This is a genomic window from Streptomyces sp. XH2 (assembly GCF_049725035.1).
Taxonomy (GTDB): domain Bacteria; phylum Actinomycetota; class Actinomycetes; order Streptomycetales; family Streptomycetaceae; genus Streptomyces; species Streptomyces roseoverticillatus.
In genome coordinates this window covers 56,779-101,422 of the sequence record NZ_JBMMMZ010000023.1, presented here as the reverse complement: position 1 = coordinate 101,422, position 44,644 = coordinate 56,779, and the positions used below count along the sequence as shown (strand labels likewise).

Below are 44,644 nucleotides of genomic sequence, written 5' to 3'. Positions count from 1 at the left end.
GTCCGGCACCGCCGGCCTGCCTCGTCGTGGCTCAGCGCCGCCGCGGCGGAAGAAAACGCCCGCCGCAGCGGCGAGCAACCACGACGTGCGGGTCCGGCGGTGCCGGACCGGCGCGCGGACTACCCGTACACCGCCCGCAGCGCGTCCTCCACCGCCGCGCGGGCGGCCCCGTGGTCCAGGCCCAGTCTCCGGGCGCGCTCCGCGAAGGCGCGCGCCGCCGCCGCGGCCTCCCGCGCCGCCGTGTCGCCCGGGGCGGCGATGAAGGAGCCGTGGCGGCCCCGGGTCTCGATGACCCCGTCGGCCTCCAGCGCCCGGTACGCCTTGGCGACGGTGTTCGCGGCGAGGCCGAGTTCCTCGGCGAAGCCGCGGACGGTGGGGAGCTTGTAGCCGACGGGGAGCTCGCCGGAGCGGGTGCGCTCGGCGATCCGGGCGCGGATCTGCTCGAAGGGCGGCTCGGCCGCGTCCGGGTCGACGGTGATCTTCAGGGCCACGCCCGGACTCTACAGCTTCTACAGCTCCAGCGCGGTGTCGTGCATGCGCAGCCAGGTGTCCAGGTTGAGGACGAGTTCGGTGGCGGAGCGGAAGGACTCGCCGGCGTCCTCGGCGAGGCAGCCGGCGACGGCCTCGGTGTCGAGGAGGGGCCGTACGGGCGCGTCCTTGTCGGCGAGGACGCGGCCGAGCTCGGCGCGCAGCGCGGCGGCGTAGCGGGGGTCCTGGATGCTGGGGTAGGGGCTCTTGACGCGGTCGGCGACCTTCGCGGGCAGCACGTCGCGGGTGGCGGCGCGCAGGAGGGACTTCTCGCGGCCGTCGAAGGTCTTCATGGCCCAGGGGGTGTTGAAGACGTATTCGACGAGGCGGTGGTCGCAGAAGGGGACGCGGACCTCCAGGCCGACGGCCATGCTGGCGCGGTCCTTGCGGTCGAGGAGGAGCTGGACGAAGCGGGTGAGGTGCAGGTAGCTGATTTCGCGCATGCGCCGTTCGAGGCCGGTCTCGCCGGGCAGGCGGGGCACTTCGGCGAGTGCGTCGCGGTAGCGGGAGTCCTGGTGGCCGGCGAGGTCGAGCTTGGCGAGGAGGCCGCGGTCGAGGAGGGCGGAGCGGCCGCCGCTGTGTTCGCCGGCGAAGCGGTCGGCGGCTCCGGCGGCGGCCCAGGGGAAGGTGTCGGCGTGCACGTGCTCGGGGTCGTGGAACCAGCGGTAGCCGCCGAAGACCTCGTCGGCGGACTCGCCGGAGAGGGCGACGGTCGACTGTTCGCGGATGGCCTTGAAGAGCAGGTAGAGGGAGACGTCGCCGTCGCCGAAGCCGCTGACGGGCATGTCGCGGGCGGCGAGGACGGCGTCGCGGTTGGCCTTGGCCATCAGGTCGGCGGCGTCGAGGACGATGTCGGAGTGGTGGGAGGAGACGTGGGCGGCGAGGGCGTGGGCGTAGGGGCCGTCGGGGGTGGGCCGCATGGGGTCGGGGCGGAAGTTCTCGGTGTGGCCGGTGAAGTCGACCGAGAACGAGCGGACCGGTCCGGCTCCGGCGGCGTCGAGGCCCTTGGCGGCGAGGGCGGTGATGGCGGAGGAGTCGAGGCCGCCGGAGAGCAGGGTGCACAGGGGGACGTCGGCGATGAGCTGGCGGCCGACGATGTCGTCGAGCAGGTCGCGGACGTGGCGGACGGTGGTGTCGAGGTCGTCGGTGTGCTCGCGGGCTTCGAGGGCCCAGTAGCGGCGGAGGGTGAGGCCTCCGCGGCGTATGCGGGCGGTGTGGCCGGGGGGCAGTTCGTACATGCCCTTGTAGGCGGCGTGGCCGGGGGTCTTGGTGAAGGCGACGAGTTCGGCGAGGCCTTCGGCGTCGACGGCGGGGCGGACGGCGGGGTGGGCGAGGATCGCCTTGGGCTCGGAGCCGAAGAGGACGCCGTCGGGGAGGGGGAAGTAGTAGAGCGGTTTGATGCCCATGCGGTCGCGGACGAGGAGGAGTTCCTCGGTGCGCGGGTCCCACAGGGCGAAGGCGTACATGCCGTTGAGGCGTTCGGTGAAGTCCTCGCCCCACTGGAGGTAGGCGTGGAGGACGACCTCGGTGTCGCTCTGCGTGCGGAACGCGTGGCCGTGGCTTTCGAGTTCGGCGCGCAGCTCGCGGTAGTTGTAGACCTCGCCGCTGTAGGTGGTGACGAGCAGGGTGCGGCCGTCGCGTTCGACGCTCATGGGCTGGGCGCCGCCCTCGATGTCGATGACGGCGAGGCGCCGGTGGCCGAGGGCGGCGTGGGGGCCGTGCCAGGTGCCGCCGGCGTCGGGGCCGCGGCAGGCCATGGTCCGCGTCATCGCGTCGAGTGTGGCGCGCGCGGCCGTGGGGGTGGTGAGGTCGTCGGCGTAGGAGATCCATCCGGTGATCCCGCACATGGTTGCGGTCTCCCCTTTCGGTAGGCCGGTCCCGGGTGCTCCGGGCATGGCTGATCCCCCGTGAGGTGCGGTCCCCGCCTCGGGGGCGGCGGGGGCCGCACGCATCACCGTACGCCCATTTAGATGCATAGGCCATCCATGTGGCGGTGAAACGCCGGTAAAGCAGTCCGGAACCAGCCGACTCCCGGGCGCGGAAGAGGAGTTCAGGAGAGGAAGTGGAACGTGGGCGCCGGATGCATCAGGAAGGCGTGGTGCGAGATGTTCCAGGCGTACGCGCCCGCCATCGCGAAGGCGATCCGGTCCCCCGCCCGCAGCTCGGCGACCGGGACCCCCCGCGCGAGGACGTCCTTCGGCGTGCACAGCTGCCCGCTGAGGGTGACCGGCTCGTCCAGCGCGGCCGGGCGCGGCCAGGGGCGCTCCCAGGCGTCGGCGGGCAGCACGGTGAAGGGCTGGTCGTGGCCCTTGGCCGCGGGGGTGCGCAGGTGGTGGGTGCCGCCGCGCACGACGGCGAACGCCTCGCCGTGGCTGTGCTTGACGTCGAGGACTTCGGTGACGTACCAGCCGGAGTGGGCGGTCAGGGCGCGGCCGGGTTCGATGCGCAGCCGGTAGCCGGGGTGCTCGGCGGCGAGGGCGGCGAGGCCGGTCCCGTAGGCGGCCCAGTCGAAGCGGGCGCGCGGGCGCGTGTAGTCGACGGCCATGCCGCCGCCCACGTTGACCTCGTCCAGGCCGAGGCCGTGCCGTTCGTCGAGCGCGCGCGCCCAGGCGGTGACGCGGGCGGCGACGGTGAGCAGGGCGGGGGCGTCGAGCCCGCTGGCGAGGTGGGCGTGGATGCCGCGCAGCCGCAGCCGGGTGCCGCGCAGCAGGGGCAGGCACGCCTCGGCGCGGCGCGGGTCGAGGCCGAAGGGGCTGGGGCGGCCGCCCATCGCGAGGGCGGCGCCGCCGAGTTCCCCGTCGCCGGCGGGCAGGTTGACGCGCAGCAGGATGTCGGTGGGCGCTTCTCCGGGGCGTTCCGCGGCGAGGGCGGCGAGCAGGCGCAGTTCGCTCTCGCTCTCGACGTGGACGCGCTCGGTGCCGAGGCCGAGGGCGAGGCGCAGTTCGGCTTCGGTCTTGCCGGGGCCGCCGAAGGCGAGCGGCAGGCCGGGGACGGCCTCGCGGACGTGGGCGAGTTCGCCGCCGGAGGAGACCTCGTAACCGCTGACGTGCGGGGCGAGGGCCCGCAGGAGTTCGGGGGCGGGGTTGGCCTTGGCGGCGTAGTACAGCTCGGTCTCCGGCGGCAGGGCAGCGCGGATCTCCGCGGCGTCGGCGGCCAGGGCCGTGAGGTCGTGGACGTAGGCGGGGAGGTCGCCGGCGGGCAGGGCCGTGGCGTGGCCGGCGACGCGGGGAGGGATCACGGTGCGGGACTCCAGGTCTCGGTGCGGGGGGCCGTGGTGAGGCCGGCGGTGGACAGCAGGTCGGGCACCAGCGGCGAGGCGATGCGGACGTAGCCGGCGTCGCGGTCGGCCTTGCGCTCCCAGCGGGTGAGCAGGTTGGCCTTGGCGGGCAGCGGCACGCCGGCGATGAGGGCGCGCAGCAGCGGGGGGTTGCCGTGGGCGCCGGCGCGGTCGGCGAAGGTGCGGCGGACGGCGTACCAGAGCTCGGGTTCGAGGTGGGGGTGGCGGTCGGCGAGGGCGGCGAGGACCTCGGCGATGTGGTTGACGACGAGGCAGTAGACGACGCGGTCCCAGCCGCGTTCGCGGTCGTACGTCATGGGCCGGGCCACGTCCGCGGGGAGGGCGGCGAGGGCGGCGGCGTGGTGGCCGGGCAGCAGCTTGGTGCCTTCGAGGTCGCGGAAGAGGACCTGCCGGGGCGTGCCGTCGGCGCCGACGCCGAGGACGACGTTCTGCAGGTGGGGTTCGAGGACGACGCCGTGGTCGAAGTAGGCGGCGAGCACGGGCGGGACGAGCAGCCCGAGGTAGGCGTGCCACCAGGCGAGGGCCTCGGCGGGGCCGGCGCCGTGCAGGAGGCTGCCGAGGTGGGCGCCGCCGGTGGGGTACTCGTCGGCGACGGCGGCGGCCAGCAGGCCGGTGACGCCGGGGGCGAGGCGGGCGCCGAGGCCCTCGCGGACGATGACGCCGAAGCCCTCGGTGAGGTCGCGGCTGCCCAGGTCCAGGGTGCGGTAGGCGGGTTCGCGCAGCAGGCCGGTGCCGGGGAAGCGGGTCTCCAGGTCGGTGGCGGCCCCTTCGAGGAGGCGGGTGAGGGCGACGGCGCCGGCCAGCTCGTACTCGGCGTTCTTGCGCAGGCAGTTGGTGATGCGGATGTTGAGGCTGAACTTGAGGAAGTCGCGGCCGTCGTAGAGGGTCCGCACGGACGCGGTCGGCTCGAAGGGGGTGCCGCCGGGGCCGAGGTCGAGGACGTCGCGGCGGGCGACGGCGGCACGCAGCACCGGGTGGTCGCGCAGCATCGCGTACTGCCAGGGGTGGGCGGGCAGCAGGACGTAGCCCTCGGGGACGGGCCGCTGCCGGTCGAGGGCGGCGAGGGCCCCGGCGGTCGCGGTCTCCTGCCGTACGCGCTCGCGCCGCACGGCCAGGTGGTGCAGCGGGAAGCGGGCGCGCGCCTCGGGGGCGTAGCGGGTCCAGTCCGCGGCGGCGCCGGTGCGGGCCTTGGGGGTGGGGTGGAAGCGGTGGCCGAAGAGGAGGGACTGCTCGGAGTCCATGTACGGGTCGGGGCCCGCCGTGCCGCGGGGGGCGTCGAGGGCCGCCGTGACGCCGGCGTGGCTGGCGGCCACCTGGCCGAGGAACTCCTCGTTGCGGACGCCGGTGCGCAGCTCCAGCTCGCGGTGGATGTGCTCGGCGAGGTCCTGCCAGGTCAGCTCGGTCCAGTCGCCGTCGCGCCGGCCGCGGACGGGGCCGGTGAAACGGTGGGCGCCGAAGAGGGAGGCGCGCCGCAGCCCGACGCGGAGCAGGACGCCGCAGCGGGGCAGGCGCAGCAGCAGGTGGCCGTCGGCGACGGCGGTCTGGTGCTCGGGCCCGGAGACCTCGCGGAGCAGGCAGTTGAGCAGGGTGTGGGCGACCACGTGGTCGGCGGTGGCCACGCCGGGGAGGGCGGCTGCGGGTGCGGAGGACATTCAGCGGCTCCAGCGGGTGCGGAGGAGTGTGGTGGTGCTGACGACGGCCGTCAGGGCTGCGACGGCGGATCCTGCGACGACGGGTGCGGCCGGGCCCCAGAGGCCGGTTGCGGCGGCGGCCGCCGCTCCGGCGACGACGGCTCCGGCCTTGGATATGAACTCCAGGGAGCCGAAGAGGCGGCCGGGTCCGCGGCCCCGGCTGGCCTCGGCGGCGAGTGCGGACAGGCTGACCAGGCCCAGCGTCATGCCGGCGCCGAGGAGCAGCCGCAGCGCCACGAACGAGGCGACGGTGGAGGCTCCCCAGTGCCCGGCGAGGGCGGCGGCCACGCAGGCGAAGCCGGTGACGGCGCCGAGGTGCGGGCGGTGGGCGACGGCGGCGTGGACGGGCTTGGCGAGCAGCAGGTAGCAGGCGTGCGGGAGGGCGAAGAGGGCGCCGCCGGCGGACGGGCCGAGGCCCGGCAGCCGCTCGCCGACCAGGGTGAGCAGGTAGGGGTAGGAGATGACGGTGGCGAGGACGAAGGCGAACTCCAGGGCGTAGAGGGTGCGCAGGGGGCCGGGCGGCGGTGCCCCGGCCGGCGCGGCGGCGGCCGCGGGCCCTGCCGTGCGCGGCGGTTCGGGGAGGGCGGCCAGCATCAGGGCGGCGGCCAGGGGCAGGACGGCGAGGAGCGCGTACTGGCGGTGCGGGGAGAGCCAGGGCGTGAGGCCGCCGACGAGGACGGGCGCGGCGACGAGCGCGAGGCGGGCGCTGCCCTGCATCAGGGTGAGCGCCCAGGAGAGCCGGCGGCCGTCGAGGGCAGCGGCGAGGTAGCCGTTGGAGGCGGCGAAGGTGCCGCCGAGGACGCCCTGGAGGACGAGGGCGGCGGTGAAGGCGGGCAGGCTGTCGGCGAGTCCGGCGAGCAGGAACGACAGGGCGAGGCCGAGCTGGGCGCGCAGCAGGAGGCGCTTGCGGCCGAAGCGGTCGGCGAGCCGGCCCCACAGGGGGGCGCCGAGGGCGCCGAAGACGGTGGGGACGACGTAGAGCAGCCCGGCCCAGCGGGCGCCGCGGTCGCCGAGGGCGGGCAGGATCTCGGTGAGGTAGGGGGGCAGGCCGAGGGCGGCGAACGAGGCGACGAAGTAGCAGGCGGCGACGGCGTGGACCTGGCGGTTGCGCAGCACGGGCCGTTCCTCGCGGGTGCGGCCGTCGTGGAGGAGGGCCGTCATCGCCGGGCGTCCCGCAGGTAGTTGGGGCCCTGGACGTAGTGCTTGTTGATGTCGGCGGCGCCGGAGCGCTCCTTGGTGAGCAGGGTGCCGGCGGTGACCATGGCCTTGACGGGCAGCCGGTCGGCGTCGAGGACGCGGGCGCGCAGGACGGCGGCGGCGCCGGGCGAGGTGCCGGCGACGCGCTCGACGGCCTCGGCGAGCCGGTCGCGGAGGCGGGCGAGGAGCCCGCCGAGGTCGCCGCGGCCGAGCCGGGCGAGCTCGAAGACGGGGGCGGCGGCGCACAGGTGGAGGGTGATGGTGGCGAAGACGTCGGCGACGGGGCCGTCGCCGGCGACGAGGATGCGCCGGTCGTCGAAGCCGAGGAGGTCGGCGGCCGAGCCGCCGAGCCGGGCGGCCAGGCGCACGGCGTACACGCGCGGCCCGTCGTTGTCCTTCAGCAGCAGCCGCATGCGGGGCTTCCCGCCGGGGGCGTCCAGGACGAGGGAGGTGTTCTGCTGGTGGGATTCGAGGGCTATGCCGTACGAGAAGAGGGTGGTGTGCCAGTCCAGGAGCAGGGTGAGGTAGGCGTCGAGGAGGGCGGCGAGCGAGCCGCCGTAGTAGCGGTCGGCGAGTTCGTCGGCGACGAGGGCGCCGCCGGGGGTGCGGGCGAGCAGCGCGGCGACGGGCAGGACGTGGGCGTCCCGGAGGCCGGCCGGGTAGCGGCGGGCGAGGACGGCGAGGAGTTCGTGGTCGGACTGCAGGTGGGTGCGTTCGTCGGCGAGGAGGACGCGGCCGGCGAAGCGCGGCTCGTGGGCGATGACCTCGCCGAGGAGGCGCTGGCCCACCTCGCCGTCGAGGAGGGTGCCGGGCTTGATGGTGCGCCGGTTGCGCAGGCCCAGGGTGGCGGTGGCGAGGGGCAGTTTGAGGTGGGTGGCGGGGTCGGCGGCGACGGCGACGGTGCGGGTGGAGAGGGTGGGCAGCACCTCCAGCCAGGGCTTCTCGGCGTGGCGGGCGGTGCCGCCGAGGCCGGCCGCGCGGAGGGCGGCGGCGAGGGGGCCGGCCGCGGTGAGCGGGTGGACGGGCAGGGCGGTGTGGGTGGCGTCGAGGCCGCGCAGGCCGAGGGCGGCCGGGGTGGGCCACCAGGCGGGCAGGAGGGTCCGGTCGCCGCGCACGGCGCCGTGCGGGAGGGCGAGCCAGTGCAGGGCGAAGGACGGGTGGAACTCGGGTGCGTACGCGCGTAGTTCGCCTTCGCTGAGGCCGGCGCGGGAGCGGCCGGTCGGGTAGACGGGGTGGTCGCGGTAGGCGGCGAGGGTGTCGTAGGCGAGGGAGCCGCCCAGGCCCGTCCAGCCGCCGGTGTGCCGGCCGTAGGTGTCCGTGAGGTGCGTGGTGACGTCATCGCGGACGCGGTCGTGCAGCCGGGCGGCGGCCAGCGCCTCCTCGCACTCGGCGAGGAAGGCGTCGTAGCCGGGCCGGTCCTCGGCGGGCACCGCGGCGCGCAGCCGGGTGAGGACGGGGCGCAGCCCGGTGAGGGGGCCGGCGGCCGTCTCGACGAGGGGTTCGCGCGCCTGGATCTCGCACTGGAAGCCCTCGGGGGCCACGGGCAGCAGGACGGTCTCGTCCGCGGTGCGCAGGTGGAGCCAGTCGCCGTCGGGGCGGTGCTCGGTGCGGGCGCGGCCGCGCAGGCCGTAGGCGTCCTCGCGGAGCAGCGTGCTCAGGACGCGCTGCAGGAGGTCGTCCTCCACCACGTCCGTACTGGTCAGGCTCATGACATGATCTCCCAGCGCTGTGCGGCCAGGAAGGCCTCGACTGCCTGGTCGATCCGGCCCTGGTCGGTGCCGGTCGCCCTGATGACGCCGAGGTAGTCGCGGTTGGTGCCGTGGAGCGGGTGCGTCTCGCCGGTGCCGCGCAGCGGCCGGTAGACCAGCCGTACGCCGTCACGCTCGGTGTCGCTCGCCGGGGGCGCCTTTTCGAGCGTACCCCCGCGGTCCGCGCAGACATACTCCACGCGCAGCCCGCCGTCAGGTCGGGCGCGCAGGTCCGCGGGCAGCGGCTCTCCCAGGTGGGTGCGGAGGATGTGCTCGAAGAGGGGGATGCCGAGCACGTCGGCGAGGGCGATGTCGCACTGGTCGCCTATGGCGCGGTAGTTGACCTCGATGAGGCGGGCGCGGTCGCCCTGGGCCACGTACTCGGTGTGGCAGGCGCCGAAGCCGACGCCGAGGGCGCGCAGCTGGGCGAGCACCTGTTCCGTGTGCGGTTGCGGCGGTTCCGGCAGCAGGTCGAGGCGTTCTTCGATGAAGTGCGGCGGCGGGGACAGCCGGGTGCGGAACGAGCCGAGGACGTGCAGGGTGCTGCCGTCGCCGAGGGTCTCCAGGGTGTGCAGCTCGCCGTCCAGGTACTCCTCGACGACGAGGGAGGCGCCGGGCCTGCGGGCGCGGATGTCGTGGCAGTGCCGGACGAGGGCGGCCGCGTCCTCGGCGAGGGTGACGTCCTCGCTGGCCACGCCCTCGCGCGGCTTGACGACGCAGGGGTAGGGCAGGTCCGCCTCCTTGAGTCGCCCGGGGAGGCCCTCCGGCTCGTCGACGGGGCCGAGTTCGACGGAGCGGACGGGGTCGGCACAGGCCTCGGCTCCGGCCTCGGCGAGGCGGCGGCGCAGCAGGGCCTTGTTCTTGGTGTCGAGGGCGGCGCGCCAGTCCTTGCCGGGCAGGCCGAAGTAGGCGGCGGCCAGGGCGGCCTGGGGCTGGAGGTGGTCGCTGTTGGTGAGGACGGCGTCGGGGCGGGCCGCCGGGCCGAGCGCGGAGATGCGGGCGACGACCTCGCGGAAGTCGGTGACGTCGCAGCCGAGGACGGAGAGATCGGGCAGTTTGCCGCCGTCGGCGACGCTCTGTTCGTAGGCGCGGCGGTGGGCCACGGGCTGGTCGGTGAGGAGGGTGACGTCGAGTCCGAGGCGGGCGGCCGCGGGCAGGAAGCCGAGGGTGACGGAGTCGGTCGGGTTCAGGGCGAGGAGATGGAGCCGCACGGGAGCGCCTTTCGGCAGGCTGCGGGGGACGGTGGTGCGTGGGGGGATACGCGGGGTGCGTGGGGAGGCGCCGCCGGGCCGGTGAGGAGGAGGGGTGTCGGCCCGGCGGCGGGTCCGGGGAACGGGGTTTCGTCTGCCTGGGGTTACTTGGGGGCGTCGACGCCGGCGGCCTTGGCGATGTCGTCCAGGACGTGGTTCGCGGCCTGGATGCCGATGCCGGACATCCAGGTCTCGTCCGGCACCTGGAAGACCTTGTCGTTCTTGACGGCGCCGAGGCCCTTCCACAGCGGGTTGTCCTGGACGGCGCCCTGCTGGGTCTTCTTCGGGTCGTCGGCGACGGTGACGAAGACGAGGTCGGCGTCGGCCTTGTCGATCTGCTCCGGCGAGACGTCGGTCATCGCGGCGTCGACGTCCTGCGAGGCGGGGCGGCGCAGGCCGGTGTCGGCGAGGACGATGCCGCTGAACGAGGCCTTCTGGTAGAGCCGGGTGGGGCCGGCGACGAAGCGGACGACGGACGCGGTGGGCATCGTGCCGTTGTTCTTCTTCCTGATCTCCTCGCCCAGGGCCTCGGCGCGCTTCTGGTACGAGCCCAGGGCCGTCTCCGCCTCCTTCTCCAGGCCGAGGGCCTTGGCGTGGACCTTGAGGTTCTCCTTCCAGGGCGCGCCGGTCGTCTCCGTGAAGACGGTGGGGGCGATGCCCTTGAGCCGGTCGTAGACCTTGGCGTGGCGGACCTTGGAGGACAGGATCAGGTCGGGCTTGAGGGAGATGATCCGCTCGATGTTCGGCTCGGCCATGGGGCCGACGTCCTTGGTGTCCTTCGTCTTCGCCGCGAGGTACTGCGGGAAGCCGCCCTCGGTCTTCATGTGGGGGGAGACCGCGCCGACGGGGGTGATGCCGAGCATGGTGACGTCGTCGAGTTCGCCGGTGTCGAGGACGACGACGCGCTGCGGCTTCTTCTTGATCTCGGTGGTGCCCATGGCGTGGGTGACCGTGCGCGGGAAGGCCGCGCCGGCGCTGCCGGCCTTGTCCTCGCCCTTCGCCTTGTCCTCGTCGCCGCACGCGGTGAGCGCGGCGGCGCCGATGATCACGGCGAGGAGTGCGGCCGGTACTCTGCGCAGCCGGTGGGGGGATGGTCGGAGGTGGGTGGTCACGGCGGACTCCTGTCTGGGCGGTGTGGGGAGCGGGGCGTGGGGGGCGGGGTCAGTGGGGTCGCCGGCCGGCGCGGCGTCCGCCGGGGCGGGCGCGCGGGACGACGAGAGGGGTGCCGGTCTCCGGGTCGGGCACGACCCGGCACTCCACCTGGAAGACCTTCTCGACGAGTTCGGCCGTGAGGACGTCGGCCGGGGGGCCGGCGGCGGCCGGTCTGCCGTCGCACATGACGACGAGGTGGTCGGCGTAGCGCGCGGCCTGGCCCAGGTCGTGCAGGACCATCACGACGGTGCGGCCGGCCTCGGCGTTGAGCTCGTCGACCAGGTCGAGCACGTCGAGCTGGTGGCGCAGGTCGAGGAAGGTGGTGGGCTCGTCCAGGAGCAGCAGGGGCGTGTCCTGGGCGAGGGCGAGCGCGATCCAGGCGCGCTGCCGCTGCCCGCCGGAGAGCTGGTCGACGGGGCGGTCGCGCAGGGCGTCGGTGCCGGTGCGGGCGAGGGCCTCCTCGACGGCGGCCTGGTCGGCCTTGGACCAGGGGGTGAGCATGCGCTGGTGCGGGTAGCGGCCGAGGCGCACGAGCCCTTCGACGGTGACGCCTTCGGGCGCGACGGCCTGCTGCGGGAGCAGGCCCAGGCGGCGGGCGAGGGCGCGGGCGGGCATGCGGTGGATGTCGGCGCCGTCGAGGGTGACGGTGCCGGCGGTGGGCGCGAGCAGACGGGCGAGCCCGCGCAGGAGGGTGGACTTGCCGCAGGCGTTGGGTCCGACGACGGCGGTGACGGCACCGGCGGGGACGGCGAGGTCGACGCCGTCGACGACGGTGCGGCCGGCGTAGCCGAGGCTGAGGCGGTGGGCGGCGAGGGTGTTGGGGGGAGACGTGTCGCCTGCGGCGGGCGGCGGGGTGGGCGTGGCTGCCGCCGGGGCGGGCGCGGGGCTGTGCGGGACGGCGGGGGCGCGGGAGGGCTCGGGGGCATCGGCGGGCGCCGGGGCATCGGCGGAATCGGGGGCGGGCGCGGGGCCGTCGGTGGCCGACGAGCCGCCGTTCACGGCCGCCGGGTCCCGCGGCGATGCGAGGCCTCCTGCAGGCACAAGCGCATCGGCAGGTGCCGGGTCGTGCGAGACCGCAGGGGCGCGGGAAGGCACAGGCCCGCCGGCGGGTGCCGGGGCGTCGGGGGAACCGGGGCCGCAAAAAGGCGGTGGCGTGCGGCGGTCGTCGCTCATCGGGCGGTGCTCCCAGCGGTGGCGGGCTTGAGTTGGCGCAGCATCAGGACGAGCAGCCAGGGCGCCCCGAGCGTGGCGGTGACGACCCCGACGGGCAGGCCGTGGACGGGCAGCAGGTGCAGGACGGCGAGGTCGGAGGCGAGCAGCAGGACGGCGCCGCCGAGCGCGGTGAGGGCGAGCGTGCCGGCCGTCGGGGGCCCGGCCAGGAACCGTACGACGTGCGGGACGGCCAGGGCGACGAAGCCGACGGGCCCGGTGAGGGCGGCCGCGACGGACGCCAGGAGGACGGCGAGCAGGAGGAGTTGGAGGCGGGCCGCGTTCGGGGCGAGGCCGAGGCCGCCGGCGGACTCGTCGCCGAGGTCGAGGACGGCGATCCGGCGGTGGCCGGCCAGGGCGAGGAGGATGCCGGCGAGGACGAGCGCGCCGCCGGTGCCCGTCTCGGTCCAGGTCCGGCCGTAGACCGAGCCGGTGGTCCACTGCAGGGCGTCCGCGGCGAGTTCGGCCGGGAAGCGGACGATGAAGAGGTTCACGACGGCGGCGAGCCCCTGCTGCACGGCGAGGCCGACGAGCACGATGCGGGTGACGGTGACCCCGCCGCGCCAGGAGAGCGCGGCGAGCAGCAGGGCCGCCAGCGTCCCGCCGCCGAGCGCACCCGCGGGCGTGAGCGCGGCGGGGGCGCCGGTGGCCAGGACGGCGACCGCGCCGAGGGAGGCGCCGCCGGTCACGCCGACCACGTCCGGGGAGGCGAGCGGGTTGCGCAGCACGCGCTGCATCACGGCCCCGGCGACGGCGAGCCCGGCTCCGGCGACGATCGCGGCGACGGCGCGGGGGGCGCGCAGTTCCTGTACGAGCATCACGTCGGCGGTGTCGCCGAGGCCGAGGAGGGCCCGCAGCGCGTCGAGGGGCGGCACGGACACCTCGCCCGCGCCGAGGCCGAGGGCGAGGAGGACGGCGAGGAGCAGGGCGGCCGCGGCGGAGAGGAGGGCGGTGCGGCGGCGCTGCCGGGCGAGCGCGCCGCCGTGGCCGGTCGGGCGGCGGCGGTAGCGATGCGGGAAGGGGTGCCGGAGCCGGGGCGCCCGGGAGCGTGCCGGCGCCGGGCCCCGCTGCGCGTCCGGCCGGAGCACCGTGTCCGCCGCCGGCGCCGGTCGCGCCGGTCGGTCCGGTCCGGCTTCCGGGGCGGCACCGGCCCCGCCCTGTGCGGTCCTGTCGCTCATCGGGCCGTTCATCGGGCCGCCTTCCGCGCGAGGAGGGCCAGCACGGGGGCACCGAGGAAGGCCGTGACGATGCCGACCTCCAGTTCGGCGGGGGCGAGGACGACCCGGCCGGCGATGTCGGAGCCGAGGAGCAGCAGCGGGCCCACGACGAGGCAGCCGGGGATCAGCCAGCGGTGGTCCGCGCCGAGCAGCCTGCGGACGAGGTGCGGGGCGGCGAGCCCGACGAAGGAGAGCGGGCCCGCGACGGCGACGGAGGACGCGGCGAGCAGCACGACGGCCAGCCCGCCGGCGGCGCGGACCCTGGCGACCGGCACGCCGAGCGCCTGCGCGGTCTCGTCGCCGAGGGCGAGGGCGTTGAGGGCGGGTGCGATGGCGAGGGCGAGCACGAGGCCGGTGGCCAGGGGCGCGAGGACGGGCAGCAGGATGTCGGTCCGCCGCCCGGCGAGCGACCCGGCCAGCCAGAAGCGGGCTTCGTCCAGCGTGCGGTGGCTCGCGAGCATCACCGCGGAGGTCCAGGAGGCGAGGACGGCGGCCAGGACGGTCCCGCCGAGCGCGAGCCGTACGGGGTCGAGTTCGCCGGCGCGGCGGGCGAGCGCGAGGACGGCGACGGTGGCGAGCGCGGCGCCGCCGAAGGCGAACCACAGGTACTGCGCGGGGTGTTCGAGGCGCAGCGCGTAGATGGCGGTGACGACGGCGAAGCTCGCCCCGGCGTTGATGCCGAGCGTGGTGGGCGAGGCCAGGGGGTTGCGGGTGACGCCCTGGGCGACGGCCCCCGCGACGCCGAGCGCCGCGCCCACGGCGAGGCCGATGACGGTGCGCGGGACGCGCAGGCCGGTGACGACCAGGCCGTCGCGGCCGGCGTCGTCGCCGGCCAGGGCGTGCCACACGGTGCCCAGGGGCACCGCGCGGGAGCCCGCGGCGAGGCTGAGCGCCGCGCACAGCGCGAGCGCGGCCGCACCGGCGACGAGCAGCCCGGCCCGGCGGGTCGGGGCCGGGCGCCCGGTGGCGGGCACGGCGGAATCCGGGGCAGCCGGAGCGGCCCCTGGAACGGTCTCGTTCACGGGAGAGACCCTAGGTTAGGTAAGGCTTACCTTGTCAATTCTCGGTGGATCGCACACCCTCCAATGCCCTCAATGCCCAATTTATGAGCGCCGGAGCATCACGTTCCCAGCCCGATCCGTCGATAGCGCGCACGCCGGTCGGCCAGGCGTTCGCCCTGTTCGCGCGCGCCGAGGGCGGCCATTTCGGCGCCGAGAAGGGCGCCGAGGCGTGGCAGGAATTCGCCGTCCGCGGCAGCCGGACCGCCGTCCGGCTCCTCCACGACAAGGTCCGCGATGCCGTTGGCCAAGAGGTCCGCGGAGCGCACGCCCTGCCGCCCGGCGACCTCGTAGGCCCGGTCCGTCGTGCGGTAGAGGATCGCCGAGGCCCCCTCGGGCGGCAGCGGCGACAGCCACGCGTGCCGGACGGCGACGACCCGGTCCGCGGGGAGCAGCGCGAGCGCCGCGCCGCCCGCGCCCTGGCCGAGCAGCAGGCACAGCGTCGGCGCGGGCAGGGTCACCAGGTCGGCCAGGCAGCGCGCGATCTCGCCGGCCAGGCCGCCTTCTTCGGCGTCGCGGGACAGCGCCGCCCCCGCCGTGTCGACCACGGTGAGCAGCGGCAGGCCCAGTTCGGCGGCGATCCGCATCCCGCGCCGGGCCGCGCGGAGTCCGGCCGGGCCGAGCGCCTGCCCGACGGCGTGACCCCCGTCGGCGTCCTCGCCGGCCGTGTCCGTACGGCTTCCGCGGTCGTGCCCGAGCACCACGCAGGGCGTGCCGCCGACGTGCGCGAGGGCGAGCAGCAGCCCGGGGTCGCGCTCCCCCGCGCCCGTACCGCTGAGGGGGGTGACGTCGGTGGCGGCGGCGTCCAGCAGGGCGCGGACGCCGGGGCGTTCGGGGTCACGGGAGCGGCGAATCGATTCAGCAGCGGAGGGGGCGGGGGTGGCGAGGGCCTGTGGGGCCTCGCCGGCGGAAACGCGGGGCGACGGCTCGCCGCACAGCACCGACAGCGCCCGCCCCACGACCCCCGGCAGCTGCTCGGCGGTCAGCACGGCGTCCACCAGCCCGTGGGCCAGCAGGTTCTCCGCGACCTGGACGCCCTGCGGGAACTCCTCCCCGTACAGGGCCTCGTGGACGCGCGGCCCCAGGAAGCCGATGAGCGCGCCCGGTTCGGCGGAGGTGAGGTGACCGAGCGAGCCCCACGAGGCGAGGACGCCGCCCGTCGTGGGGTGCCGCAGGTGGACGAGGTAGGGCAGGCCGGCCGCCTTGTGGTCGGTGATGGCGGCGGCGACCTTGACCATCTGCAGGAAGGCCACCGTCCCCTCCTGCATCCGGGTGCCGCCCGAGGCGGGCGCCGCGAGCAGCGGCAGCCGCTCGGCCGTGGCCCGCTCCACCGCGCGCACCAGCCGCTCCCCCGCCGCGACGCCGATCGACCCGGCCAGGAAGCGGAACTCGCAGGCCACGAGCGCCACTCGGCGTCCGTGCACCGTCCCCTCGCCGGTGACGACGGACTCGTCGAGGCCGGTGCGCTCGCGCGCGGCGAGGAGGTCGGCGCGGTAGGCGGGGTCGTCCGTGGTGACGTCGACGGGCTCGTCCCAGCAGCGCCAGCTGCCGGGGTCCAGCACGGTGCGGACGAGGTCGAGGGCGGAAGTGCGGTGGTTGCTCGCGTTCATGCCGTCACCCTGTCACGAGCGGTCCCACCACGTCCTTGGTCACGTGCTGGTAAATCACGGAGCTGCGGAAGTCCACGACCTCGCGGCGCCCGGAGAACCGGTCCATCAGCAGGCTGTGCAGGTCGTCGACCTCGGGCACGGCCACATGCACCAGGAAGTCGTCCCCGCCCGCGACCACGTACACGCCCAGCACCTCGGGCAGCCCGATGAGGTACGCCTTGAAGCCCTCGATGACCTCCCGGCTCATCGGCCGGATCCGCACCGACAGCAGGGCCTGCACCGGCCGCCCCAGCGCCCGCAGGTCGACCGTCGCCTGGTACCCGGTGATCACTCCGCGGTGGCGCAGCGCCCTGACCCGCTCCAGGCAGGTGGAAGGGGCGATGCCGAGGGTGCGGGCGAGGTCGCGGTTGGTCTGCCGTGCATCGCGCTGCAGTTCCCTGACGATCGCCGAATCTATGTCGTCCATGGGGCCACATCTTGCCGCACGCGCCGAATTTCGTTCGGCGCAGGGCCTTCTCCATGGACGGCCGGGCTAGCTTCGGCCCCCGTGACCGTACGAACCACCCACGCTCCCGCTCCCTCCCCGCCGTCCGTTCGGGGACTGGGCATCGGCAGCGGCACGGCCCTGTGCGCCGGTGCCGTCCTCGGCCCGGGCGTCCTGGCCCTGCCCGCACTGGCCGCCGACGCGGCCGGCCCGGCCTCGATCCTGGCCTGGCTGGTCCTGCTCGTGACGAGCGTGCCCGTGGCCCTGTCGTTCGCCGCGCTCGGCGCCCGCTTCCCCGACGGCGGCGGGGTGGCGACCTTCGTGCACCGGGCGGCAGGCCCGCGGGCCGCGGCGGCCGTCGGCTGGTGGTTCTACGGGGCCGTGCCGATCGGCGTCGTGGCGGCGGCCCTGATCGGCGGCCAGTACGTGGCCGGGGCCCTGGGACTGGGCCCGGTGGCGGCCGCGGCGGTCGGCGCCGCGGTCATCGCGGCGTCGTTCGCGGCCAACTGCGTGGGCCTGCACCTGTCGGGGCGGGTGCAGTTGCTGCTGGTGGCCCTGCTGGCGGCGGTGCTGGCGGGAGCCGCGCTCGCGGCGGCGCCCCACATGACCTCCGCTCACTTCACCCCGTTCATGCCGCACGGCTGGGGCTCGGTGGGCTCGGCCGCGGGCGTGCTGTTCTTCGCCTTCGCGGGCTGGGAGGCGGCCAGCCACCTGTCCGGCGAGTTCGCGAACCCGGCCCGCGACCTGCCCAGGGTGACGGCCTACACCCTGGCCGCCGTCTCCGTCCTCTACCTCGCCCTCGCCGTGACGACGATCGGCGCCCTCGGCCCGGCCGCCGCCGAAACGGACACCCCGCTGACCGACCTCCTCGCCCTAAGCGCCGGCACGGCCGCCCGCCCGATCGCCGCGGCAGCGGCCCTGTTCCTCACCTTCGGCGCCGTCAACACCTACCTCGCCGGCGCCTCCCGCCTCGGCGCCGCCCTCGGCCGCGACGGCGCGGCCCCGCGCTGGCTGTCCCGCGGCGCCGCCCCGGGCGAGGTGCCGCGGCGCAGCCTGGCCGTACTGGCCGTCGCCTGCACGGCCGTCGGCGCCGCGGCCCGGCTCGCCGGCGGCGACCTCGACGGCCTGATGCGCGCCACGTCCACCTGCCTCGCTTCGGTCACCCTCGCGGGCCTCCTCTCCGCGCTGGCCCTGCTGCCGCGGCGGACGTGGCTGTGGCCGGCGGCGGTCGCCAGCGCCCTGCTGACGGCGGGGGTGCTGGCCTTCTCGGGGGTGCTGTTGCTGATACCGGTGGTACTGGCGGCGGCGTCGCTGGGCTTCTCGTCCCTACGGCGACGCCGCCGCTAGCACCGGCCGGACTCACTTCCCCCAGCGGCTCGCGGCGTTCGCCTCCCGCACCTTCGCACTGAGGAGCGCGGCGTCCGTGGCGGGACGGTCCGCGGCCCGCGCCTCGGCCGGCGGTTCGGGATCAGCCGGCGGCTCCGGGTGCGGGCGGGCGGAGCAGGTGCACGAGCCCAGCGGGCCGGGGTAGCTGAGGTCGATTCCGTGGGCGGTTGCCCATAGGTAGACGCCGCAGGTGGAGCCGCCCTCCTCTCGTGGCGGTGCGGCGACGGCGGGCACGGCCTCGGGTTCGACGCGGGCCGCAGCGGCGTCGGAGTCCGGGCGGCGCGGCCTCCGCGCTCCGGGCACGGGAATCAACCGGGTCCATCCGAACCAGCGGGAGATAAACTGCCTCACGTTGACGCTCCAGTTCAGCGTTGACCACGCCCCGGGGTCGCTGCAACGGCCGCCGGGGCTCTGTACGTCACGGCAGCATGCCCACTACTCAACGCCGCCGCAATGCAATCCACGGATGTGCATACGCACGGGTGAACTCGCGGCCGAAGGACCTGTTCCGATGCGGGACACTGTGCCCCTGCAACCCTCCCGGGAGAGTGGACCATGCCTGCGATTCCCACCGTCCGCCGCCGCATGCTCGGAGCCGAACTCCGCGCGCTACGCGAAGAGTCGGGGCACACGGCCGATGAGATGGCCCGGCGTCTCGGCTGGCACCAGACCAAGGTGAGCCGCATCGAGAACGGCCGCTCCGGCTTGCGCGTCCGCGAGCTGGAGGCCCTGCTGGACCTCTACGGAGTGACGGATCCCGAGGCGCGGGAAAGCCTCCTCGGCCTGGCGCGGGAGAGCAAGGCCCGCATGTGGTGGACGCCCTACTCGGACGTGATCACCCAGCGATACGCGTCGTACATCGCGCTGGAGACGGAGGCCTCGGCCAAGCGGACCTTCGAAACAACACTGGTTCCCGGCCTGCTCCAGACACCGGACTACACCCGCGCCGCCATCAACGCGCTCGCGCCGGAAACCAAGCCGGACGCAGTCGACGCCCTCGTGAGCGTCCGGCTCGCCCGGCAAGGCGCCACCCTCCGCCGCGCCGATCCCCTCAGCCTGTCGGCGATCGTGGACGAAGCCGTCCTGCGTCGCACGACCGGGGGAAGCCACGTCATGATCAAGCAGCTCCACCACTTGCTGGAGGCGTCCGAGGAGCCGAACATCACCTTGCAGGTGCTCCCCTTCGCGTCAGGCGGACACCTCGGAATGCTCGGAGCGTTCGCGATCCTCCACTTCCCCATCCGCAGCGATCTCGACATGGTGTACACGGAGTCGTACGTCAGTAGCATGCAGTTCGAGCGTCGGTCCGACTTCGCGACCTACAGCCGGATGTTCGACACGCTCAGCGCGTCCGCGCTCGACGAGGCGCAGTCGCGCAACCTCATCTCGCGTGCAGTGAAGGACCTCCAATGAGCCATCTCATACGGCAAGGGATGAACAGGGACTCCTTGGCGTGGCGCAAGAGCAGCTACAGCGGCCACCAGACGGACTGCGTCCAGATCGCGGACGGCATCGCCGGCGCCGTGCCCGTCCGCGACAGCAAGACCCCCGACGGCCCCGCCCTGGTCTTCCGCGCCGGAGCGTGGGCCGTTTTCGTGTCCCACCTCAAGGATTCCGGCTGACGGCGGAGTGTGGTTCGCCCTTCTCGGGTCACTTGTACGCCGCGCACGACCGCGAGCCGGTGGATTTCCTTACCCGGAGCGCAGCAACCGCGCCCGGGGCGGCCCGACGGCCCCGCCCTGGCCCTCCGGCCCGCCGCATGGGCCGCGTTCATATCCGGTCTGAAGTCCGGAGACATTCCGCCCGCCGTCTGATCCTTCTGATCCTTTACCCGACGGTCGACCAACCGTCCCCGCAGGTCACCTAGCGTCTGCGACATGACCGTGATCAACCTGAACGACACCGCCGCCGCCCTCCCCCACGCGTGGCGATCCCGCGTGCTGGGACACGTAGGCCCCGCCTGCCTCAAGGTGCTGCGCATGAGTGAGCTGCCCGTGGAGGAGGAGAGCCACGACGCTCCGGAGGCACTGCTCGTCCTCGACGGGCGGCTCGAACTCGGCGTCGGCGGCGAGACGGTGACCGTCGGGGCGGGTGAGCTCTTCGTCGTGTCCGCGGGGACGCCGCACGCGGTCCGGCCCGGGAGTCGTGGAACGCTCGTCATCGTCGAGCTGGAGGAGGGCAGCCCCGCCGCGGCTTGACCGCAACGTGCCTTGTCCGCGCCGGGATCCGGGTGTTCGCTGGAACGCGGAATTTCGACCCCGCATCGAAGGAGGCAGTTGACCATGACTGTTCACGAGCCCGTTGCGGCGCCCGGAGCCGATTGCACCTGCGGTCCGGGCTGCAGCTGCGGATGCCAGGCCGGTGGCCCGTGTCAGTGCGGCGGGTGAGTCTGCCGCCGGCATGACACCGGGGCCGGTCGGCTGGGCGGCCGGCCCTTCCCCGTACCGCTCAGCCCAGCAGGTCCGTCAGCCCGCCGCCGCGCGCCGTCTCCTCCAGCTCGTCGAGGGCCGCGCGGGCCTTCGCCGCCGCGCCGGGGTCGCGGCGCTCCAGGCCGCTCTCCTCGAACTCGTCCTCGTCCAGGCGGAGCACGGCGGAGCCGTCGGCCGAGACCCACAGGTCGAGGTCCAGGTCGGTGGAGACGACGGCGCCCGGGGCGATCTCGGCGGGGCGGGTGATGTCGCAGTACCAGCCCTTCAGGGTGCCGTCGGCGGCGCGCACCTCCTTGACCGCGTACCAGCGGTCGCGCCAGTAGTGCTCGGTGAAGACGTCGCCGCGCTCGAAGCGGACGAAGCCGAAGTCCCGGTCCGACGGGGCCGCCCACGGCGCCCGCACGACGGCGTGCGTGCCGTCGTCGTGCACGACGACCGCGGGGTAACCGATGCCGGACCGGGACTCCTTGACCAGCGTGACCGTCACGTCACTGCCGGCCTTCAGCAGGGTGCTTGAGGTGCTCATGGGATTCGAGGGTTCCCCATGACCAGGGCCTGAAGCCACTGGTTTTAGCCGGTCACCCCTCGGCCGGTCGTCTCAGCCGATCACCGAGGCGCACGTGGTCGGCGTCGCGTTGGCCGGGTCGAGGGCGTTGGCGACCTCGTGCGCGACGACGCGGTCGACGGTGCCGATCGCGATGTGCTCGGAGAAGTCCACGGCGCAGAGGTCCTGGAGCAGGACGTTGCGCACGCCGGGACCGGTCAGGTAGCCGGAGGTGTACGGGGTGACGACCTCGTCGTACTTGGTCGCGATGACCGTGTAGCGGACGCCCGGCACGGTGTCGGGGACGGAGTTCATCTTCTTGAGGTACTCGGAGCCGATCGCCTGGTCGGTGAGGCCGGGGGTCAGGCCGCCGAGCGCGTTGCGGGCGCCGGGGATCTTGTCCATCAGGGTGACCAGGCCCGACAGCGTCGTGCCGTGGTTGTTGGGGGCGATGCCGGTGAGGGAGTTCACCTTGTCCTTGCCGCCCAGGAAGTTGAGGTAGTAGCGCGGCATCGCGCCGCCCTGGGAGTGGCCGACGAGGTCCACCTTGCCGGCACCGGTGGCGTCGCGGACCTTGTCGACGTACGCGGAGAGCTCTTCGGCCGACTTCGCGATCGGGCCGAGACCGTAGAAGAGCGGCACGCCGGGCAGCTTGCCGTAGTCGAGGGAGAAGACGCAGTAGCCGCGGTTCTTCAAGTAGGGCGCGAGGACGAGCCAGTTGTCGACGGAGTTGCCCAGGGTGCCGTGCACGAGGACGACGGGGCGCGGGTGGGCGGCCGACGGCTTGCAGGAGTAGTCGTTCCAGCCACTGCCGCCGCCGGTCGCGGTGACGGCGGCGGCCTGGGAGGCGCGGGAATCGTGAGACGAAGCGGCCGCGGCCTCGGGGGCGGTGAGGGCGGCGGCCGAGAGGGCGAGGGCCAGCGCGGGGAGCAGGGTGCGCAGCGGTCTCCAGGGCAGCTTCATATGAACACCTCGCTGGTGGGGGCTGGTGGGGGGTGATCACCGACGGTGGGCGCACGGGTGGCCCGGAACCGTGGTTTGCTGAAAGGGCGTTAACTTACGTTCCAGTAAGGATGCGTGGGGCACCTTGATCGGTCAAGGAATCCGTCACACGTTCTTTATGTGGAAGACGTCAGTCCGTAACGGGTTCAGGGAGGCTGTAACGGGTTCAGGCCACGGCGCGCCGGTTCAGCGCCGCCGCCGGTCCCACCGCCCCCGGCCCGAAGCGGGCCCGCGCCCGGTCCACGGCCGCCTCGATCCGGCGCGCCTTCTCGTCGGCAGGGTCGAACGACAGCTGGTGCGCGGCGGATCCGGCGTCGCCGAGCCCCTCCGCGCGCAGCGCCACGGCCCGGACCCGGGCGCGCTGCAGCCCGAGCGCGTCGTGCAGCGCGTACGCGGTCGCGGTCAGCTCGGGGGTGTGCGCGGTCGGCTCGGCGAAGGTCCGGGAGCGGGTGGTCACCGAGCCGTCGGCGTAGCGCACGGTGAGGGTCAGGCCCCGCGCGACCTGCTTGCTCTCCCGCAGCCGGCCGCCCAGCCCGTCGGCGAGCGCCAGCAGCGCGCGGCGGCGCCGGTCGGCGTCCAGCTCGTCCCGCTCGAAGCGGTGTTCCGCGGCCGCCGAACGGGCCCGCGCCCCCGGCGTGACGGGGGTCGGGTCGATGCCGTGCGCCCGCTCGTGCAGCCGCCGGCCCGCCACGGGTCCCAGGATCCGCTGCAGCGCGGGCAGCGGCGCGGCGGCGATCCGGCCGACGGTGCCGAGCCCGTACGTGGACAGGGTGCGGGCCGTGGCCGGGCCCACGCCGTAGAGGGCGGCGGCCGGCTTGCCTGCGAGGAACGCGGCCACGGCGGCCGGGTCCCCGGGGAGCGTGCGCACCGCCCCGGGCGGGCCGTCGTGCGCGGCCATCCGGGCCAGCATCGGATTGCCCGCGATGCCCACCGTGCAGTCGGCCCCGTACCGGGCGAGCGCCCGTACGCGCACGAGCGCGGCGAGCCCGGCGGGGTCCTGCCCGAAGTAGCGGGTGGCGCCGCGGACCTCCATGAGCGCGGCATCCGGCGGGACCGCCTGCACGACGGGGCTGACCTCGGCGAGCAGCGCGAGGAGCCCGTCGTAGGTCTCCTCGCCCAGGGGCGCGCCCGCCCCGGCGTGGAAGTGGACGTAGAGCACGGTGGGTGCGCCGGGCGGCGGGTCCGGCACCACGGCGAGCCGCGCCCGGGCGCTCATCCCGCGCTCCCCGGGCTCGCGTGCCACAGCTTGCGGCCCGTGGCCGCGCCCTCGCCCGCGGGTCGCAGGTCCGCCCACGGGTGCATGGCGTAGCCGGTGGACAGGTGGATGCGGCGGTCCGGGCCCGCGGCCGCAGCCCCGGCCCCCGCCTCGGCCCCGGCTGCGGAAGCCGCTGGCTGCGGCCGCGCCAGTACCGAGGCCACCGCTTCCAGCCCGCCCTCCGCGCGGAGCTTCGTCAGCTGCGCGAGGTCCCACGCCGCGGCGCCCACCACGCTCAGGCTGCGCGGCCCGCGGCGCTGGACGACGCCGCGGACGAGCAGCAGCCAGGAGTGGAAGACGGTGTGCGCGCAGGCGGGGTGGCTGTCGTCGAAGAAGGCGCAGTCGACCAGGCCCGTGCCGTCGTCGAGGGTGGTGAAGATGACGCGGCGGCCGGAGCGGACCGGCGGGGTCTGGGTGGCGGCCTTGGCGCCCGCGACCAGGACGGTCTCGCCGTGCCGGGCGCCCTGCAGCCGCCGGGCGGGGATGACGCCCAGCTCGGCGAGGAACGCCCGGTGGTCGGACATCAGGTGCCGGGAGGCGTCCATGCCGAGCACGCCGAGCTCGGCGCCGAGCCGCTCCTCCGCGTCGAGGTCGGGCAGGCCGACGGGCTCGGCCCGCGCGCTGTCGATCAGGGTGGGCTGGTCCGCGCCCCCGCGCCCGTGCCCGCGGTCGCGCCCGTGCCCGCGGTGCAGTTCGGCGATGTGCAGCAGCAGGTCGCGGCGGTTGCCGCCGAAGGCGTCCAGCGCCCCGACCCGGGCGAGGCGTTCGGCGACGGGCCGGGCGGGCCGGGCGCGGTGCCACAGGTCGGGGAGGGAGGTGTACGGGCGGCCGTCCGCGATGCGGGCGGCCTCGGCCTCGCCGATGCCCTGCACGTCGGAGAGGGCCATGCGGAGCCCCCACGTCCCACCACTCCCACGATCAGACACCAGTTCGATCGAATAGGCCGTGCCCGACCGGTTCACGTCCAGCGGCAGGATCGGCACGCCGCGCCGCCGCGCGTCCGCGAGCAGCAGCCGCTTGGGGTACATCCCCGGGTCGTGGGTGAGCAGCCCCGCGTAGAAGGCCGCCGGGTGATGGGCCTTCAGCCACGCCGACTGGTAGGTCGGCACGGCGAACGCGACGGCGTGCGCCTTGCAGAAGCCGTAACTGCCGAACGCCTCCACGATCTCCCAGGTGCGGCGCACGGACTCCGGCGAGCGGCCGAGCTTCGCCGCCTCCCGCCCGAACCACGCGCGCACCCGCCCCACCAGCTGCGGGTCCGACAGCGCGCGGCGCGTCTCGTCCGCGAAGTTCCGGTCGCAGCCGGTCATGATGCGCAGGATCTCGATGATCTGCTCGTGGAAGACGACCACGCCGTACGTCTCGCGCAGCGTGTCCTCCAGTTCCGGGTGCGGGTAGCGCACGGGCGCGCGCCCGTGCCGGGCCTCGATGAAGGGCCGCACCATGTCGGCCGCGACCGGGCCCGGGCGGAAGAGGGAGATGTCCACCACGAGGTCGTGGAAGGTCGCGGGCTGCAGCCGGCCGACGAGGTCGCGCTGGCCCGGCGACTCGATCTGGAAGCAGCCGAGCGTCTCGGCCGACCGGATCAGCTCGTACGTACGGGGGTCGCCCGGCGGCACCTGCGCGGGGTCGTCGAGGTCGAGGTGCCGCCCGGTGACCCGCTCGATCTCGGCCACCGCGTGCGCCATCGCGGACTGCATCCGCACGCCCAGCACGTCGAGCTTGAGCAGCCCGAGCTCCTCCACGTCGTCCTTGTCGAACTGCGCCATGGGGAAGCCCTCGCCGCTGGTCGGCACGACGGGCGTGCGGGCGCGCAGGCTCGCGTCCGACAGCAGCACCCCGCACGGGTGCATGGCGACGCCGCGCGGCAGCCCGTCCAGCGCCTCGACCAGCTCCCACAGCCGGCCGTGGTCCTCCGCGGCCACCCCGCGCAGCTCGGGCAGCTCGGCCAGGGCCGCGCGGGCGTCGCGGGCGCGGATGTGCGGGAACGCCTTGGCGAGCCGGTCCACCTCGGCCGGGTCCTTGCCGAGGGCCGCGCCCACGTCCCGGATCGCGTGCCGGACCCGGTAGGTCTCGGGCATGGCGACGGTCGCGACCCGGTCCGCGCCGAAGCGGTCGAAGATCGCGCGGTAGACGTCCAGGCGGCGCGCGGAGTCCACGTCGATGTCGATGTCGGGCAGCGCCTTGCGGTGGGCGGACAGGAAGCGCTCCATCAGCAGGCCGTGCTCGACGGGGTCGGCGTGGGCGATGCCGAGCAGGTGGTTGACCAGGGAGCCCGCGCCGGAACCGCGGGCGGTGACGCGGACGCCGAGGGCGCGGGTGTCGTCCACGACCCGGGCGACGGTGAGGAAGTACGAGGCCAGGCCCTTCCCGGCGATGATCGCCAGTTCGTCCTCCAGCCGGTCCCGGTAGCGGCGCCTGCGGTCGTAGCCGCGCAGCACCATGCCCGCCGTGCAGCGGGAGCGCAGCACGCGGTCGGCGGTGCGGTGACCGGCGCCGACCAGGTGCGGCTCGGGGAAGTGGACGCGGCCGAGCCCCAGGTCGTCCTCGGGATCGACCAGGCAGGCGGCGGCGGTCTCCTCGGTCGTGGCGAGCAGCCTGCGGGCCGCGTCCCGGCCGAGCCCCGCGGCCTCCGCGACCCGCTCGGCGAGGGCGGCCATGGCGGCGGGGCCCTTGAGCCAGCGCTCGCCGCTGTCGAGGGCCTCCGGCTTGCGGGGGTCGATCGGGACCAGCCGGCGGGCCGCGTCGAGGACGTCGGCGACGGGCCCCTGGCCGGGGTCGGCGTAGCGCACGGCGTTGCTGAGGACGGCGGGGACGCCCTGGTCGGCGGCGAAGCCGGCGGTACGGGCGGCGAGCCGCAGCGAGCCGGGACCGGTGCCGGTGCGGCCGTGGCAGACGACCTCCAGCCGCAGGGCGTCACCGAACATTTCCCGCCAGGGTGCGAGCAGCCGGGCGGCCCGGTCCGGGCGGCCGGCGGCGAGGGCGCGGCCGGGCTCGGAGCCGGGGCCGAGGAGGACGTGCAGGGGCGTGCGGATGCCGGGGGCGGCGGCCGCGAGGTCCGCGCGGGTGAGCTCGGGAAGGCGGCCGGCGGCGTTCGTGCGGCCGGCGGCGTTCGCGTGGGCCGCGGAGACCAGTCCGCACAGGGCGGCCCAGCCGCGCGCGCCGTCCCGGGCGAGGAAGACCGCGCGGGGCGCGGACTCGTCGACGAAGGCGCCGCCGCGCACGGGGGTGCGGGGGCGGCTGTGCGCGGACGGCTGCGGGTGCGGCGGCTGCGGCGGCTCGTCCCGTACGGCCAGGTCCACGCCGAACACCGGGCGCACCCCGGCCTTGGCGCTCGCCGTGGCGAACCGGACCGCTCCGGCGAGGGTGTCGCGGTCGGTGAGGGCGACGGCGTCCATGCCGCGCTCGGCGGCGCGCTCGGCCAGCTGTTCGGGGTGCGCGGCTCCGTACCGCATCGAGAAGCCGGACGCGGTGTGCAGGTGCGTGAACGCGTTGAGCCCGGTCATCGCACCTCCTGCCGTTCCTGTCACCCCCTGGCCGAAAACCGCCCTCTCCATCCACCATAAACCACACTCTCGAACATTCGTACGAACACATGTGCGGCGGCGGGCCCGGGCGCGGACATCGATCACCCGGACGGCCCGCACCGCCTGCGCGGGCCCCCCGCACCCCGCAGGCTCGGGGCATGCCCTCATTCGTCCAGGAGCTGCGGAGCGCGGTGACGGGCCGGGCCGCGATCCTGGTGATCGGCACCCTGGTGCTCCAGCTGGCCTTCATCGCCTCGTACGTGGGCGCCTTCCACAGCCCCCGGCCGCGGGACGTCGCGCTCGGCGTCGTCGCCCCCCAGCAGATCGCGGGGCAGCTGGTGCAGCAGCTGGACGGGCTGCCGGGCGACCCCCTGGCTCCGCGCACGGTGGACGGCGGCGAGGCGGCGGCCGCCCGGAAGGTCCGCAACCGCGACCTCGACGCGGCGCTGATCGTCGACCCCCGCGGCAACACCGACACCTTGCTGGTTGCGAGCGGCGCCGGCGCCTCCCTCGCCCAGGCCACCGAAGCGGTGCTCACCCGCGCCGAGGCGGCGCAGGGACGCACGGTGCGGGTCAAGGACGTCGCGCCCGCCGCGGCCGGCGACGCCCGCGGCCTGACCGCGTTCTACCTGGTGGTCGGCTGGTGCGTGGGCGGCTACCTGTGCGCCGCGATCCTCGCCATCAGCGCGGGCGCCCGGCCCGCCAACTCCCACCGGGCCGTCATCCGGCTCGGCGCCCTCGCCCTCTACGCGGTGGCCGCCGGCCTGTTCGGAACGGTCATCGCGGGCCCCGTCCTGGACGCGCTGCCCGGCAGCATCCCGGGGCTGTGGGCCCTGGGAGCGCTGGTCGTCTTCGCGGTCGGCGCAACGACGCTCGCCCTCCAGGGCCTCGCCGGGATCGTCGGCATCGGACTGGCCATCGCCATCGTGGTCGTCCTCGGCAACCCGAGCGCCGGCGGCGCCTACCCGTACCCCCTCCTGCCCCCCTTCTGGAACGCCCTCGGCCCCGCCCTCCCCCCGGGCGCCGGCACCTGGTCCGCCCGCTCCATCGCCTACTTCGACGGCAACGGGCTCGCCCCGTCACTGCTGGTGCTGGGCGCTTGGGCGGTGGCGGGGACGGTGGTGACGATGGCGTGCGCCGTGCTCAAACGGCAGGAAAAGAACTCCGAAGAGTGAACACGCCTTCGCAGGACGGGAGTTGATCCCGGTTCACGGCCAATGTGCTCTGCTGCGCCCCTGATCGGGCGCCCCCCTTCCAGGAGGAGCCGACAGTTGTCGGGTTCGTGGAGGGCCCGGACAGCCGGGTTCCTCCGGAGCGGCCACCGGGCATGGCCGCGTAGGGAAAGGGGGGCGCCCCTATGACGGGACGCCACCGGAAGAAGCCTCTGTGGGAACGGGTCGCTGCGGTGATCCGTGAACTATGGAGGTGGATGTGCCGGAAGTGACCGGAGGCTTGAATTAGAAGCCTCCGGCCGGAACATCGTTTCCGGTTTGGCCCTCGCCGCGGATCAGCCCATCCGTGGTGGGGGCCTCTCTTGAATACATCCCGGTCGCGGGTTTGCCCCACCCGACGACCGCACCTCGGCCGGAAGCCCGGCCGACCGGGGCAAATATCAGCCTAGCGTCTCCCCACCGCATCCGGGCGGCCATTCAGCCGCACCGGTGACACAAGCGGTGCGGCGGGGTGACCCGCGCGCCGTCGGCCGGCGCGCAGGCCGGGCTCGCGCGCCCGGTGGTGCGCTGATGAGCCGTTGGCAAACGGGACCGGGCCATGGATCCGGGGCGGCGCCGGGGTGGACGCTGTGACTTCCCGTCCCCCGTCCTTGAGGAACGTCGTGTCCCCCGTGCCCAGCTACCGGCCGCCGGTCACCGATCTCCCCGAGCCTGAGCGGATCAGCCCGCACCTCGACGAAGCCGCCGCGTTCACCGACCGCTGGGTGCGGCGGACGGGGCTGATCCAGTCCTTCTCCGCGCAGCGGCGCTTCCGCAGGGCGGGCTGTGCGGAGTTCGCGGCGCTGGTGGCGCCGGAGGCCGAGTGCGGGCGGCTGCAGCGGGTCGCGGCCTGGCTGGTGTGGTTCCACGCCCTCGACGACCGGTTCCACCACCGGGAGGAGGAGAGCGCGTACGGGTACGACGCGCTGCCCGACTTCCTGCCGCCGGACGGCGGGCGCACGCCTCCGCCGCGGACCGCCCTGCAGCGGGCGCTCGCCGACGTCTGGCGGATGACCGCGCCCGCGATGTCGCCCGCGTGGCGCGCCCGGGTCACCGGGCGCTTCCGGGAGTGCGCCGCCGGGCGGCGGGCGTGGGACGGGCTCGCGCCCGGGTCTGTGCCCGACCTCGTCGAATACGCCTGCCGAACCGAATTGGCGTCCACCGTACGGGAGCTGGCGTCCTTTCAGGCCGCCGCCGAAGCCGCGAACGCCGTGCTCACCCGGGGCGTTGCCGCCCGGGAGACGCTCCGGAGCGCCCTGCTCCGCCTCGAACACGAGGAGCCCTCCTCCGCCGTCGCCGCCTGGAGCCGCGGGCTCTCCCTCTGGGCCGACGGCCACCTGGCGTGGGCCCTGCGCGAGGGACCGGCCGGGGAGACCCGGCGGCTGCTCCTCGCCGACGACGTCACCGGTGTCCCCGTGGACCTGCTGCGTCCCCGGCGTCCCGCGCCGCCGCCCGTCCCCTCCACGAGCGGCAGCGCGGGCACCGCCCTACATCGTGGCCGCGAGTAGCTCCCGCGTGTAGGGGGCCTTCGGATCGCCGAAGACCTCGTCCCGCGGGCCGCTCTCGACCACGCTCCCGGCCCGCATCACCGCCACCCGGTCGCAGAAGTGCCGGACGACGGCGAGGTCGTGCGAGACGAACAGCAGGGACAGGCCCAGTTCGTCGCGGAGGTCCATGAGCAGGTTGAGCACCTGGGCCTGCACGGACACGTCCAGCGCCGACACGGGCTCGTCCGCGATGACCAGGCGCGGGCGGAGGGCGAGCGCGCGGGCTATGCCGATGCGCTGGCGCTGGCCTCCGGAGAACTCGTGCGGGTAGCGGTGCAGATGGGCTGCTCGCAGGCCCACCTGCTCCAGCAGCTCGGCCGCCCGCGCGCGGCGCTCCCCCTTGTCCAGGCCTGTGTGCACCCGCAGCGGCGTCGTGACGATCTCCTCGACCGTACGGCGTGGGTTGAGCGACGCGTACGGGTCCTGGAAGACCAGTTGTACGTCACGGCTGAGCTCGCGGCGCAGGCGCGTGTCGGCCGCGGCGCGGGTGATGTCCCGGCCGTCGAACCGCACGTCCCCCGACGTGGGCCGCTGCAGCCCCGCCAGGACCCTCGCCGTGGTCGACTTCCCGGACCCGGACTCCCCCACGAGGCCGAGGGTCTCCCCCGGGTCGATGCGCAGACTCACGCCGCGCACGGCTTGTACGGCACCGTGCCCACTCCGAAGGAGCCGTCGGCGGCCTCCGAACTCCACGTGGAGATCGACGGCCTCGGCGAGAGGGCGTGCGGGGGCCGCGGCTCCTTGCGCCCCGGCCGACGTCCGCCCGGCACCGCCGGACTCCGCCGTCGGACGACCCGCCGGCGCGACGGACAGACCATGCCCGGCGCCGGCAGGCGCAGCCCCGCCCCCCGGGGCGAGCGGCCCCGGGTCGTCGACCGTCGGCAAACGTGTCCCCGGCACCGTGTTCAGCGTCGGCGCCGCGCCGATCAGGGCGCGCGTGTACGGGTGGGCCGCGTCGGTCAGGAGTTTGCGGGTGGGGCCCTCTTCCAGGCCCCGGCCGCCCCGCATGACGAGCATGCGGTCGCACGTCCCGGCGACGACGCCCACGTCGTGCGTGACGAGCAGCACCGCCGTACCGCTCTCTTCCCGGAGCTCCGCGAGCAGTTCGAGGACCTGCCGCTGTACGCGCGCGTCCAGCGCCGTCGTCGGTTCGTCGGCGATCAGCACGTCCGGGCGGTTCACCAGCGCCGTCGCGATCATCACCCGCTGCCGCATGCCGCCCGAGAACTGGTGCGGGTAGTCGCGGGCGCGGGCGGCGGGGATGCCGACCCGCTCCAGCATGTCCAGGGCCTTCTCCCGCGCGTCGGCCCGCCGCCCCGCACCCGCCGGGGCGTGTACCCGGTACGCCTCCGCCAGCTGCGCGCCCACCGTATGGAAGGGCGAGAGCGCGGCCAGCGCGTCCTGGAAGACCATGGCGATCCGGGAGCCGCGCAGGGCACGCACCGAGGACTCGGGCGCGCCCACCACCTCCTCGCCCCCGACCAGCACGCTCCCGCTCACCCTCGTACGGGCCGGGTCGTGGAGCCCCATCGCCGCCAGCCCCACCGTGGACTTCCCCGAGCCGGACTCCCCCACCAGGCCGAGGACTTCACCGGGCGCCAAGGAGAAGGAGAGGCCTTCCACGGCGGTGACCTCCGTACCGCCTCGTCCCTTGAAGGAGACCGTCAGGTCCTCGACGGACAGTGCCGGGGTCATGCGAGCCTCACCCTCGGGTCGAGCCGGGCCACCGCCAGGTCGGCGAGGGCCACGAACACCACGACGAAGAACGCGGCGAGCAGCACCGTGCCGACGACCGTCGGCAGGTCGTTCTGGACGACGGCGTCGACGGCGAGCTTGCCGACGCCGCCGAGCCCGAAGACGGTCTCGGTGATGAACGCGCCGCCGAAGAGCGCCCCGGCCTCCAGCCCGAGCAGCTGGACGAGGGGCCCGGCGGCACCGCGCGCCGTGTACTTCACGTGGGCCCGCAGCGCGGTGAGCCCCTTGCCGCGGGCCGTCCGCACGTACGCCTCGTGCATCGTCTCCAGCGTCTGGGAGCGCGCGAGGCGGGCGAAGACGGCGGCGTTGACGAAGCCGAGGACGAGCCAGGGCAGGAGCAGCCCGGCGGCCCACGCGCGCGGCCCGTCGGCGAGGGGTGCGTAGCCGGGCAGCGGCAGGAGCCCGGTCTTGTAGACGAGCAGGTACTGCAGGGCGTAGCCGAGGAAGTAGATCTGCACGCTCGCGCCGACGAGGGTGAAGCCGGACAGCAGCCGGTCGGTGGCGGTGCCCCGGCGCAGCGCGGCGGTGAAGCCCGCGCCGATGCCGAGGGCGACGATCACCGCGAGCGCCCCGCCCGCCAGCGACAGCGTGACGGGGAAGCGGTCGCCGATGGCGTCGAGGACCGGCTGGTGGAGGGTGTAGGAGTAGCCGAGGCAGGGGGCGGTGCAGTCGATGGGGCTGCCGTCGACGTCGCTGATGGTGCGGCCGGCGACGAGGCCGCGCAGGTAGTCGAGGTACTGGCCGGCGAGCGGCTGGTCGAGGCCCATGCTGTGGCGGACGGCCTCGACCTGTGCGGTGTCGCACTTGGGGCCGCAGGCGATGAGCGCGGGGTCGGAGGGGGCGGCGTAGAAGAGCCCGAAGGCGGCGGCGGTGATCGCGAGGAGCACCGCCGCGGCCTGGAGGGCCCGTCGCAGGAGGTAGCCGGTCATGGAGCCTTACGACCTCTTCAGGTACAGGTCGGCCGCCGCGATGGAGCCGTAGATCGGGTGGATCGCGGCTCCGCCGACGTTCGTCCCCCGGAACTGGGTGACGCTGGGGTAGAGGAACGGCACGACCGGGACGTCCTTCATGACGGTCTGTTCGAGAGCGATCAGGGCGTCCGCCTTCTGCTGCGCCTCGCCGATGGTCGCGATGCGCTCCAGTTCCTTGTCGACCTCGGGGTTGCTGTAGCGGATGGAGTTGGCGAGGGCGTCGAGCTTGCTGTGGTAGCTCTCGGGCAGCAGCGTGGACGGCGTGGGCCAGTCGACGGAGTTGGTGGACAGCCACAGGTCGTAGGGGGCCGGTCCGCGGAAGACCTCGTTGGTGAAGGCGGCCTTCTCCAGCGGCTTGGTGACGAGCTTGATGCCCGCCTTGGCGAAGGCCTCGACGAGGACCTGGGCGAGCCGGTCCTTCTCGGGCGCGTCGCTCTCGTACGCGTACGTGAGCGTGTCGACCTTGGTCCTGGCCTTCGCCAGGTGTTCCTTGGCCTTCTCGACGTCCCCGGCGGGCGCGACGGGGTAGAGGTCGTACTTCTTCCAGCCGACGACGGCCGGCGAGGAGAGCGTGGTGGCGAAGTCGCCGAGGCGCGGGCCGCCGAGGACCTGGCGGGCCTGCTCGCGCGGGAAGAGGTAGTGGATAGCCTTGCGGACCTCGGGGTCGGTGACGCGGCTGTTCTTGATGTAGAGGTCGCTGGTGTACGCGCCCTGGCTGCCCGTGACGAGGAGGTCGTTCTTCTTCGCGTCGCGCCGGGCCTCGGCGTAGAGCTCCGGCGGCACCTCGCTCTTGGTGGAGAGGGTGTCCGCTCCCGCGCCGCGCCCGTTGAGGACCTCCTGCGCAGTGTTGAGGATCTTCTTGCCGAAGGTGAACTCGAAGCGGTCGGCGTACTGGTGGCGGATGGGGTCGGTCTCCGGCTTCCAGTGCGGGTTGCGCTCCAGGGTCAGGCTCTGGTTCTGCTTGTGCTCGGCGATCCGGTAGGGGCCGGTGGCGAAGGGCCGGGTGTCGTAGCCGGTGCCGGTGTCCTTGTCCTTGCGGACGGGGGACGAGGAGGACTGGGCGGCCATGTAGGGCACGTCGGACTGCGGCTGCGGGAAGCGGAAGACGATCGTCTTGGCGTCGGGCGTCTCGATGGCACCGAGGTCGCCGTGTTCGGGGCCGGCGTACTTCTCGACGGCGGCGGTGCGGTCCTCGGAGCCGGTGAGCCACTCGGGCCAGTAGGTGGGGCCGAGTTCGAAGCCGGGGGCGAAGGTGCGCTCGATGCCGTACTTGACGTGCTCGGAGGTGATGGGCTCGCCGTCCTCCCAGGCGATGCCGTCCTTGAGCTTGTACGTCCAGGTGCGGCCGCCGTCGGAGGACTGCCCGGTGTCGGTGGCGAGGTCGCCGACGAGCTTGGGCTTGCCGTCGACGACCTGATACTGGGTCAGCTGGCGGCCCCATAGCAGGGACGTGCTGTACGACTCGCCCGCGTAGATCTTCTGCGGGTCGAGGTGACCGTAGTCATTGGCGTTGGCGATGCGGATCGTGCCGCCGGTGCGGGCGCCCTCGACGGCCGGGGCCGGGCCCTGGCTGTCCGTGGCGGTGCCGAGGGTGGCGGTGAGCCGCTGACCGCTCTTGGCGGCCGTGGCGCCGCCGCCCTTGGCCCCCTCCGCGTCCTTGCCCGCACCGGCCGAGCAGGAGCACATCAGCATGGCGGCGGCAGTGACGAGCGCCGGGACGACTGCGATGCGCGGACTGATTCGGACCATGGTGAACTCCGGGTCGAGAAGGGGAAGGGGGTGCGGTGCGCCCCTCGATGAGGGGCGCGGGGAACTGCGCGACCAGCCACGGACGGGCCCGCAGTCGAACTCGGCGCGCGCGGAGCGCTAGCGCACGATCCGCGGATCGAGCGCGTCCCGCACCGCATCGCCGAGAACGTTGAACGCGAGGACGAAGACGAGGATCGCCACGCCCGGGAAGACCATGTAGGTCGGGTCGTCGTAGAAGACCTCGGAGCCGCGGGAGATCATGCGGCCCCAGTCGGGGATCGGCTCGTTGATGCCGACGCCGAGGAAGGACAGCGCGGCCTCGGCGGTGACGATGCCGGGGACGGCGAGGGTGACGTGCACGAGCACGGGCGCCCACACGTTGGGCAGCAGCTCGCGCAGCACGATGTGCCGGCGGCTCGCTCCGACGGCCCGTGCCGCCTCGACGAACTCCCGCTCGCGCAGGGCCCGTACGGACGTGCGCAGGACCATCGCGAGCGGCACCCAGCCGAAGGCCGAGAACACCAGGATGAGCGAGGTGAACTGCATCCAGGCGGGCTCGTTCTCACCGGGGCCGACGAAGCGGGTCCGGATCACCGGGCTGAGCGCGAGGAGAAGCAGAAGTGTCGGAAAACCGAGCAGCACATTGCATACGAAAGTGAAGGCCCGGTCGGCGAGGCCGCTGAGGTAGCCGACGGTCACGCCGAGGACGACGCCCGCCACGGCGATCACGGCGACGGAGGCGAGGGCCACCAGCAGCGAGGTGCGCATGCCGTACAGCAACTGGGCGAGCACGTCGCGGCCGAGGCCGGGTTCGATGCCGAACCAGTGGTCGGCGGAGATGCCGCCGTTGGGCAGGACCGGAAGGCCCTCGGCGCTGAGCAGCCCGGCGTCGTGCTGACCGTAGTGCTCGGTGGCGTTCTTCCCGTACAGGGCCGTGACCAGCGGCGCGGCCGCCGCGAGCAGCGCGCAGAAGACGACGACGGCGAGCGCGGCCATGCCCGTGCGGTCGCGGCGGAACGCGCGGCAGGCGGTGGCGAAGGGGCCGTGGGAGGTGGTGGCGAAGGGCCCTCGGGAGGGCGCTTCGAGGGTGCCCCGCGGGGGTCTCCCTGAGTGCTCTTCGGCCATTTGCTGCCGCGCTCCTATATCGCTCCGGCCGCCGCTCGGTCACATGGCGGGCCTCTTTTCGGCCGGTGTGCGGGGATCGCCCGATCCGGCGTGCGGATCATTAGATCCAACGAAATGAGCGTCCGCAATCCATCTTTTTGAAGGCGAGTTGGATAATTCATCATTGATTACAAGGAATCTTCGCTGGTCAACATCCCTGTAACATTAAATCCCCTCAATTGCCCTGAACCGGACGCGAGGCGAAGCCCGGCCCTCCCCTCCGGGGCTCATACGAGACGTGCATCACACGAGATCCGGCCACTACTGAGGGTTTTCAACCAGCGACTGAAAGTGTTCGATCCATGTGCGTTCGCGCTCAACTTGGGTAAGACTGCCGTCCGTTATCTGCAGCCACGAGCAAGGGAGTGTTCGGAATGCGGTACATCACTGGGGGCATCGCGATGGGCGCCGCGCTCGCACTGGGCGGCGGCCTCCTGGCCGCCGGAACGACGACCGCGAGCGCCGCACCTGCACCTGCACCTGCACCCGCCTCCGCGATACAGGCGCAGAGCCTGTACGCCTCCTCCGCCCTGGTCCTGACCACCGGTCACGGCGCGAACTCCACCGAGGCATCGGTCGACCGCGCGGTGACGCTGACCTGCTTCCCCAAGGCGACCGGAACCCACCCGGACGCGAAGGGTGCCTGCGCCGCGCTGCGGGCGGCCGGCGGTGACTTCGAGAAGCTCACCACCATCAAGTCCGGCACGGCCTGCACCAAGGAGTGGAACCCGATCGTCGTCACCGCCGACGGCGTGTGGGAGGGCCAGCGGGTCCGCTTCGAGCGCACCTTCGGGAACCCGTGCGAGGCGAAGGCGGGCAAGGGCACGCTCTTCGAGTTCTGAACCCCCCGCGGGCCGGCTGAGCGCGGCTGAACACAACTGAACACGGCTGAACGCGCAGACCGGCCGAGCATGGAACGGCCCCCGGACACCGTGGAGGTGTGTCCGGGGGCCGAGTCCTGCGCTCGGTCCGCGGCCTTCGGTCCGTGGCCTTCGGTTCGCGCCTTCGGTCCGTGGCCTCAGGGAATGGTCGCGCCGTACGCGTCGAGGATCTCCTGGACCGGCTGGAAGTACGTCCTCGGCGCCGGGAGCGGCATCGCGCAGCTCCCGCTGCCGCCGGACAGCACGCCCAGCGCCAGGGTCCCGGCGAAGAGGGGGCCGCCGCTGTCGCCGGACTCCGCGCAGGCGCTGGTCTCGATGAGCCCGGTGACCTGGCCCTCCTTGTAATTGACCGTGGCGTTGAGCGCGGTGACCGTGCCGGTCCTCAGCCCCGACGAGGAGCCGCTGCGGCTGATGGCCTGGCCGACGGTCGCGGCACCGGCGCCGGTGATGGGCTTCAGGCCCGGGTCCACGGCGCTCGGGTGGTCGATCGTGGCGGTGTACGAGGCGAGGGCGTAGTCACGACCCGGGAACGTCGCGGCCTCGGTGCGCGCGATCACGGTGCCGCCGTTCGTCGCGCGCCAGTCGGCCTCGACCTTGCCGCAGTGCCCGGCCGTCACGAAGGCGTCGGGCTTGCCGGCCCGCTTCACGTTGAAACCGAGCGAGCAGCGGTACTGCGAGCCCCAGATGCCGTCGCCGCCGGCGATGAACCGGGTGAGCTTCGTGGCGGACCGCTTGACCACCACCGCGCTGCCGAGCGACCGGGCGGTGTCCTTGATCCGGGCGAGGTCCGCCGCCGTGACCGTGGGGTCGGCGGTCAGCACCACCTTGTTGAGCCGCGGATCGGCCGCCCAGGCGGTGCCGGGAGTGGTGATGCGGGAGTCCAGCGTCGCGTGCGCGGAGTCGAGCTCGGCCTTCGAGTGCTCCACGACGCGGGGCGCGGCGCCCGCCGCGCGGACCAGGTCGGCGGCCCGGCCGTCGGTCACGTCGACGACGAGCCTGCCGAGGGTGGAGTCGTAGTACGAACCGGCTGCGGCGCCCCCCAGCGCGGCGACGAGCGTCCCGGCGAGGGAGGCGTCCGAGGCGGCGGACGGTGCGCGGGCGGGAGCGGCGGGCGAGCCGGGCGAGGCGTCGGCCTGCTGTGGACTGAGGGTCACCGCCGCGAGGGCGACGGCGGACGCGGCGGCGAGGGCGACGCGCGCGGGAATCCATCTACGCTTCAACTCGGCACCTCCGGTGGGGGGTTGGGCCACGGAAGGCGATGCGCCGGGCCCGGAGGACATGCGACACGGGCTCGCCGACGGCTTTACAGAGGGCGCGTCCATGCCAAGTTGGCTTGTCGAGTATCCCGGACCCGGGGAGGGCGCGCACAAGGCGGAATTGCCTTGGCGCGCGTGTCGCTGCGCGCGCCCCCGCCATGCGGCGGGCGCGGATGGGGTGGCGTTTACCGGTGCGGGGTTAACCCGTTGGGGTCACGCGCGAGACGCGCGCCCGCGCCGACGACTGTGCGGGCGGGGTGCGCCGGCCCTTGTTCCCGCCGCAACGGCGAGACGCCCGACGGCGTAGTCCGGCGGCACCGGCAGACCCGGCACCGCCGGACTACGCCGTCGGGGTTGCGCACCGCAGCGGCGGATTGAAGGGCCTGGCCGGGGAACCCGGCTTCCTCTCCCCGCGCAACGGCGGACGCGCGGGCGCCCGCCCGGCCCCACGCGGTTGGGTTGCGCGCCACGGCCACGGACTCAAAGGCCCGGCCGAGCCGCTCACCCGGCCGGGGAGCCCGGCCCTCTCCCCGCCGCGACGGCGGGACGCCCCGCGGCGCAGGCCGGCGGTGCCAGGCAGACCGGCACCGCCGGACTACGCCGTTGGAGTTGCGCACCGCGGCGGCGGATTCAAAGGCCCGGCCGGGGAGTCCTGCCTCTTCCGGCGCCCGGTCACGTCTCCGCGGCCGGAGGGAGCTCCTCCGGAGGAGGAGGCGGCGGCGCCGGCGGCGGCTTCTCCGCGGCGCGCGGCGGATCCGGCGGCACCAGCCCCTGCTGCGCCGAGCGCTCCAGGAAGCGCAGGAGCTCCACCGGGAACGGCAGGACCAGCGTGGAGTTCTTCTCCGCCGCCACCGCCACCACCGTCTGCAGCAGCCGCAGCTGCAGCGCCGACGGCTGGTCGGCCATCGTGGCCGCCGCCTCGGCGAGCTTCTTCGACGCCAGCAGCTCCGCGTCCGCGTTGATCACCCGGGCCCGCCGCTCGCGCTCCGCCTCCGCCTGCCGGGACATGGACCGCTTCATCGTCTCCGGCAGCGAGACGTCCTTGATCTCCACCCGGTCGATCTGCACGCCCCAGCCGATGGCGGGGCTGTCCAGCATGAGCTCCAGGCCCTGGTTCAGCTTCTCCCGGTTGGAGAGCAGGTCGTCGAGGTCGCTCTTGCCGATGATCGAGCGCAGGGACGTCTGGGCCATCTGCGACACCGCGAAGCGGTAGTCCTCCACGGCGATCACCGCTTCGGCGGGGTTGACGACCTTGAAGTAGACGACCGCGTCGACCCGCACGGTGACGTTGTCGCGCGTGATGCCCTCCTGCGCGGGGACGGGCATCGTGACGATCTGCATGTTCACCTTGCGCAGCCGGTCGACGCCCGGAACGATCAAGGTGAACCCCGGCGGGCGGACCTCGGGCATGAGCCGCCCGAGCCGCAGCACCACGCCGCGCTCGTACTGCTTGACCACGCGGGCCGCCGCCATGACGTAGACCGCCCCGGCGGACGCCACGCCCACGGCTGCCACCACCAGATCCTCGACCATGGGAGGCCCCCTGCCGTACATCTCAGGTGTTATGTCCACGGTATGCCCGTATCGGGCACAGGGTCGAGCCCCCGGCCCTGCGTACGGACCGGGGGCTCGTGCGCGCCGCCCGCAGGGTGCGGCCCGGCGCCGTCAGCCGATGGTCACGCCGTAGGCCTTCAGCGCCGGTCCGACGGGCTGGAAGAACGTCGTCCCGCCGGAGCTGCAGTTCCCGCTGCCGCCGGAGGTGAGGCCGAGCGCGGTGGACCCGGCGAACAGGGCGCCGCCGCTGTCGCCGGGCTCGGCGCACACGTCGGTCTTGATCAGGCCGCGGACGACCTGGCCGTTGCCGTAGTTGACGGTGGCGTTGAGGCCGGTGACCTTGCCGCCGTGCACGCCGGTCGTGGAGCCGCTGCGCTGGACGGACTGACCGACGCTCGCGTTGCCCGCGGCGGTGATCCGCTGAGTGCGGCCGTTGTAGAGGTTGACCTCGCTGGGGTGCGGGAGGGAGCCGTTGGTGTACTGCACGATGCCGTAGTCGTTGCCCGGGAAGCTGGTTCCGGTGGTGGGGCCGATGCTGGTGGTGTGCCCGGAGTTGGTGTAGTACGGCGGCTTGCCCTCGGTGCAGTGGCCCGCGGTGAGGAAGTAGGCGGTGTTGCCCTTGCGCACGTTGAAGCCGAGCGAGCAGCGCCAGCTCGGGGCGTAGATCGCGTCGCCGCCGCCGAGGTAGGGGCGGAGGACGCCGGCGGTCCGCTCGACCCGTATCGCGTCGGCGGCGGGGCCGGCCTGCTGCCTGATTCCGGCGAGGGCGGCGTCGGGGACGGTGGAGTCCGCGGTGACCACGAGGGTGCCGCTGTCCTGGTCGACGACCCAGGCGGTGCCTGCGACGTCCGCGGACTGCACGGCGGCGCCGGCGGCGGCGAGTCTGGCCGCGGAGCCGGTGGCTCCGGCGGTGGGTTCGGCGTGGGCGGCGGTGCCGATGAACGCCGCCGCGGCGGCGAGGGTGGAGGCGAGGGCGACGCGGGTCGCCGTGGTGATCCTCACGTGGTTCCTCCCGAGTGGGGTCGGTAGGTGAGGCGCAGCCGGTACGGGCACGCGGGATTCCGTTTTCGCCGTGCCCCTGACAAGCGCTTCTCGGGAGTATTCGGGCCACGTGACGCCGCTCGCAAGAGCCGCTTTCGGCCGGGGCCCCTCGCGGGGGCGATGGACACGACGCGGGGTGCGGGCCCCTCGCGGGGGTGCGGGCTCCTCGCGGGGTGCGGTGGGCACTTACGCGGGTGCCCCGACGCGCGGCACCGCCGGTCTCCGCCGCGGGGGTTGCTCACCGCCGCGGCGGATCCTCCTTGCCGGACAGCAAGCCCGTCCGAGCGGGGCAGCCCAATGTCCGGCACCGCCGGTCTCCGACGTACGGCTTACTCGCCGCCGCGGCGGATCCCTCTTGCCAGACGGCGAACCCGTTCGCACGCGGTAGCCCGGCGGGCCCCGCAACTTGCCAGGTGACAGCCCGAACACCAGCCCCGCCGCGACGGCGATCAACCACCACGGCGTGGACCGGCGGTGCCCGCCCGCCGCAAGCGGAAAGGCCCCCGCGAACTACCCCCGCACGACGTCTCGTTCCCCCGCCGGTACGGGGACCGTGAGCGTGTTGCCCGGCGGCGGGAACGGGCAGATGAAGTGGTCCGCGAAAGCGCACGGCGGCAGGAGCGCCCGGTTGAAGTCGAGCGTCACCCGCCCGTCGACGCCCGGCGCCGGCGCCCGCAGGAAGCGGAAGCGGTAGCTCGACGTGCCGCTCGTCGCGTCGGCGAACACCGCCCACAGCGTCCCGTCCACCTCCAGCGCGGCCTGCAGCGTGTGTTCGGCTCCGGCGACCGTGAACGCGAGTTCGCCGTCCAGGCCGAGCCCCCGTTCCCGCCCGTCCGCGTTCGCCACGCTCACGCGCCGGCTGCTGCCGTACGGGCGGAAGACGCCGTCCAGCTCCCACTTCTCGTCGTGGTCGAAGACGTCGATGCCGGCGAACTCGCGCCGCCCGGCCGAGCCGGGGTCGAAGACGCGCACCGCCCAGAGCCCCTCACGCCGTATCACCACGAGTTTGCGCCCCCCGTACGAGACGCGGGCCGCCGCCGCGGGGCCCTTGTCGGGGCGGAGCCGGACCACGCCGTCCAGCGGCCGTCCGTCCAGGGTGAGTCCGTCGACGGCCGCGGCGGACAGCCGTACCGCGTCCTCTTCTTCCGCCCACTGCCCGGGAATGGCGGGAATGCGCCCCTCGGGGGCGTCGGCGAGCCAGTGCGTCCCCGTCAGGGCGAGGGGTCCGTACGGTGCCGAGACCGTCTCCGTGCGCTCTTCGCGCCACGCGTTCCACTGCTGTCGTGCGTCGCGCGCCGTGTCCGTGCTCATGACCGTCAACCTTTCCATACGGGCAGCGGCAACCCGAGGTGCTCGCGGAGCGTCGCGCCCGCGTATTCCGTCCGGAACGCGCCACGCTCCTGCAGCAGCGGCACGACGCGGTCGACGAACTCGTCCAGCCCGCCGGGGATGAGGTGCGGGAGGAGGACGAAGCCGTCGGCGGCTCCGGCGGTGACGAACTCGTCCATCTGTGCGGCGACGGACGCGGGGGTGCCGATGAAGGACTGCCGCCCGGTCGTCTCGATCACGGTCTGCCGTATGGACAGCCCCTTCGCCTCGGCCACGGCCCGCCACCGCGCGGCGACGGCGAGGCGGTCGGCGATCGGGGACCACCCGGGGGCGGCTTCTCCGGCGGGGTCCGGGGCGGCTTCCCCGGCAGGGTCGGGGTCGATGCCGGGCAGCGGCCCGTCGGGGTCGTAGCCGGACAGGTCCCGGCCCCACACCCGTTCCAGGGCGAACAGCGCGCGCTGCGGCGACACCTGCTGTTTGCGGATCTCGGCGGCGTTCTCCTGGGCCTCGGCGTCGGTGTCCCCGAGCGCGAACGTCACGCCCGGCATGACCTTCAGCTCTCCGGGCCGCCGCCCGTACGCGGCGAGCCGCCGTTTGACGTCGGCGGAGAGGGCCTGCCCGGCCTCCGGCGTCCCGGTCGTCCCGGGCCGCCCGGCGAAGAACACGTCGGCGGAGGAGGCCGCGGACTCCCGTTCCGCTTCCCCGTCCGCGTCCCCGGCCTGGATGACGACCGGGTGCCCCTGCGGGCTGCGGGCCACGTCGAACGTGCCGGAGACGGAGAAGTGGGGCCCGTGGTGGGCGAAGGGCCGCGGCACGCCCCCGGGCGTCCACGAGTCCCACAGTTCGCGCGCGGTGGCGACGAACTCGGCGGCGCGCGCGAAGCACCGGGAGCGGTCGGGGCGGCCGCCGCGCCGGAAGTTCTCGCCGGTGAGGGCGTCGGAGGAGGCGGTCACGTGCCAGCCGGCGCGCCCGCCGCTGAGGTGGTCCAGGGAGGCGAGGCGGCGGGCCAGTTCGTAGGGCTCGTGGAACGAGGTGTCGGCGGTGGCGGCCAGGCCGATCCGTTCGGTGACGGCGGCCAGGGCGCTGAGCACGGTGATCGGTTCCGGGCGGCCGACGGCGTCCAGGTCGTGGATCCGGCCCTTGTGCTCGGGCAGCCGCAGCCCTTCCGCGAGGAGCAGGAAGTCGAAGAGGCCGCGTTCGGCGGTGGCGGCGAGGTGCTGGAAGGACGGGAAGCCGGTCCGGCTGCCGGAACGCGGGTGTGCCCACACGGTCGTGCTGCCGGCGGCGGGGACGTGCACGGCCAGGTGCATCTGCTTGCGCTGCCGCGCCCCGGGGGCGGTCATGCGGTACTCCTCGCGGTGGCGTAGCGGTTGGCGGGACGCGGCAGGCACAGGTGCTCGCGGAGCGTGCCGCCGGGGTAGAAGGAGCGGAGCAGGCCCCGGTGCTGGAGTACGGGCACGGTGCCGTCGACCAGCAGCGCGAGATCCCGGTCGGGGTCACGGGGCCGGAAGTGGAAGCCGTCGACGACGCCGTCCGCCCACCAGGAGCCGGCCAGGTCGGCGAGCGCGACGGCGTCGGCGGCCGCGTACAGCTCGACGGGCAGGGAGGCGAGGACGACGACGCGGCCGGGGTCGCGGCCGAGGGAGCGCAGCCTGGCGTGCAGGTCGTCGCGGGCGGCGCGGACCGCGCCGGGCGCGGGCGTGGGGCCGGTGCGGAGGTAGACGACGTCGGCGTGGCGTGCGGCGGCCGCGCGCGCCGGCAGGCGGGTGGCGTCGACGGCGGTCACCGGGCGGCCCTGCGGGGGGCGGGGCACGGCGGAGGGTCCGCGGACGGACCAGCCGGGGCCTTCGGCGTCGACGTGGTGCAGCTTGTCGCGGTCGATGAAGCGGCCGGTGGCGGCGTCGCGGATCTCGGCGCCGTCCTCCCAGCTGTCCCAGAGCCGGGCGGCGGCTTCGGCGACCGCGGCGGCCTCGTGCCACAGCGCGTCGGCGGGGGCCGGGGCGCGCCGCCCGAAGTGGCGGGCCTCGGCCTCGGTGGCGGACACCTCGGCGGTCCAGCCGGCACGGCCGTTGCTCACCCAGTCGAGGGTGGAGACGGCGTCGGCGACGCGGAACGGCTCGGTGTGGGTGGTGGTGACGGTGGGCACGAGGCCTATCCGGTCGGTGGCGGGGGCGACGCGGGCGAGGACGGCGAGGGCGTCGAGGCGGCTCGCGCCGCGCCGGGGCGGCCCGAGGGTGTCGCCGAGGGTGACGAAGTCCAGCCTGCCGCGTTCGGCGAGGCGCGCGGCGCGGACGTAGGGCTCGGCGTCGCGGACGCCGGGGCGGTCGATGCTCACGGCCAGGTGCAGGGGCCGGATGGGTGCGGACATGGGATTCCCTGGGGGTGTGGGGAGCACGAACGGGCCGGCCGCCCGGTCGGTTGAGCGAACCGGCGCGGCCGGCTCCGGGTGCCGGGGCCGATGGGAGCATGGGCGCGGCGACGGACGGAGGCACGGCGGGATCCCGGCGGCGCTCGGCGGCCTCGCCCCGGCCGGGCACCGCCGGACGACACCGTCCCGGCTGCTCGCAGCCGCGGCGGAGGAGTCGTGCCGGGCCCGGCGGCCTTGCCGAGCCGGCGTTCCTCCGGCCGCCGCGGCGATGAGACACCCCCACGGTGGTGGCCGGCGGTGCCCCACGGGCAGGGGAGACCGAGCGCGGAAGGCGGGCCCGGCAGGGCGGGCGAAGGGCGCGCCGGCGGCGACGCGTTCGCGTGAGCCGGAGGCGCCGGTGACGGCGGAAGAGGGCATGCGAGGGCTCCGTGCGTACGGGACGGCGCCTTCACGACGGACGCGGCGGCCGCGTCGGGCGCGGCGCATCCGGCCGCGCCCCTCAGCACGACCGAACTACGAGGCTATTCCGGTGCCTTGGCCAACTGTCAAGCCTGTCCGCCGACAGGTCCGCATGCTGGACAGGCTGTCTCAGGACAGTTGACGAGGAAACGGATGGCTGTTCCACTTGGCCCATGCACTCAGGGCAACAGCTCGTCACCCGGAACCACATCGACTTCGGCCGGGTGTGGTCCGCGTCGTGTCCCGGCTCCCCTGCACCCCTTCCGGGCGACTCCTGTCGTCAGGGCTGACCGCGCGGACCGCGGAGCCCATCACATCAGTCACGCCTTCACACGGTTACGCCTTCATCACACGGTTACGCCTTCACATCAGCGGCACGCATGCGCCGCCCCTCCCCTCGTACCTCGTACGTGTGCTTGTGCGTGCTCAGCAGCCTCGTACGTGCTCAACAGCCGCAGTCACAACCGCCACAGTCGCAGCAATCACAGTTCTCGCAACAGTCACAGCAGTTGCAGCAATCGCCGCAGCCGCTGCAATCGCAGTCGCCACAATCGCACTTGTGGCACCAGCCTTCCCGCCGCGTTCCGTCCCACGGGTCGAAGTACGGGTCCCGGCAGCAGACCTGGCACGTGCAGAAAAGCGTGGCCCACACGGCACAGCCGGCAATGAGCCCGCGCTGCCGGCCGCGCCGCGGCGGCTCGGGCGGCGCGCCGGGCGGCACGTGCCCCGGCGGCATGACGGGCGGAGGCCCGAACGCACCATGGGGCGAACCGT

36 protein-coding genes (1 of these 36 cut by a window edge) are annotated in these 44,644 nt (G+C 74.4%); 7 read left to right on the top strand and 29 right to left on the bottom strand.

Annotated features, from left to right (window positions below; all coding sequences use genetic code 11):
* Nucleotides 1-119: 119 nt before the first annotated feature.
* The 13 genes from ACOTKD_RS35780 to ACOTKD_RS35720 all read right to left on the bottom strand — a co-directional run bounded on the left by ACOTKD_RS35780 (nt 120) and on the right by ACOTKD_RS35720 (nt 16,424).
* A complete protein-coding gene (locus tag ACOTKD_RS35780) occupies nt 120-491 on the bottom strand; it encodes a GntR family transcriptional regulator (protein ID WP_424893156.1) in 372 nt (123 codons plus the stop codon).
* Between the two features lie 18 nt (nt 492-509).
* Nucleotides 510-2,375, bottom strand: a complete 1,866-nt coding sequence (gene asnB / locus ACOTKD_RS35775) for an asparagine synthase (glutamine-hydrolyzing) (protein WP_424893155.1) — start codon at nt 2,373-2,375, stop codon at nt 510-512.
* 203 nt (nt 2,376-2,578) lie between these two features.
* Nucleotides 2,579-3,766, bottom strand: coding sequence for an alanine racemase (locus ACOTKD_RS35770; protein WP_424893154.1), 1,188 nt, complete (start codon nt 3,764-3,766; stop codon nt 2,579-2,581).
* Nucleotides 3,763-5,478 (bottom strand): IucA/IucC family protein, encoded by a 1,716-nt coding sequence (locus tag ACOTKD_RS35765; RefSeq protein ID WP_424893153.1) that lies wholly within the window; start codon nt 5,476-5,478, stop codon nt 3,763-3,765. The genes ACOTKD_RS35770 and ACOTKD_RS35765 overlap by 4 nt, the downstream gene beginning before the upstream one ends.
* Nucleotides 5,479-6,678 carry an MFS transporter gene (locus ACOTKD_RS35760; protein ID WP_424893152.1) on the bottom strand — a complete coding sequence of 400 codons (1,200 nt, stop codon included), beginning with the start codon at nt 6,676-6,678 and terminating at the stop codon, nt 5,479-5,481.
* Nucleotides 6,675-8,423 carry an IucA/IucC family protein gene (locus ACOTKD_RS35755; protein ID WP_424893151.1) on the bottom strand — a complete coding sequence of 583 codons (1,749 nt, stop codon included), beginning with the start codon at nt 8,421-8,423 and terminating at the stop codon, nt 6,675-6,677. The genes ACOTKD_RS35760 and ACOTKD_RS35755 overlap by 4 nt, the downstream gene beginning before the upstream one ends.
* Nucleotides 8,420-9,673 (bottom strand): ATP-grasp domain-containing protein, encoded by a 1,254-nt coding sequence (locus tag ACOTKD_RS35750; protein WP_424893150.1) that lies wholly within the window; start codon nt 9,671-9,673, stop codon nt 8,420-8,422. Before ACOTKD_RS35750 ends, ACOTKD_RS35755 begins: the two co-directional genes overlap by 4 nt.
* 143 nt (nt 9,674-9,816) lie before the next feature.
* Nucleotides 9,817-10,824 (bottom strand): ABC transporter substrate-binding protein, encoded by a 1,008-nt coding sequence (locus tag ACOTKD_RS35745; RefSeq protein ID WP_424893149.1) that lies wholly within the window; start codon nt 10,822-10,824, stop codon nt 9,817-9,819.
* A gap of 49 nt (nt 10,825-10,873) precedes the next feature.
* Nucleotides 10,874-11,863: an ABC transporter ATP-binding protein gene (locus ACOTKD_RS35740; RefSeq protein WP_424893164.1), complete on the bottom strand. Its 990-nt coding sequence runs from the start codon at nt 11,861-11,863 to the stop codon at nt 10,874-10,876.
* A 170-nt stretch (nt 11,864-12,033) separates the two neighbouring features.
* On the bottom strand, nt 12,034-13,251 hold the full coding sequence (locus ACOTKD_RS35735) for a FecCD family ABC transporter permease (protein WP_424893148.1): 1,218 nt from the start codon (nt 13,249-13,251) through the stop codon (nt 12,034-12,036).
* A gap of 8 nt (nt 13,252-13,259) precedes the next feature.
* Entirely contained in the window at nt 13,260-14,264 is a 1,005-nt protein-coding gene (locus tag ACOTKD_RS35730; protein WP_424893163.1) for a FecCD family ABC transporter permease, read from the bottom strand.
* A gap of 146 nt (nt 14,265-14,410) precedes the next feature.
* Nucleotides 14,411-15,958, bottom strand: a complete 1,548-nt coding sequence (locus ACOTKD_RS35725; protein WP_424893147.1) for a carboxyl transferase domain-containing protein — start codon at nt 15,956-15,958, stop codon at nt 14,411-14,413.
* 4 nt (nt 15,959-15,962) lie between these two features.
* Nucleotides 15,963-16,424, bottom strand: a complete 462-nt coding sequence (locus ACOTKD_RS35720; RefSeq protein WP_424893146.1) for an Lrp/AsnC family transcriptional regulator — start codon at nt 16,422-16,424, stop codon at nt 15,963-15,965.
* Between the two features lie 81 nt (nt 16,425-16,505).
* Here ACOTKD_RS35720 and ACOTKD_RS35715 point away from each other — a divergent pair, with 81 nt between their 5' ends.
* Nucleotides 16,506-17,789 carry an APC family permease gene (locus tag ACOTKD_RS35715; RefSeq protein ID WP_424893145.1) on the top strand — a complete coding sequence of 428 codons (1,284 nt, stop codon included), beginning with the start codon at nt 16,506-16,508 and terminating at the stop codon, nt 17,787-17,789.
* Nucleotides 17,790-17,801: 12 nt separating this feature from the next.
* Here ACOTKD_RS35715 and ACOTKD_RS35710 read toward each other — a convergent pair whose 3' ends face one another.
* Complete coding sequence (locus ACOTKD_RS35710; protein WP_424893144.1) at nt 17,802-18,179, bottom strand: hypothetical protein; 378 nt, start codon at nt 18,177-18,179, stop codon at nt 17,802-17,804.
* Between the two features lie 204 nt (nt 18,180-18,383).
* Between ACOTKD_RS35710 and ACOTKD_RS35705 the strand changes: the two genes are divergently transcribed.
* The 3 genes from ACOTKD_RS35705 (at nt 18,384) to ACOTKD_RS35695 (ending at nt 20,026) form a co-directional block, all read left to right on the top strand.
* Nucleotides 18,384-19,241 (top strand): helix-turn-helix domain-containing protein, encoded by an 858-nt coding sequence (locus ACOTKD_RS35705; protein WP_424893143.1) that lies wholly within the window; start codon nt 18,384-18,386, stop codon nt 19,239-19,241.
* Entirely contained in the window at nt 19,238-19,450 is a 213-nt protein-coding gene (locus ACOTKD_RS35700; RefSeq protein WP_424893142.1) for a DUF397 domain-containing protein, read from the top strand. Before ACOTKD_RS35705 ends, ACOTKD_RS35700 begins: the two co-directional genes overlap by 4 nt.
* Nucleotides 19,451-19,705: 255 nt before the next feature.
* Complete coding sequence (locus ACOTKD_RS35695) at nt 19,706-20,026, top strand: cupin domain-containing protein (RefSeq protein ID WP_424893141.1); 321 nt, start codon at nt 19,706-19,708, stop codon at nt 20,024-20,026.
* Nucleotides 20,027-20,276: 250 nt separating this feature from the next.
* On the opposite strand, the gene ACOTKD_RS35690 is transcribed toward ACOTKD_RS35695, so the two are convergent.
* The 4 genes from ACOTKD_RS35690 to ACOTKD_RS35675 all read right to left on the bottom strand — a co-directional run bounded on the left by ACOTKD_RS35690 (nt 20,277) and on the right by ACOTKD_RS35675 (nt 26,564).
* Nucleotides 20,277-20,783: a DUF402 domain-containing protein gene (locus ACOTKD_RS35690; RefSeq protein ID WP_424893140.1), complete on the bottom strand. Its 507-nt coding sequence runs from the start codon at nt 20,781-20,783 to the stop codon at nt 20,277-20,279.
* A gap of 72 nt (nt 20,784-20,855) precedes the next feature.
* The gene (locus ACOTKD_RS35685; protein WP_424893139.1) at nt 20,856-21,764 is read right to left on the bottom strand and encodes an esterase/lipase family protein; all 909 of its coding nucleotides are present in this window, start codon (nt 21,762-21,764) and stop codon (nt 20,856-20,858) included.
* Nucleotides 21,765-21,969: 205 nt separating this feature from the next.
* Nucleotides 21,970-23,019, bottom strand: coding sequence for a DNA polymerase Y family protein (locus tag ACOTKD_RS35680; protein ID WP_424893138.1), 1,050 nt, complete (start codon nt 23,017-23,019; stop codon nt 21,970-21,972).
* The gene (locus tag ACOTKD_RS35675; protein WP_424893137.1) at nt 23,016-26,564 is read right to left on the bottom strand and encodes a DNA polymerase III subunit alpha; all 3,549 of its coding nucleotides are present in this window, start codon (nt 26,562-26,564) and stop codon (nt 23,016-23,018) included. The genes ACOTKD_RS35680 and ACOTKD_RS35675 overlap by 4 nt, the downstream gene beginning before the upstream one ends.
* 179 nt (nt 26,565-26,743) lie before the next feature.
* Here ACOTKD_RS35675 and ACOTKD_RS35670 point away from each other — a divergent pair, with 179 nt between their 5' ends.
* Together ACOTKD_RS35670 and ACOTKD_RS35665 are read left to right on the top strand one after the other, a co-directional pair.
* Nucleotides 26,744-27,760, top strand: a complete 1,017-nt coding sequence (locus tag ACOTKD_RS35670) for a DUF3533 domain-containing protein (RefSeq protein WP_424893136.1) — start codon at nt 26,744-26,746, stop codon at nt 27,758-27,760.
* 659 nt (nt 27,761-28,419) lie between these two features.
* Nucleotides 28,420-29,304, top strand: a complete 885-nt coding sequence (locus ACOTKD_RS35665) for a terpene synthase family protein (protein ID WP_424893135.1) — start codon at nt 28,420-28,422, stop codon at nt 29,302-29,304.
* Here the strand turns inward: ACOTKD_RS35665 and ACOTKD_RS35660 are convergent.
* The 4 genes from ACOTKD_RS35660 to ACOTKD_RS35645 all read right to left on the bottom strand — a co-directional run bounded on the left by ACOTKD_RS35660 (nt 29,284) and on the right by ACOTKD_RS35645 (nt 34,943).
* The gene (locus ACOTKD_RS35660) at nt 29,284-31,038 is read right to left on the bottom strand and encodes a dipeptide ABC transporter ATP-binding protein (RefSeq protein WP_424893134.1); all 1,755 of its coding nucleotides are present in this window, start codon (nt 31,036-31,038) and stop codon (nt 29,284-29,286) included. The genes ACOTKD_RS35665 and ACOTKD_RS35660 overlap by 21 nt on opposite strands.
* Nucleotides 31,035-32,027 carry an ABC transporter permease gene (locus ACOTKD_RS35655; protein WP_424893133.1) on the bottom strand — a complete coding sequence of 331 codons (993 nt, stop codon included), beginning with the start codon at nt 32,025-32,027 and terminating at the stop codon, nt 31,035-31,037. The genes ACOTKD_RS35660 and ACOTKD_RS35655 overlap by 4 nt, the downstream gene beginning before the upstream one ends.
* A 6-nt stretch (nt 32,028-32,033) precedes the next feature.
* The gene (locus ACOTKD_RS35650) at nt 32,034-33,818 is read right to left on the bottom strand and encodes an ABC transporter substrate-binding protein (protein WP_424893132.1); all 1,785 of its coding nucleotides are present in this window, start codon (nt 33,816-33,818) and stop codon (nt 32,034-32,036) included.
* Between the two features lie 117 nt (nt 33,819-33,935).
* Nucleotides 33,936-34,943: an ABC transporter permease gene (locus tag ACOTKD_RS35645; protein WP_424893131.1), complete on the bottom strand. Its 1,008-nt coding sequence runs from the start codon at nt 34,941-34,943 to the stop codon at nt 33,936-33,938.
* A 413-nt stretch (nt 34,944-35,356) separates the two neighbouring features.
* Between ACOTKD_RS35645 and ACOTKD_RS35640 the strand changes: the two genes are divergently transcribed.
* Nucleotides 35,357-35,824 (top strand): subtilase-type protease inhibitor, encoded by a 468-nt coding sequence (locus ACOTKD_RS35640; RefSeq protein WP_424893130.1) that lies wholly within the window; start codon nt 35,357-35,359, stop codon nt 35,822-35,824.
* A 176-nt stretch (nt 35,825-36,000) separates the two neighbouring features.
* On the opposite strand, the gene ACOTKD_RS35635 is transcribed toward ACOTKD_RS35640, so the two are convergent.
* The 7 genes from ACOTKD_RS35635 to ACOTKD_RS35605 form a co-directional block, all read right to left on the bottom strand.
* A complete protein-coding gene (locus tag ACOTKD_RS35635) occupies nt 36,001-37,083 on the bottom strand; it encodes a S1 family peptidase (RefSeq protein WP_424893129.1) in 1,083 nt (360 codons plus the stop codon).
* A gap of 708 nt (nt 37,084-37,791) precedes the next feature.
* The gene (locus ACOTKD_RS35630) at nt 37,792-38,652 is read right to left on the bottom strand and encodes a slipin family protein (RefSeq protein WP_424893128.1); all 861 of its coding nucleotides are present in this window, start codon (nt 38,650-38,652) and stop codon (nt 37,792-37,794) included.
* A 132-nt stretch (nt 38,653-38,784) separates the two neighbouring features.
* A complete protein-coding gene (locus ACOTKD_RS35625) occupies nt 38,785-39,675 on the bottom strand; it encodes a S1 family peptidase (RefSeq protein WP_424893127.1) in 891 nt (296 codons plus the stop codon).
* A 549-nt stretch (nt 39,676-40,224) separates the two neighbouring features.
* Nucleotides 40,225-41,025, bottom strand: coding sequence for a DUF1684 domain-containing protein (locus tag ACOTKD_RS35620; RefSeq protein WP_424893126.1), 801 nt, complete (start codon nt 41,023-41,025; stop codon nt 40,225-40,227).
* Between the two features lie 5 nt (nt 41,026-41,030).
* Nucleotides 41,031-42,386, bottom strand: coding sequence for an NtaA/DmoA family FMN-dependent monooxygenase (locus ACOTKD_RS35615; RefSeq protein WP_424893125.1), 1,356 nt, complete (start codon nt 42,384-42,386; stop codon nt 41,031-41,033).
* Nucleotides 42,383-43,411, bottom strand: coding sequence for an LLM class flavin-dependent oxidoreductase (locus ACOTKD_RS35610; protein ID WP_424893124.1), 1,029 nt, complete (start codon nt 43,409-43,411; stop codon nt 42,383-42,385). The genes ACOTKD_RS35615 and ACOTKD_RS35610 overlap by 4 nt, the downstream gene beginning before the upstream one ends.
* A gap of 904 nt (nt 43,412-44,315) precedes the next feature.
* Nucleotides 44,316-44,644 carry the 3' portion of a DUF5685 family protein gene (locus ACOTKD_RS35605; protein WP_424893123.1) on the bottom strand. 952 nt of this gene lie beyond the right edge of the window, so the window shows 329 of its 1,281 coding nt (coding positions 953-1,281); the start codon falls outside the window, past its right edge; it ends in the stop codon at nt 44,316-44,318.

Bases quoted from the DNA above. Each gene is read 5' to 3' on its own strand.
- ACOTKD_RS35700 (WP_424893142.1), top strand. From the start codon at position 19,238: ATGAGCCATCTCATACGGCAAGGGATGAACAGGGACTCCTTGGCGTGG.
- ACOTKD_RS35655 (WP_424893133.1), bottom strand. From the start codon at position 32,027: ATGACCGGCTACCTCCTGCGACGGGCCCTCCAGGCCGCGGCGGTGCTC.
- ACOTKD_RS35650 (WP_424893132.1), bottom strand. From the start codon at position 33,818: ATGGTCCGAATCAGTCCGCGCATCGCAGTCGTCCCGGCGCTCGTCACT.
- ACOTKD_RS35735 (WP_424893148.1), bottom strand. From the start codon at position 13,251: ATGAGCGACAGGACCGCACAGGGCGGGGCCGGTGCCGCCCCGGAAGCC.
- ACOTKD_RS35660 (WP_424893134.1), bottom strand. From the start codon at position 31,038: ATGACCCCGGCACTGTCCGTCGAGGACCTGACGGTCTCCTTCAAGGGA.
- ACOTKD_RS35720 (WP_424893146.1), bottom strand. From the start codon at position 16,424: ATGGACGACATAGATTCGGCGATCGTCAGGGAACTGCAGCGCGATGCA.
- ACOTKD_RS35630 (WP_424893128.1), bottom strand. From the start codon at position 38,652: ATGGTCGAGGATCTGGTGGTGGCAGCCGTGGGCGTGGCGTCCGCCGGG.
- ACOTKD_RS35640 (WP_424893130.1), top strand. From the start codon at position 35,357: ATGCGGTACATCACTGGGGGCATCGCGATGGGCGCCGCGCTCGCACTG.
- ACOTKD_RS35690 (WP_424893140.1), bottom strand. From the start codon at position 20,783: ATGAGCACCTCAAGCACCCTGCTGAAGGCCGGCAGTGACGTGACGGTC.
- ACOTKD_RS35695 (WP_424893141.1), top strand. From the start codon at position 19,706: ATGACCGTGATCAACCTGAACGACACCGCCGCCGCCCTCCCCCACGCG.
- ACOTKD_RS35755 (WP_424893151.1), bottom strand. From the start codon at position 8,423: ATGAGCCTGACCAGTACGGACGTGGTGGAGGACGACCTCCTGCAGCGC.
- ACOTKD_RS35685 (WP_424893139.1), bottom strand. From the start codon at position 21,764: ATGAAGCTGCCCTGGAGACCGCTGCGCACCCTGCTCCCCGCGCTGGCC.
- ACOTKD_RS35615 (WP_424893125.1), bottom strand. From the start codon at position 42,386: ATGACCGCCCCCGGGGCGCGGCAGCGCAAGCAGATGCACCTGGCCGTG.
- ACOTKD_RS35670 (WP_424893136.1), top strand. From the start codon at position 26,744: ATGCCCTCATTCGTCCAGGAGCTGCGGAGCGCGGTGACGGGCCGGGCC.
- ACOTKD_RS35765 (WP_424893153.1), bottom strand. From the start codon at position 5,478: ATGTCCTCCGCACCCGCAGCCGCCCTCCCCGGCGTGGCCACCGCCGAC.
- ACOTKD_RS35610 (WP_424893124.1), bottom strand. From the start codon at position 43,411: ATGTCCGCACCCATCCGGCCCCTGCACCTGGCCGTGAGCATCGACCGC.
- ACOTKD_RS35725 (WP_424893147.1), bottom strand. From the start codon at position 15,958: ATGAACGCGAGCAACCACCGCACTTCCGCCCTCGACCTCGTCCGCACC.
- ACOTKD_RS35760 (WP_424893152.1), bottom strand. From the start codon at position 6,678: ATGACGGCCCTCCTCCACGACGGCCGCACCCGCGAGGAACGGCCCGTG.
- ACOTKD_RS35620 (WP_424893126.1), bottom strand. From the start codon at position 41,025: ATGAGCACGGACACGGCGCGCGACGCACGACAGCAGTGGAACGCGTGG.
- ACOTKD_RS35645 (WP_424893131.1), bottom strand. From the start codon at position 34,943: ATGGCCGAAGAGCACTCAGGGAGACCCCCGCGGGGCACCCTCGAAGCG.
- ACOTKD_RS35705 (WP_424893143.1), top strand. From the start codon at position 18,384: ATGCCTGCGATTCCCACCGTCCGCCGCCGCATGCTCGGAGCCGAACTC.
- ACOTKD_RS35680 (WP_424893138.1), bottom strand. From the start codon at position 23,019: ATGAGCGCCCGGGCGCGGCTCGCCGTGGTGCCGGACCCGCCGCCCGGC.
- ACOTKD_RS35675 (WP_424893137.1), bottom strand. From the start codon at position 26,564: ATGACCGGGCTCAACGCGTTCACGCACCTGCACACCGCGTCCGGCTTC.
- asnB (WP_424893155.1), bottom strand. From the start codon at position 2,375: ATGTGCGGGATCACCGGATGGATCTCCTACGCCGACGACCTCACCACC.